Origin of the sequence: Acrocarpospora corrugata, assembly GCF_009687845.1 — a bacterium.
GTDB lineage: Bacteria > Actinomycetota > Actinomycetes > Streptosporangiales > Streptosporangiaceae > Acrocarpospora > Acrocarpospora corrugata.
In genome coordinates this window covers 1-56,295 of sequence record NZ_BLAD01000070.1, presented here as the reverse complement: position 1 = coordinate 56,295, position 56,295 = coordinate 1, and the positions used below count along the sequence as shown (strand labels likewise).

General features: G+C 69.6%; 56 protein-coding genes and 1 tRNA gene (1 of these 57 only partly in view). 31 read left to right on the top strand and 26 right to left on the bottom strand.

All coding sequences use genetic code 11. The features are described from left to right. Both kamD and kdd read right to left on the bottom strand, forming a co-directional pair. Positions 1-670, bottom strand: partial view of a lysine 5,6-aminomutase subunit alpha gene (kamD, locus tag Acor_RS27955; protein ID WP_155339742.1) — the 5' end (the start) only. 860 nt of this gene lie to the left of the window's left edge; 670 of the gene's 1,530 nt are visible here — the first part of the coding sequence; its start codon is at positions 668-670; its stop codon lies off the left edge, out of view. After that, entirely contained in the window at positions 667-1,653 is a 987-nt protein-coding gene (gene kdd / locus Acor_RS27950; protein ID WP_246239181.1) for an L-erythro-3,5-diaminohexanoate dehydrogenase, read from the bottom strand. Before kdd ends, kamD begins: the two co-directional genes overlap by 4 nt. Before the next feature lie 144 nt (positions 1,654-1,797). On the opposite strand from kdd, the gene Acor_RS27945 reads away from it, so the two are divergent. The 3 genes from Acor_RS27945 to Acor_RS27935 all read left to right on the top strand — a co-directional run bounded on the left by Acor_RS27945 (position 1,798) and on the right by Acor_RS27935 (position 7,073). Further along, positions 1,798-2,631, top strand: a complete 834-nt coding sequence (locus Acor_RS27945; protein WP_155339740.1) for a beta-keto acid cleavage family enzyme — start codon at positions 1,798-1,800, stop codon at positions 2,629-2,631. A gap of 45 nt (positions 2,632-2,676) precedes the next feature. Beyond that, positions 2,677-5,517 carry a hypothetical protein gene (locus Acor_RS27940; protein ID WP_155339739.1) on the top strand — a complete coding sequence of 947 codons (2,841 nt, stop codon included), beginning with the start codon at positions 2,677-2,679 and terminating at the stop codon, positions 5,515-5,517. Between the two features lie 68 nt (positions 5,518-5,585). After that, positions 5,586-7,073 carry a flavin monoamine oxidase family protein gene (locus Acor_RS27935; protein ID WP_155339738.1) on the top strand — a complete coding sequence of 496 codons (1,488 nt, stop codon included), beginning with the start codon at positions 5,586-5,588 and terminating at the stop codon, positions 7,071-7,073. 48 nt (positions 7,074-7,121) lie between these two features. On the opposite strand, the gene Acor_RS27930 is transcribed toward Acor_RS27935, so the two are convergent. The 4 genes from Acor_RS27930 to Acor_RS27915 form a co-directional block, all read right to left on the bottom strand. Then, entirely contained in the window at positions 7,122-7,439 is a 318-nt protein-coding gene (locus tag Acor_RS27930; RefSeq protein WP_155339737.1) for a helix-turn-helix domain-containing protein, read from the bottom strand. Continuing rightward, positions 7,436-7,768: a type II toxin-antitoxin system RelE/ParE family toxin gene (locus Acor_RS27925; protein ID WP_218034526.1), complete on the bottom strand. Its 333-nt coding sequence runs from the start codon at positions 7,766-7,768 to the stop codon at positions 7,436-7,438. The genes Acor_RS27930 and Acor_RS27925 overlap by 4 nt, the downstream gene beginning before the upstream one ends. Positions 7,769-7,921: 153 nt before the next feature. Continuing rightward, the gene (locus Acor_RS27920; protein ID WP_155339736.1) at positions 7,922-8,224 is read right to left on the bottom strand and encodes a hypothetical protein; all 303 of its coding nucleotides are present in this window, start codon (positions 8,222-8,224) and stop codon (positions 7,922-7,924) included. A gap of 104 nt (positions 8,225-8,328) precedes the next feature. Further along, the gene (locus Acor_RS27915; protein WP_155339735.1) at positions 8,329-8,826 is read right to left on the bottom strand and encodes a hypothetical protein; all 498 of its coding nucleotides are present in this window, start codon (positions 8,824-8,826) and stop codon (positions 8,329-8,331) included. Between the two features lie 90 nt (positions 8,827-8,916). Between Acor_RS27915 and Acor_RS27910 the strand changes: the two genes are divergently transcribed. Then, positions 8,917-10,131 carry a M20 metallopeptidase family protein gene (locus Acor_RS27910; protein WP_155339734.1) on the top strand — a complete coding sequence of 405 codons (1,215 nt, stop codon included), beginning with the start codon at positions 8,917-8,919 and terminating at the stop codon, positions 10,129-10,131. On the opposite strand, the gene Acor_RS27905 is transcribed toward Acor_RS27910, so the two are convergent. The 4 genes from Acor_RS27905 to Acor_RS27890 form a co-directional block, all read right to left on the bottom strand. Further along, entirely contained in the window at positions 10,121-10,492 is a 372-nt protein-coding gene (locus Acor_RS27905) for a TIGR02611 family protein (RefSeq protein WP_155339733.1), read from the bottom strand. The two genes, Acor_RS27910 and Acor_RS27905, sit on opposite strands and share 11 nt — an antisense overlap. A gap of 150 nt (positions 10,493-10,642) precedes the next feature. Beyond that, positions 10,643-11,824: an acetate kinase gene (locus Acor_RS27900; RefSeq protein ID WP_155339732.1), complete on the bottom strand. Its 1,182-nt coding sequence runs from the start codon at positions 11,822-11,824 to the stop codon at positions 10,643-10,645. Continuing rightward, on the bottom strand, positions 11,821-13,881 hold the full coding sequence (gene pta, locus Acor_RS27895) for a phosphate acetyltransferase (protein WP_155339731.1): 2,061 nt from the start codon (positions 13,879-13,881) through the stop codon (positions 11,821-11,823). Before pta ends, Acor_RS27900 begins: the two co-directional genes overlap by 4 nt. A gap of 78 nt (positions 13,882-13,959) precedes the next feature. Next, positions 13,960-16,692: a cellulose-binding domain-containing protein gene (locus Acor_RS27890; protein ID WP_155339730.1), complete on the bottom strand. Its 2,733-nt coding sequence runs from the start codon at positions 16,690-16,692 to the stop codon at positions 13,960-13,962. Between the two features lie 230 nt (positions 16,693-16,922). Here Acor_RS27890 and Acor_RS27885 point away from each other — a divergent pair, with 230 nt between their 5' ends. From Acor_RS27885 to Acor_RS27875, 3 genes are read left to right on the top strand one after another with little or no spacing between them, the layout of a single operon-like run. Then, positions 16,923-17,414, top strand: coding sequence for an Lrp/AsnC family transcriptional regulator (locus tag Acor_RS27885; protein WP_218034525.1), 492 nt, complete (start codon positions 16,923-16,925; stop codon positions 17,412-17,414). 40 nt (positions 17,415-17,454) lie between these two features. Further along, positions 17,455-17,865 carry a nitroreductase family deazaflavin-dependent oxidoreductase gene (locus Acor_RS27880; RefSeq protein ID WP_155339729.1) on the top strand — a complete coding sequence of 137 codons (411 nt, stop codon included), beginning with the start codon at positions 17,455-17,457 and terminating at the stop codon, positions 17,863-17,865. A 60-nt stretch (positions 17,866-17,925) separates the two neighbouring features. Continuing rightward, positions 17,926-18,954, top strand: coding sequence for an ion channel (locus Acor_RS27875; RefSeq protein ID WP_155339728.1), 1,029 nt, complete (start codon positions 17,926-17,928; stop codon positions 18,952-18,954). Between the two features lie 6 nt (positions 18,955-18,960). Here the strand turns inward: Acor_RS27875 and Acor_RS27870 are convergent, their stop codons facing one another. Continuing rightward, positions 18,961-20,067 carry a sugar ABC transporter substrate-binding protein gene (locus tag Acor_RS27870; protein WP_246239179.1) on the bottom strand — a complete coding sequence of 369 codons (1,107 nt, stop codon included), beginning with the start codon at positions 20,065-20,067 and terminating at the stop codon, positions 18,961-18,963. Between the two features lie 168 nt (positions 20,068-20,235). Between Acor_RS27870 and Acor_RS27865 the strand changes: the two genes are divergently transcribed. From Acor_RS27865 to Acor_RS27855, 3 genes are all read left to right on the top strand, one after another. Further along, the gene (locus Acor_RS27865) at positions 20,236-21,195 is read left to right on the top strand and encodes a LysR family transcriptional regulator (protein ID WP_155339727.1); all 960 of its coding nucleotides are present in this window, start codon (positions 20,236-20,238) and stop codon (positions 21,193-21,195) included. An 85-nt stretch (positions 21,196-21,280) separates the two neighbouring features. Next, positions 21,281-22,738, top strand: coding sequence for a S1 family peptidase (locus Acor_RS27860; RefSeq protein WP_155339726.1), 1,458 nt, complete (start codon positions 21,281-21,283; stop codon positions 22,736-22,738). Positions 22,739-22,873: 135 nt separating this feature from the next. Next, positions 22,874-22,950: transfer RNA gene (locus Acor_RS27855), tRNA-Ile, on the top strand. 206 nt (positions 22,951-23,156) lie between these two features. Here Acor_RS27855 and Acor_RS27850 read toward each other — a convergent pair. The 7 genes from Acor_RS27850 to Acor_RS27820 all read right to left on the bottom strand — a co-directional run bounded on the left by Acor_RS27850 (position 23,157) and on the right by Acor_RS27820 (position 27,061). Continuing rightward, positions 23,157-23,603 (bottom strand): DUF234 domain-containing protein, encoded by a 447-nt coding sequence (locus Acor_RS27850; protein ID WP_281353271.1) that lies wholly within the window; start codon positions 23,601-23,603, stop codon positions 23,157-23,159. A 398-nt stretch (positions 23,604-24,001) separates the two neighbouring features. Continuing rightward, entirely contained in the window at positions 24,002-24,391 is a 390-nt protein-coding gene (locus tag Acor_RS46415; protein ID WP_155339725.1) for a CPCC family cysteine-rich protein, read from the bottom strand. Then, positions 24,388-24,729 carry a hypothetical protein gene (locus Acor_RS27840; RefSeq protein WP_155339724.1) on the bottom strand — a complete coding sequence of 114 codons (342 nt, stop codon included), beginning with the start codon at positions 24,727-24,729 and terminating at the stop codon, positions 24,388-24,390. Before Acor_RS27840 ends, Acor_RS46415 begins: the two co-directional genes overlap by 4 nt. Before the next feature lie 43 nt (positions 24,730-24,772). After that, positions 24,773-25,135, bottom strand: coding sequence for a nuclear transport factor 2 family protein (locus Acor_RS27835; protein ID WP_155339723.1), 363 nt, complete (start codon positions 25,133-25,135; stop codon positions 24,773-24,775). Positions 25,136-25,183: 48 nt separating this feature from the next. Beyond that, positions 25,184-25,627, bottom strand: a complete 444-nt coding sequence (locus Acor_RS27830) for a group II truncated hemoglobin (RefSeq protein WP_155339722.1) — start codon at positions 25,625-25,627, stop codon at positions 25,184-25,186. A 256-nt stretch (positions 25,628-25,883) separates the two neighbouring features. After that, positions 25,884-26,384, bottom strand: coding sequence for a hypothetical protein (locus Acor_RS27825; protein ID WP_155339721.1), 501 nt, complete (start codon positions 26,382-26,384; stop codon positions 25,884-25,886). 392 nt (positions 26,385-26,776) lie between these two features. Then, on the bottom strand, positions 26,777-27,061 hold the full coding sequence (locus Acor_RS27820; RefSeq protein WP_155339720.1) for a hypothetical protein: 285 nt from the start codon (positions 27,059-27,061) through the stop codon (positions 26,777-26,779). Positions 27,062-28,032: 971 nt separating this feature from the next. Between Acor_RS27820 and Acor_RS27815 the strand changes: the two genes are divergently transcribed. Continuing rightward, entirely contained in the window at positions 28,033-29,283 is a 1,251-nt protein-coding gene (locus tag Acor_RS27815) for a multicopper oxidase family protein (protein WP_155339719.1), read from the top strand. A 106-nt stretch (positions 29,284-29,389) separates the two neighbouring features. Here Acor_RS27815 and Acor_RS27810 read toward each other — a convergent pair whose 3' ends face one another. Both Acor_RS27810 and Acor_RS27805 read right to left on the bottom strand, forming a co-directional pair. After that, entirely contained in the window at positions 29,390-29,797 is a 408-nt protein-coding gene (locus tag Acor_RS27810; protein ID WP_155339718.1) for a VOC family protein, read from the bottom strand. Further along, a complete protein-coding gene (locus Acor_RS27805; protein WP_155339717.1) occupies positions 29,794-30,561 on the bottom strand; it encodes an arsenate reductase/protein-tyrosine-phosphatase family protein in 768 nt (255 codons plus the stop codon). Before Acor_RS27805 ends, Acor_RS27810 begins: the two co-directional genes overlap by 4 nt. A gap of 195 nt (positions 30,562-30,756) precedes the next feature. On the opposite strand from Acor_RS27805, the gene chrA reads away from it, so the two are divergent. Then, on the top strand, positions 30,757-31,971 hold the full coding sequence (chrA, locus tag Acor_RS27800) for a chromate efflux transporter (protein ID WP_155339716.1): 1,215 nt from the start codon (positions 30,757-30,759) through the stop codon (positions 31,969-31,971). Positions 31,972-32,275: 304 nt separating this feature from the next. Here the strand turns inward: chrA and Acor_RS27795 are convergent, their stop codons facing one another. From Acor_RS27795 to Acor_RS27785, 3 genes are all read right to left on the bottom strand, one after another. Next, positions 32,276-34,453 carry an MMPL family transporter gene (locus Acor_RS27795; protein WP_155339715.1) on the bottom strand — a complete coding sequence of 726 codons (2,178 nt, stop codon included), beginning with the start codon at positions 34,451-34,453 and terminating at the stop codon, positions 32,276-32,278. Between the two features lie 108 nt (positions 34,454-34,561). Next, complete coding sequence (locus Acor_RS27790) at positions 34,562-36,490, bottom strand: multicopper oxidase family protein (RefSeq protein ID WP_155339714.1); 1,929 nt, start codon at positions 36,488-36,490, stop codon at positions 34,562-34,564. Continuing rightward, on the bottom strand, positions 36,487-36,894 hold the full coding sequence (locus Acor_RS27785; protein ID WP_155339713.1) for a DUF6220 domain-containing protein: 408 nt from the start codon (positions 36,892-36,894) through the stop codon (positions 36,487-36,489). The genes Acor_RS27790 and Acor_RS27785 overlap by 4 nt, the downstream gene beginning before the upstream one ends. 249 nt (positions 36,895-37,143) lie before the next feature. Between Acor_RS27785 and Acor_RS27780 the strand changes: the two genes are divergently transcribed. Beyond that, entirely contained in the window at positions 37,144-38,322 is a 1,179-nt protein-coding gene (locus Acor_RS27780; protein WP_246239177.1) for a sensor histidine kinase, read from the top strand. Further along, the gene (locus Acor_RS27775) at positions 38,319-39,017 is read left to right on the top strand and encodes a response regulator transcription factor (protein WP_155339711.1); all 699 of its coding nucleotides are present in this window, start codon (positions 38,319-38,321) and stop codon (positions 39,015-39,017) included. The genes Acor_RS27780 and Acor_RS27775 overlap by 4 nt, the downstream gene beginning before the upstream one ends. Before the next feature lie 62 nt (positions 39,018-39,079). Here the strand turns inward: Acor_RS27775 and Acor_RS44710 are convergent, their stop codons facing one another. Further along, positions 39,080-39,355, bottom strand: a complete 276-nt coding sequence (locus tag Acor_RS44710; protein ID WP_246239175.1) for a hypothetical protein — start codon at positions 39,353-39,355, stop codon at positions 39,080-39,082. Here Acor_RS44710 and Acor_RS46410 point away from each other — a divergent pair. The 8 genes from Acor_RS46410 (at position 39,263) to Acor_RS27735 (ending at position 45,660) form a co-directional block, all read left to right on the top strand. Continuing rightward, positions 39,263-39,598: a glycerophosphodiester phosphodiesterase gene (locus tag Acor_RS46410; RefSeq protein WP_422664841.1), complete on the top strand. Its 336-nt coding sequence runs from the start codon at positions 39,263-39,265 to the stop codon at positions 39,596-39,598. The two genes, Acor_RS44710 and Acor_RS46410, sit on opposite strands and share 93 nt — an antisense overlap. 941 nt (positions 39,599-40,539) lie before the next feature. Continuing rightward, complete coding sequence (locus Acor_RS27765; protein WP_155339710.1) at positions 40,540-40,878, top strand: hypothetical protein; 339 nt, start codon at positions 40,540-40,542, stop codon at positions 40,876-40,878. A gap of 43 nt (positions 40,879-40,921) precedes the next feature. Further along, complete coding sequence (locus Acor_RS27760) at positions 40,922-41,158, top strand: transposase family protein (protein ID WP_155339709.1); 237 nt, start codon at positions 40,922-40,924, stop codon at positions 41,156-41,158. Positions 41,159-41,398: 240 nt separating this feature from the next. Next, positions 41,399-41,974, top strand: coding sequence for a biotin transporter BioY (locus Acor_RS27755; RefSeq protein ID WP_155339708.1), 576 nt, complete (start codon positions 41,399-41,401; stop codon positions 41,972-41,974). Beyond that, positions 41,971-43,272 carry a class I adenylate-forming enzyme family protein gene (locus Acor_RS27750; protein ID WP_218034523.1) on the top strand — a complete coding sequence of 434 codons (1,302 nt, stop codon included), beginning with the start codon at positions 41,971-41,973 and terminating at the stop codon, positions 43,270-43,272. The genes Acor_RS27755 and Acor_RS27750 overlap by 4 nt, the downstream gene beginning before the upstream one ends. Further along, positions 43,269-44,393, top strand: a complete 1,125-nt coding sequence (locus tag Acor_RS27745; RefSeq protein ID WP_174876202.1) for a thiolase family protein — start codon at positions 43,269-43,271, stop codon at positions 44,391-44,393. Before Acor_RS27750 ends, Acor_RS27745 begins: the two co-directional genes overlap by 4 nt. After that, positions 44,390-45,064: an energy-coupling factor ABC transporter ATP-binding protein gene (locus tag Acor_RS27740; protein WP_155339707.1), complete on the top strand. Its 675-nt coding sequence runs from the start codon at positions 44,390-44,392 to the stop codon at positions 45,062-45,064. Before Acor_RS27745 ends, Acor_RS27740 begins: the two co-directional genes overlap by 4 nt. Continuing rightward, complete coding sequence (locus Acor_RS27735; protein WP_155339706.1) at positions 45,061-45,660, top strand: energy-coupling factor transporter transmembrane component T family protein; 600 nt, start codon at positions 45,061-45,063, stop codon at positions 45,658-45,660. Before Acor_RS27740 ends, Acor_RS27735 begins: the two co-directional genes overlap by 4 nt. A gap of 8 nt (positions 45,661-45,668) precedes the next feature. Here Acor_RS27735 and Acor_RS27730 read toward each other — a convergent pair whose 3' ends face one another. After that, positions 45,669-47,162: a PucR family transcriptional regulator gene (locus Acor_RS27730; RefSeq protein WP_155339705.1), complete on the bottom strand. Its 1,494-nt coding sequence runs from the start codon at positions 47,160-47,162 to the stop codon at positions 45,669-45,671. Positions 47,163-47,330: 168 nt separating this feature from the next. Here Acor_RS27730 and torT point away from each other — a divergent pair, with 168 nt between their 5' ends. From torT to Acor_RS27685, 9 genes are read left to right on the top strand one after another with little or no spacing between them, the layout of a single operon-like run. Continuing rightward, positions 47,331-48,464 carry a TMAO reductase system periplasmic protein TorT gene (gene torT / locus Acor_RS27725; protein ID WP_155339704.1) on the top strand — a complete coding sequence of 378 codons (1,134 nt, stop codon included), beginning with the start codon at positions 47,331-47,333 and terminating at the stop codon, positions 48,462-48,464. A 10-nt stretch (positions 48,465-48,474) separates the two neighbouring features. Next, a complete protein-coding gene (locus Acor_RS27720) occupies positions 48,475-49,992 on the top strand; it encodes a sugar ABC transporter ATP-binding protein (RefSeq protein WP_246239174.1) in 1,518 nt (505 codons plus the stop codon). Continuing rightward, positions 49,989-51,020: an ABC transporter permease gene (locus Acor_RS27715; protein WP_155339703.1), complete on the top strand. Its 1,032-nt coding sequence runs from the start codon at positions 49,989-49,991 to the stop codon at positions 51,018-51,020. Before Acor_RS27720 ends, Acor_RS27715 begins: the two co-directional genes overlap by 4 nt. 2 nt (positions 51,021-51,022) lie before the next feature. Beyond that, positions 51,023-51,772: a 5-oxoprolinase subunit PxpA gene (gene pxpA, locus Acor_RS27710; RefSeq protein ID WP_170317112.1), complete on the top strand. Its 750-nt coding sequence runs from the start codon at positions 51,023-51,025 to the stop codon at positions 51,770-51,772. Beyond that, positions 51,765-52,010 (top strand): acetyl-CoA carboxylase, encoded by a 246-nt coding sequence (locus Acor_RS27705; protein WP_155339701.1) that lies wholly within the window; start codon positions 51,765-51,767, stop codon positions 52,008-52,010. Before pxpA ends, Acor_RS27705 begins: the two co-directional genes overlap by 8 nt. A gap of 5 nt (positions 52,011-52,015) precedes the next feature. Continuing rightward, positions 52,016-53,368 carry an acetyl-CoA carboxylase biotin carboxylase subunit gene (locus Acor_RS27700; RefSeq protein WP_155339700.1) on the top strand — a complete coding sequence of 451 codons (1,353 nt, stop codon included), beginning with the start codon at positions 52,016-52,018 and terminating at the stop codon, positions 53,366-53,368. Positions 53,369-53,379: 11 nt separating this feature from the next. Continuing rightward, positions 53,380-54,270 (top strand): 5-oxoprolinase subunit B family protein, encoded by an 891-nt coding sequence (locus tag Acor_RS27695; RefSeq protein ID WP_170317111.1) that lies wholly within the window; start codon positions 53,380-53,382, stop codon positions 54,268-54,270. Then, complete coding sequence (locus tag Acor_RS27690) at positions 54,260-55,234, top strand: 5-oxoprolinase subunit C family protein (protein ID WP_155339698.1); 975 nt, start codon at positions 54,260-54,262, stop codon at positions 55,232-55,234. The genes Acor_RS27695 and Acor_RS27690 overlap by 11 nt, the downstream gene beginning before the upstream one ends. Then, positions 55,234-55,695 carry a RidA family protein gene (locus Acor_RS27685; RefSeq protein ID WP_155339697.1) on the top strand — a complete coding sequence of 154 codons (462 nt, stop codon included), beginning with the start codon at positions 55,234-55,236 and terminating at the stop codon, positions 55,693-55,695. The genes Acor_RS27690 and Acor_RS27685 overlap by 1 nt, the downstream gene beginning before the upstream one ends. Before the next feature lie 323 nt (positions 55,696-56,018). Here Acor_RS27685 and Acor_RS46405 read toward each other — a convergent pair whose 3' ends face one another. Next, entirely contained in the window at positions 56,019-56,279 is a 261-nt protein-coding gene (locus Acor_RS46405) for a group II intron maturase-specific domain-containing protein (protein ID WP_422664840.1), read from the bottom strand. Between the last annotated feature and the right edge of the window lie 16 nt (positions 56,280-56,295).

Genomic DNA, 56,295 nt, shown 5'->3' with positions numbered 1-56,295 from the left:
GGACGTACCGCCCCAGTTCCCCGGACACCTCGTCCAGCGCGGCCCGCATCAGCCGGAAGTTCTCCTGCGTGGCGTACGTCCCGGCGTACCCCTGGCGGGTCGCGCCCTCGGGCACGAAGTCCAGCAGCGACTGCCCGGTCGACCGGATCACCGCGATCACGTCGGCCCCCTCCCGGGCGGCGGCCTGCGCCTGCGGAATGTCCTCGTAGATGTCCCCGGTGGCCACGATCAGATAGATCCACGGCATGTCCGGATTCCCATGCTTACCCAGGAGCCGATCCCGGTCCGCCCGGTTCGCGTCGATCCGCGCGATCCCGCGCGCCACCGCCTCCCGCGCCCGCTTCCCGGCCCGTACGGCTTGCGCCCCCGCCGGCACCTCGAACCGCGCCCGCACCAGCTCCCGCGGATCCTGGTGCTCCCGCAACGCGTGGAACACCGGCAGCGCGATCCCCCGCTCCAGGCCGACCTGCGCCCGCACCGCGTCCACGATCCGGTTCACCCACGGCGTGCCGTCCGCGTCCGCCCCCGTCACCCCGGCCAGCCGGAGCACCGCGCGCTCCACCGACACGGTCGTGTGCGTCCGCGCCATCTCGATGATCGGCTCGGCCGCCCGCGCCGCCAGCCGCCGGGCCTTCGCCACGACCTCCTGGTCCAGGCCCAGCTTGCTCACGCGTGCCTCCCCTCGAACAGGGCGCGCACGCCCGCGGACGTGCGGAACAGGTCCAGGGCGAGCGCCGCGTGGCCGGGCGTGTAGCCGTTGCCGACCAGCATGGTCACGTCGGCGGCGAGCCCTTCCGCGCCGAGCGCCGCCGCGCTGAACGAGGTCGCCATCGAGAAGAAGATCACCGTCCCGCCGTCCCGGGTGGCCAGGATCGAGCCGTGCTCGCAGCCGGGCACGTCCACGCAGACCACGGTCACGTCCACGGGCGCGCCGACGGCCGCCGCGAGCGCGACCGGATCGCGCGCGTCGGCGATGACCACCTCGTCGGCCAGCCCGGCCGAGGTCAGCGCCTCGGCCTCGCGCGCGTGCGGCACCACGCCGACCAGCCGGGCGGCCCCGGCCCGGCGGGCGGCGGCCAGCGACAGCGAACCGCTCTTCCCGGCCGCCCCGATCACCGCGACCGCCGACCCCGGTTTCACCACCCGGCGGGTGAGCGCGGGCGCGCCGCAGACGTCCATGACCGACAGCGCCAGCGGGACCGGCAGGTCGCCGGGGAGTACGGCGGCGATCGAGCGGGCGAACAGGATCGCGTGCCCTTCGGCGGGCACCTGCTCGGATCTGCCGTCCCACCGGGCGAGCCCGTCGGTGATCCGCAGCGGGGTGAGCGTCAGCGACACCAGGGTGGCCACCCGGTCCCCCGGCTTCAGCCCGAGCGGCGAGTCCGGGGTGACCTCGTCGACGACGCCGACCAGCATGCCGCCGGAGCCGGTGACCGGGTTGTGCATCTTGCCGCGCGACTCGATGATCGCGAGGACCTCGGCTTTGATGGCGTCGCCGTACTGGTCGGACAGCTGGCGGAACGAAGCCGCGTCCAGGTTGAGGCGTTCGACCCGGATCCGCACCTCGCCCGGCCACAACTCGGGCGAGGCGTCCAGGCGTTCCGCCGCCTGCGGCAGCACGCCGGTCGGGGCCAGCACCCGGTGCAGGCCCACCGGTGAGGCGGTCCACCCGCCATCTTCACGGGAAACGCGGGCTTCTCGCATCACTCACCGTCCTCACGCCGATCCGCCATTCCTGAGTCTCGACTCAGGGAAACATCTTGTCCCACCCCATCCCCAGCAGGCAATATCTGGCACATGACTGCCGCGACCCTCATCACCGTCGCTCCCACCGGAGCGGAGGCGGACAAGGCCAGCACCCCCGCCCTCCCCGTCACCCTGGACGAGCTGGTGGCTGCCGCCGTCGCCTGCGAGGCGGCCGGCGCGGCGGTCATCCATGTGCACATCCGCGACGACGACGCCCGGCCCACCCTGGATCTGGGCCGGTTGAAGGACACGGTGGCCGCTCTGCGCGCCCACACGTCCTTGATCGTGCAGCTCTCGACCGGCGGCGCGGTCACTGATCCGTACGAGGCCCGGCTGCGCGTGCTCGACGCCGCCCCCGACGCGTGCTCCCTCACCTGCGGCACGGTCAACTTCGGCGACGACGTCTTCATGAACCCGTGGGGCTTCATGACCGACCTCTACCAGGCCACCCAGGAGAAGGGCGTCGTGCCCGAATTCGAACTCTTCGACCTCGGCCACATCGCCGCGCTGAACCGCCTGCTCGCGACGTACGGCCCTCCACGCGGCGGCCGGATCCACTGCGACCTGGTGATGGGCGTCCCCGGCGGCTTCGGCGGCGACCTCCCCACCGTCGCCGCCGCCCTGCGAGCCCTCCCGGAGGGCGCGACCTGGTCCGCCACCGGGATCGGCAGGACCTCGGTGCCGGTGCTGCTGGCGGCCCTCGCGGCGGGCGGCCACCTGCGCGTCGGCATGGAGGACACCCTCACCTTCGCCAAGGGGCGGCCGGTACGGGACAACGCCGAACTGGTGACCAGGGCCGCCGCGGCGGCGACCCTCGCCCAGCGCCCGCCAATGGACACCGCCACCGCCCGCGCTTTCCTCGGGCTCCCCACCGGTAACGGTTGACAGCAGGCCTGGACGCGGCGACCGGGGTGACATCATGATCGACAGGTGCGGAAACCGCCTGCCCGGCTTCTGATCGTCGCCGCGGCCATCGCCCTGATCGTGACCGCCGAGGCGGTGGCGGTCTTCCGGCTCCCCTCGCCCCCACCGGCGGCCGAATCCGAAGAGCTCGCGGAGCCCGAAGTCTCCGTAGAACCACTGAAAATCGTCCTGAGTCCCGCGAAGGTCCAGCCCGGTTCCCAGATTACGGTGACCGCGCCCTGCCGGGGGCAGACGGCGACGGCGGTGTCGCCGATCCTCACCTACACGCCCAGCCTGGATACCTCGACCGGTGACGGCCCGGCGACCGGACTCGTCGACGTGGACTCCCGGATCCCGCCCGGCATCTATGAGATGCGCGCGACCTGCGACGAGACTGGCGACTCCGGCAGCGCCATGTTCCAGGTGATCCCGCCGCCGGGCGGGATCACACCCGGCCGCGGGCTGGCCGCCGTCACGCGAGTGACCCTGACCACCCCGGCCAGGGACGAGGTCGAAGCGGCGTATCGGGCCTATTCTTTGGAGCTCGAGAACGAGACCTACGTCAAGGTCGCCGTCACCCACGAATGGCGGCTGCGCGCCGACGACCCGGACGCGGCCCTGCTGCGCGCCGGCGCGGCCCTGGACACGCCGACCGACTTCCTGACGATAAGACTCGGCGAAGTGGACACGTACACCGGCGGCCAGGACCTCCCGGTGGAGTACGAGATGCCGGTGCTCCGGGTCGACCCCGACTCCGGCCAGTTCGTCGTCACGGCGACCGGGGTCGGTTACGGCCTGTCCGGCGGGATCGGCGCCCGGATCTGCCGAGTCGCGTTCTGGCCCCCCGCACCCGATGGCTCGGTCTCCCGCCCGGCCACCCACGAGATCATCGTGGCCGCGCCCGGCCTGACGCTGTGGGGGGTGACGGGCGCGGCGCCTTCGGCGCAGGACCGCGAAAACCTCCGGTTCGACGGAACCCAGGTCACCCGAGTCGCCTTCGGCACGGGCACGCCCGGGTCGGGGGCCGCGGCCGCCTACCTCGCGGGAGATGCGTCCGGCTACGTCTTCTCCAATCCCACGGAAGCCACGGACGGCCCATGGTGGGTGACCACAGCCGCGTTCAACGCTCTCGCGGTGCTGGTGATCGCCGTGCTGGTCTGGACGTTCGCGCGGTCGTTCGGGGCGGCCTGGTGGAGACGCTGGGACAACCGGTTCCTCGTGCTCTGGTTCCTGGTCTTCTATCTGGTCGGTCTTGGCTTCAGCCCGCCGCCGCCGCTGGAGTTGCCGCTGATCGGGCTGCTTCTGACCGGCCTGCCCGTTCTCGCCCTCATCATGGCCGCCCGGCGGGTCGGTCCCCCGCCCTGGCCCGGTTCGACGATCGGCCTGCTGTCGATCGCGGGTGGGCTGATCGGGGCCGTCCTGATCGGATCCGGTCTGCTGCTCCTGTCGATCGCTCCCTGGTGGTGGGCCGTTCTGCCGGCGGCCGCGGTCGGGGTGACCGCGTTCCGGCGGGCGCGCCCGTACGCGCCGGTGCTCGCGGCCATCCTGCTGGGGACTGGGATTCTGCTCACCATCCGGGTCGGCCTGGAGGGGCTGGCGCCCGGGTACGAGGCGATGACCCTGATCATGGGCCTGGAACTGATGGTGCTCCTGGTGGCGGGTTTGGCGGTGGCCACCGGCCGGTGGCCGGGGCGCGCGATCTTATGGTCGGGAGCGGCCCTGACTCTGATCATCGGCGTCGGCCTGGCTACGGCCTCATCGCACTTCTTTTCCGGCTACACCGTCCCGGCGGAGTTCTACCTCTACTCCGGATCAGTCGGCATCATCGCGCTGATCTACCTCATCCTCCTCGCCGTATTGCTGCTGATCCGGCTCAGACGACTGGGGCAGTCCGCTGCCGCCGTCTTCCAGGGCGAGGCGTACTCCACGATGCTGCTGGGGCTCTTCCTGCCCCAGGTCGCCAATGACATCGCGGCCCCGGCCACCGTCGTGATCATGTGGCTGGCCGTGCTGTGGCTGCTGTCCGGGCCGTCCGCCCAGCGGGCGAAGACCAGCCCGGAGATCACCCCCGAGCGGCACCAGACCCTGATCAGAGCCCTGGTGAACCGCCGCTTCGCCCGCGCCGCCCTCACCGACCTGCTCCGCCAGGGCCGCAGCAGGATCGCCGCCGGCGAGATGTCCATGGCGATCTTCGAGAAGCAGCGGCGGACCCTGCTCAGGGCGAGCGACGACGCCACCGGGCCGATCGACTCGGACCTGGCGCTGTCCACCGCCGGCGGCCGCACGCCCTGGCAGGGAGCGGTCACCGCCTTCGGGGTGGGGCTGGTGCTGTCGATTCCGTTCACCACCGCGAGGCTGGTCCAGTCGACCGCCCCGGACGAGCTGCCGGGTGTGCTGGCGACCGCGTCGATCGCGCCCCTGCTGTGCGCGGTCTTCGGCTTCTTCTACCCCAGGGTCCGGGGCGACCAGCCGCTCACCAAGTCGATGTTCCTGCTGCTCGCCGCCGTGGTCATCACCATCCCCGCGCACCTGTTCGCGCTCGCCGTCACGCTGACCGCCGATCCGGCCGCCTTCAGCACGCCGCTGCCCACGCCGGCCGAAGCGATCATCGGCGCCCTGCTCGCGATGGGCAACCTGGCCGTGGTCTGCCTCGGGCTCGGGCTCTTCTGGGAGTGGCGGCTGCTGAACCTGGCGGCCGAGCCGTGGGTCCGGGTCCGCAGCGTGCGCAGCGCCCGCGCCATCGCCGCCCCCCTCACCGCCGTACTGATCGCCGCCGGAACCGCCGTGACGACCGCGTTCGTCAACAACGCCATCGCGCCCCTGCCCACGATCAGCGAGGTGAAGCCGACGCCCACCCAGGCTCCATAGTTACAGAACGTGAGCGTCCGCGTACAATGAGCTGTAGTCAGGCTCTTCTGAGGAAGGACGCTGCGCGTATGAGGGATCTCCCCGCTCCCGCCTCCGCCGACCTGGTCGCGGCGGGCGCCCCCCAACCTGACCCCGGTGTGCGGGTCTCCGCCGACCTGGTCGCCACCGCCACCCACGGGCTCCCCGCCGGTTCCGAGCCCAAACGGGTGCTGGTGATCGGCGCCGGGATGGCCGGACTGGTGGCGGCGTACGAGCTGATCGCCCAAGGCCACGACGTGACCGTGCTGGAGGCGCAGCACCGGGTCGGCGGCCGGGTCCACACCCTGCGGGGCTTCGCACCCGGTCTGTACGCCGAAGCCGGCGCCATGCGCATCCCCCGGGTCCACGACCTGACCCTGGGCTACTGCCACCGCTTCGGCCTGGAACTCCGCCCCTTCGTGATGGACAACCCCCAGACCCTCGCCTACATCCAGGGCAAACGCCTCACCATGGGCCAGCTCAACGCCGAACCCGACCTCCTCGACTTCGACCTCGCCCCCCACGAGCAGGGCCGCACCTACACCGACCTCTGGCGCGAGGCCACCGCCGAAATCCACGACCTGTACGCCCAGGAGGGCGAGAACGCCCTCGACCGCCTCTGCGCCGAATACGACCGCTACTCCATCCGCGCCTTCCTCCGCGAACGCGGCTTCTCCACCGGCGCGATCGAGCTCTACGGCATCATGAGCTTCCGCGAGGCCAACCTGAACGCGGCCGTCATCGAACAGTTCCGCGAGATCATCGGCCGCGCCTTCGAGGACATGCAGGAGATCGCCGGCGGCTCCGACCTGCTCCCCACCGCCTTCTACCGCGAGATCAAGGACCACGTCAGATTCGGCCACGAGGTGCACGCCATCGAACAGGACAGCGACGGAGTCCACCTCCACGTCCGCACCACGACCGGCCAGACCACCCTCACCGCCGACTACGCCATCTGCACGATCCCGTTCTCAGTCCTGCGCGACATCGAAGTCCACCCCGCCTTCTCCCGGGGCAAGCAGCGCGCCATCCGCGAACTCCACTACAACGCCTCCACCAAAATCCTGTTCCAGGTCCGCACCCGCTTCTGGGAGCAGACCGACCGCATCATCGGCGGAACCACCGTCACCGACCTCCCCATCCGCCGGATCTGCTACCCCTCCTACTCCGACCCCCACGAAGACCGCTCAATCCTGCTGGCCAGCTACACCTGGGGCCAGGACGCACTCCGCTGGGGCGCCATGTCCCACCAGCGCCGCATCCACCAGGCCGTAGAAGACGTCGCCAAAGTCCACCCCGAAATCACCGACGCCTTCGAATTCGGCATCAGCCACTCCTGGTACGCCGACCCCTGGGCCGCCGGCGCCTTCGCCCTCTTCGAACCCCAGCAACAATCCAACCTCCACGACGACATCCTCAAACCCGAAGGCCGAATCCACTTCGCCGGCGAACACTGCTCCCTCTGGCACGCCTGGATCGAAGGCGCCCTCGAATCCGGCCTACGCGCCGCCACCGCCATCCACGAATCAACGCCTTAGCGAAGGCTCTGGCGATCCGTCACACGCGGTGCGATGGACCAGTGTCTGTCAGGCGATCGCCGCTATGTCGCCATCGTCAAAGTAGATCGCCTGGTGCAGCCGACCCCCGAGGGCCGCGGCATAGCGAGCGAGGATCTCCTGACCGGAGATCTTGCCCTGCTCGATCTGGGAGACCCGTCCCTTGGTGACTCCCATCCGCTCGGCCACCTGCTGCTGCGTCAGGCCGCGCCTCCGGCGAATCTCCGCCAGCCGATGCCCTTGAACCTCAGCCAGAAGTTCGTTCTTCCCGACCCGGACCGCTTCTTCACCGCCGGCACGCTCGACATGCTCGGCCCGAATGTCCTGCCAGCGCGCGTATCCGGTCATTTCCCGTCCTCCTGCTGCGCGCGTTCCTTCAGATAGACCTCATATCGGTGCTCCGCCAACGGAATCGCCTCCTCGTACCAGCTCTTCCACCGCCCGGCCTTGTCACCGGCAACCAGCAGAATGCTGGATCGCCACGGATCGAAGACGAACAGGATGCGAACAGTGCCCGGCCGGAGTTCCTTCAGGTTGGTGATAGCCGATCCAGTGATCGTGTCGACCAGGGGGCGGCCCAGCCCCGGGCCGCCTTCAGCGAGTGCGTCGATAGCTTGCACGACCCCGGCACGGGCGAGATCGTCGAGCTGCTCGATCCACTCACGCACCTCGGTCACGACGTATCTTCCCCGGCCACAGCTCTTCCCCGGCCACAGCGCGAGTATAGCAAACGCTATACCCACTGGCGGGTCTCCCGAACGGGGAGAGGGGACCGCGAAGCCGCCGTTCGCGGCCCGCTCGCCGGGGGCCTGTTTGATCGGTGGGTTCGTTCAGGCCGTCGGGATGGCCCGGGTTGGGCAGTAGGAGGGGTTGGGGCCGTAGCTTGGCTGGTAGTAGTACCAGTCGTCGCCGTTGAGCCAGGCGTTGTAGCGGCAGGGGGCGGGTTTGCCGTAGTACCAGCAGACGATTTGACCCTGGCCCGCTGCCGAGGCGTAGAGGCTGGACTGGGGGGCGTTGGAGAGGTACGGGCAGCTGTAGGGGGTGCTGGCCTGGGCCGGGCCGGTCATGACCAGGGGGCCGGACACGGCGATTGTGACGATTCCCGCGGCGGCGGCGATGCGCTTGCGTAACAAGAGCGTTTCCTTTCTTGCTGGTGGGCGAAAATGGCCGACGGCGTCAACGTAACAGGGCGACGACATCACGCAAAGACTGGAGATAAGGCGGAAAGTTGTTAGCGTCAGATGGTCGCGCGGTGGCGTTCGCGCCGGGTGCGGGTCGTCAGGTAGCCGGTGCCCGCTCCGCCGGCCAGGACCAGGAGCACCAGGAACGCGCTCAGCACCCCGCCGCCGGGGGTGACCGGTGGGTCGGGGAGTTCGTCGATGTCGGTGGAGCAGACCAGGGGCCTGCTCAGGTCGCCGGCGTAGACGCAGGCGGTGGCAGCCACCGCGGAGCCGGGGTCGCCGCGCAGGGTTCCGGTCAGGTGGTAGATGTTCTCGCCCGGTGGCATCATGATCGTCCAGGAGGCGTGGGTCTCGCCTACCGACGCGCCCGGGGCCTTGATCTTTTGGAGGCCGGGCGGGAGGGTGATGCGGACGTTGGCCGCCAGTGGTGTGGGCTCGTGGTTGACGGCTCTGATGGTGTAGGTCGTTCGCTGGTCGATTTCGGTGATGCCGTTGGTCAGACCGATGGTGACCTGCGGCGTGGTCAGCAGGATGGCGCCAAGAATCGCGATCATCGTTTCCCCCCGGCGACCCAGGATCGCAGGCGGGAGGGGTCAATGGCGCGGCGCATTGCCGGGACGGGGGCAAGTCCCGCAGGATGAGGCATGGACATTCAGGACGAGTTGGTACGCCTTCGCCATGCCCTCCACCAGGAACCCGAGCTGGGGCTGAACCTCCCCCGCACCCAGGAGAAGGTGCTGGCGGCGCTGGACGGGCTGCCGCTGGAGATCTCCACGGGTGACGGGCTGTCGTCGGTCACCGCCGTCCTGCGGGGTGGGGTGCCTGGTCCGACGGTGCTGCTCAGGGCTGACATGGACGCGCTGCCGGTGCGGGAGCGGGTCGCGGTGCCGTACCGGTCGAGGATCGACGGGCGGATGCACGCCTGCGGGCATGACCTGCACATGGCCATGCTGGTCGGTGCGGCGCACCAGCTCAGCGCGCGCCGGGGGGACCTGGCGGGGGACGTGGTGTTCATGTTCCAGCCGGGCGAGGAAGGGTACGAGGGCGCCAAGCTGATGATCGAGGAAGGCGTGCTGGACGCCTCGGGATCCAGGGCGGTCGCCGCGTACGGGATGCACGTCTTCGCGACCATGGTGCCGACCGGCCTGTTCCTCACCAAGGGCGGGCCGATTCTGGCGGCGGCCGACACCTTCCGGGTGACCGTGCGCGGGCGGGGCGGCCACGGTTCCACGCCGCATCGGGCGCTGGATCCGATCCAGGTCGGCTGCGAGATCGTGACGCAGCTCCAGACGTACGTGACCAGGAGTTTCGACGTGTTCGACCCGGTCGTGGTGACGATCGGGCAGTTCCACGGCGGGACCGCCGACAATGTCATCCCGGATGACGCCCATTTCGACGCCACCCTCCGCTCGTTCTCGGCCGACACCCGGGCCAGGCTAAAGGAAGGCGTGGTACGGCTCGCGCAGCACATCGCCGAAGCCCACGGCCTCACCGCCGATTGCTCGTTCGGCATCGGCTACCCGGTGACCGTCAACGACGACGCGGAGGCGGAGTTCGCCGCCGAGACGGTACGGGAGATTCTGGGCGAGGAGCGCTATTTCCCGATGCCGCAGCCCGCGGCCGGCTCCGAGGACTTCTCGTTCGTGCTGAACGAGGTGCCGGGGGCGTTCCTGGTGCTGGGGGCCTGCCCGGATGGACGGGATCCGGTGGGCGCTCCGACGAACCACTCGCCCGAGGCGGAGTTCGATGACGGCGTGCTGGCCGATGGGGCCACGCTGCTGACCGCGCTGGCGACCCGCCGGCTGGCGGCTGCCGTGCCCGCCGGGGGGATCGGCGAGCTGAGCGAGCTCAGCGGCTGAAGAACGCCCGCGCTTCCTGGATCAGGTCGATCTTCAGGGTGAGCTTCAGGCAGAACCAGACGATGGCGGCGGCCAGCACGAAGGTGAGCACACCCGCGAAGATGCGGACGAACCAGTTCTGCCGCTTGAGCCAGCCGGTCGCCGCGCCGACCATGCGTCTGGCGAAGACGAGGACGTTGCTGGCCCAGTGGAACTCGGTGGCCAGCAGCGCGAGGCCGCCGAAGACGATCAGCCAGCCGGGGCCGGGGAACGGGACCATGATCAGGCCTCCGATCACCATGGCGCCGCCGACGATGCCGACGACGATCTTCAGGGTCAACCGGCCGGCTTTCGTGGAGCGCACCCGGTCGAGCCATTTCATCGGCCCTCTGGCCTCCCCGCGTGCCGTGTATTCCGAATGTTTCTCATCCCCTTCCGGCACGGTCTGACCTGCTCTTTCAGTGTTTTCGGTAGTCGACACGACTCACCCCCATCACCCCACGATAGCGAGCGAGATCTTCCGGGCCTCTCATCAGTTCGGAGGATTTCGCGCTACGCCGTCAGTATCGATTGTCTGTTCGGCGATCTCCAACTCCTCGTCGGTCGGGATCACCAGGACGGTCACCGGCGAGTCGTCCGCCGAAATGGTGCGGGCGTCCCGGGAGGCGCCGGCGTTCCGGGCCTGGTCGATGGTGATGCCGAGGCGGCCGAGGCCGGCGAGGGACAGTTCGCGGGTTCGCGGGTCGTTCTCCCCCACCCCCGCCGTGAACACGATCGCATCAACATGTCCGAGGACGGCGTAATAGTTGCCGATATATCCGCGTATTCGGTGGGTGTAGACGTCCATGGCCAGCCGGGCATCGGGGTCGCCTTGGTCGACTTTGCGCCAGACCTCGCGTAGGTCGTTGTCGCCGGCGAGGCCGCGGAGGCCGCTGTCCCGGTTGAGGGCGGAGTCGATCTCGTCGATGTTGAGGCCGAGCTGCCGGGCGACGTAGGGCAGGACTCCGGGGTCGACGTCGCCGGATCTGGTGCCCATGACCAGCCCGGCCAGCGGCGTCAGCCCCATCGAGGTTTCCACGGACCGCCCACCCCGCACGGCCGTAACGCTCGCGCCGTTCCCCAGATGCAGCACGATCGTGTTGACCTCCCCATACGGCCGCTCAAGCAACTCCGCCGCCCGCCGCGACACGAAAGCATGAGAAGTCCCATGAAATCCGTACTTGCGGACCCCCCACTCGGCCGGCACCGCGTACGTGTACGCCGCCGGCGGCAGCGTCTGATGGAAAGCCGTGTCGAACACCGCCACATGCGGCAGCAGCGGGAACGCCCGCCGCGCCACCCTGATCCCCTCCAGGTTCGCCGGATTGTGCAGCGGCGCCAGCGGAATCAGCTCCTGGATCGCCGCCTCCACCTCGTCGTCGATCAACGCCGGCCGCGCGAACCGGCTGCCGCCGTGCACCACCCGATGCCCGACCGCGACCACCTGCTCCAACGAAGGCCCGCGCGTGGCGAACACCTCCAGCACCGCCCGCAACCCGGCCTCGTGATCGGCGAACCCGTCGCCCCCGACGGCCTCGCCGTTGTGGATCAGCCGCCCAGCGGACTCCCCGATCCGATCCACCAGCCCGGTCGCCAGCCGCCGCCGCGCGCTCATGTCCAGCAACTGGTACTTGATCGACGACGAGCCGCTGTTCAGCACCAGGACGTGCATCATTCCCCCTGCGCCTGAATCGCGGTGATCGCCACCGTGTTCACGATGTCGTGCACGGTGGCCCCCCGCGACAGGTCGTTGACCGGTTTGCGTAACCCTTGCAGCACCGGCCCCACCGCGACTGCCCCCGCACTCCGCTGCACCGCCTTGTACAGGTTGTTGCCCGTGTTCAGATCCGGCACCACGAACACCGTCGCCCGCCCGGCGACCGGGCTGTCGGGCATCTTGGTTCTGGCCACGCTCGGCTCGGCGGCCGCGTCGTACTGGATCGGGCCCTCCACCGGCAGGTCCGGCCGCTGCTCCCGGACCAGCGCGGTGGCCGCGCGCACCTTCTCCACCTCGGGCCCGGCGCCGGACTCCCCCGTCGAGTACGACAGCAGCGCCACCCTCGGCTCCACCCCGAACCTGGCCGCCGTGGCCGCCGAGGAGATCGCGATGTCGGCCAGCTGCTCGGCGGTCGGGTCGGGGACCACGGCGCAGTCGCCGTACACCAGGACCCGGTCGGCCAGGCACATGAAGAAGACGCTGGAGACCACGCCGACGCCCGGCCGGGTTTTGATGATCTCGAAGGAGGGGCGGATGGTGTGCGCGGTGGTGTGGATCGAGCCGGAGACCATGCCGTCGGCCAGGCCGAGCCCGACCATCAGCGTGCCGAAGTAGGACACGTCGGTCACGGTGTCGCGGGCGAGCTGCACGGTGACGCCCTTGTGGGCGCGCAGGCGGGCGTACTCGACGGCGAAACGTTCGCGGAGTTCGGGGTCGAAGGTGCTGAGCACCCGGGCCTCGCCCAGGTCGAGACCGAGCCGGGCGGCCTGGGCGCGGATCTCACGTTCGTCGCCGAGCAGGGTCAGGTCGGCGACGCCGCGCCGGAGCAGGATGTCGGCGGCGCGCAGGATGCGGGGTTCGGCGCCCTCGGGGAGCACGATGTGGCGGCGGTCGGCGCGGGCGCGTTCGAGCAGGTCGTACTCGAACATGAGCGGGGTGACGGCGGTGGCGGGGGTGACGTGCAGGCGGGCGAGCAGGGCGGGGCCGTCCACGTGCGCGGCGAACAGGCCGAGCGCGGTGTCGATCTTGCCGTCGGCGTCGGGGGTGAAGCGGCCCTCGACCCGGGACAGGCGGGTGGCGGTGGCGAAGGTGTCGCCGGGGGTGGTGATCACCGGGAGGCGGATGTCCATGCCGGTGAGCAGCCGCCGTACCGGCTCGGGGAGGTCCATGCCGCCGTTGAGGATGATCGCGGACAGGGCCGGGAAGGTGTCGGCGTGGTGCGCGGCGAGCAGGCCGGGCAGCAGGTCGGCCGCCCTGTCGGCGGGGGCGATCACGGCGACGCCCTCGGTGAGCCGGTCCAGGATGTTGGGGAGCGACATGGCGCCGACCATCAGGCCGTCGACCTCGCGGCCGAGCTGCTGCTCCTCGCCCAGATAGAGGGTGCCGCCGCAGCCGGCCAGCAGGTCCGCGACCGTGGGCGCCGACAGTCGCGCCACCTCCGGCAGGATCCACACGGGCGTCGGGCAGTCCGCTACGGCCTCCGCCACCTCGCCCAGCCGCTCCGGATCGACCCGGGTGATCACGACCGCGATGCCGAAGGCGTGCTCCTCGGCGAGCTCCTTGGCCGAGAGCTCGACGGCGGACGCGATCTCCGCCGGGCTCCGCTGCAGGCCGGTGACCACGTTGAGCACGGGAGTGCCCAGGTTGGCGGCGACCTGGGCGTTGAACTCGAACTCGGTGGGCGCGCCCACATCGGTGTAGTCCGTCCCGATCACCACGACCGCCGCGCAGCGCGCCGCGACCGCCCGGTAGCCGGCCACGATGTCGTCGATCGCCTGCTCAGGATCGGCGTGCACGTCCTCATAGGTGACGCCCGCGCAGACCTGGTACGGCAGATCCATCTTGAAGCGGATCCTGGCCGTGTTGATGAGATTGTCCTCCACCCCGGCCCGGACCACCGGCCGGTAGACGCCGACCGCGCCCACCTGCCGGGAGAGCAGTTCGATCAGCCCCAGGGCGACCGCGCCCTTGTTGCTTCTGGCGTCGCTCGCCGCGACGTAGACCCCGATCGCCATGCGGGTTATGGTACGGCTCCCGCCGCTGGGCGGGCGGCGGAAGCCGTACCGGACTGGAGGCCGGAGGAACCCCCAGAATCAGGAAGCCGTGCAGGTCACCGGGGTGGGGACGTTGTTGGTGCCCGGCGCGGCCGCGTTGAAGCCGAATGATGTCGTGGCGTTCGGAGTCAGGTTGCCGTTGTAACCCATGTTGTTCACTGTGACGTTCGCCCCGCTCTGGGTGTGGGCGCCGTTCCACAGCGACTGGATCGTCTGGCCGTTCGGGTAGGTCCAGCGGACCTGCCAGCCGGTGATCGCCGCCGTGCCGCTACTGCGGACGGTCACCGTGGCGCTGAAGTTGCCCGGCCAGGTGTTGGTGATCACGTAGGTCGCGGTGCACGCCTTGCCGACGCCCGGACTCGGACTCGGACTCGGGCTGGGCGACGGAGACGGGCTCGGCGACGGCGAAGGGGACGGAGACGGAGACGGAGACGGGCTGGGGCTGGGGCTTGGGCTGGGCGAAGGCGACGGGTTCGCGCCCGTGCGGTCGCCGTAGATGATGCCCCGGCCGTTGGTGCCCAGGTAAACCCGCCCATAGGTGCGCGGGTCACCGGTGATCGCCTCGCCGATGTTGCCGTACTGGTGCGCGTCGTCGTTGATCCGCACCCAGGTGCCGCCCGTGTTGTCCGACCGGTACACCCCGCGCACGTTGTCGATCTTGGCGACGGTGAACAGCGCCGGGTAGCTCTGCCCGGGAGCCGCCCGCCCGAAGCCGATGTTGTCGGCCTCCTGCACATTCGCCAGCTTCGTGAACGACGCGCCGGAGTTGGTGGAGTGCCACAGGCCGTAGGACGTCGTGGACGTGCCGCCCGCCAGCCAGATGTCGCCCTCGCGCCCGGCCACCGCCTTGAACTTGCCGACGGTCGGCAGCCCGGTCGCCGCGGTCGCCGTGAAGGCCGCGCCGCCGTTGGTGCTGACGTAGAACCGGCCGTTGGCGAAGGCGTAGAACTTCTGCGAGTTCACCCGGTCGGACTCGATCCGCGCGTTCGCCGGCGCACCCGTCGAGGTCTGCCACGAGTTGCCGAACCCGACCGAGTAGACGACCTGGATGCCGCTGTCGCCCGGAGCCCAGACGAACCTGCTGCCGTCCGCCGAGGCCGCCACAGTGCCGCCGTTGTTGACGCCGCCCGGCTCGCCGCCCTGGAACCAGTTCGCGCCGCCGTCGGTGGAGAAGGACACGTGGCTGTCGTTCGGCCGGTCGGAGTCGGTGAAGTTGCCCGACCTGACCATCACGCTCGGGTTGGTCTCGGCGTAGTCGAGCGAGGTGGTGGAGGTGAAGTTGGGCGCCGTGAACATCATCGGCGGGACCGCGTCCAGGTTGGTGTGCCGGAAGCCGCCGATGTCACCCAGGCCGCTGACCAGCGGCGCGCCGGTCGGCGGGCTGACCAGGTCGAGTACGGCGGTCTCCTCCAGGCCCTTCACCATCGGCTTGATGGTGAACTGCCCGCCGGTGTCCCAGAGCTTGAGGTCGGTACTGCCGTAGAGGGTCGCGCCGGTGCCGTACATGAACCGGTTGCCGTTGAACGGGTCGATCTCCATCGACTCGACCATCCAGCCCAGCTTGGGCGTCACCTCGGGCGGCTGCGGGTTCGCGCCGAAGCTCAGCCACGGCGAGGAGGTGACGTCCATCTTGTAGCGGAAACTGCGGTTCGGGTAGGAGGTGAAGTCCCACACCCGGGTCCAGGTCGCGCCGCTGTCGGTGGACCTGAAGAAGATCACGTCCGGCCACCAGGACATCTGGGTGGACACCATGATGGTGCCCGGGTTCTGCCGGTCGATGGTCAGGCCGCTGTAGCCGAAGTAGTCGTCGGCGCTGCTGGACGGGATCGGGCTGATCTGCGTCCAGGCGCCGGTGGCGGTGGCGTACCGCCACACGTCGCCCTTCGCGCCGTCGTAGGGGCCGCCGGTGTCGCTGGTCGCGAGGTAGAGGTAGCCGTTGACGGTGTCGAGCACGCCCTTGTGCGCGATGTACCCGGTCGGCTGACCGGCGAGCCGCTCCCAGCTGGTGCCGCCGTTGGTGGTGCGGTAGACCGTGTTCTGCTTGTCGGCGACGCCCACGTAGATGGTCTGGGTGGCGTTGCCGCTGGTGCCGGTCCGCTTGTCGAAGGTCACCCAGACGACGCCCGGCTGGTGGGTGCCGTAGCCGTTCGGGTCGCTCGGGTCGGAGGCGTAGTTGCCGGCGTTCGGGAACGCGGTCACCTTCGCCCAGGTCGCGCCGAAGTCGAGGCTGCGCCACAGGCCGTTGCCGTTGGGCGCGCCCAGGTACAGCGTGCTGTTCCGGTTCGGGTCGACGGCCAGCCGCTCGCCCATGCCGCGGCCCGGCATGTTGCCGCCCATCTTGAACGGCAGCGTGGTGACCGACCAGGAGTCGCCCTTGTTGGTGGAGCGCAGGATCGCGCCGTTGTTCGGGTCCCAGCTGTTGGTGTACATGCCGACGGCGGCGTACACCCGGTTCGTCTGCACCGGATCGGTGGCGATGCTGTCGACGCCGTTGTAGCCCCAGTTGGTGAAGCCGACCCAGTCGAGCAGCGGCTTCCAGCTCTGGCCGGCCTGGTCCCAGCGGTACATGCCGCCGATGTCGGTACGCGCGTAGATCAAGTTCTGTTCGGTCTGGTTGAAGACGATGCCCGGCACGAAGCCGCCACCGTCGATCCGCACGTTCTTGAAGTTGTACGGGTCTGACGCCGCGGCACCCGCCGGCGCGTTGCGCACCACGACCGTGACCAGTGCCACGGCGACGAGTGCGAGCATGCTGAGGAGCTTTCTTCGCATGGACGGTCTCCCTCGTGAATGGTTAACCGCCATGCACGATCAGGTGGGGACCCTGACCGTCCGCCCAGCGCGTGCATGGAACTGCCGAGAGGTTCACACAGCCGCGAACCCCTCGTCAATAGTTTGAACTGCAAACGAACTTCTGTTCCTGGCGGGGTGGATTGGTTGCCGCCGAATCACTCGTCCTCAACACCGGATCGAAGGTGCTGAGCCGCCTATACTTTCGATTCGTGCCTACCCGCGAGCGATCCAAAATCACGAACGATCCGGACAAAACCGACATCGATCGCACCGACCGGGCCATCCTGCGCGAACTCCAGCGCGACGGCCGCCGCTCCTACGCCGCCCTCGGCGCGCTCGTCGGCCTCTCCGCGCCCGCCGTCCGCCAGCGCGTCCAGCGCCTCACCTCCGGCGGCGTGCTCCGCGTCGCCGGCCTCGTCGACCCGATCGCCCTCGGCCGCCCCGCCATGGCCATGCTCGGCATCAGGACCAGCGGCGACCCCCGCCCGGTCGCGGACGCCGTCGGCGCCCTCCCCGAGGTCGGCCACGTGGTCCTCACCGCGGGTTCCTACCAGCTCTTCGCCGAGATCGCCTGCGCCTCCGCCCGCGCCCTCCTCGACCTGGTCGAAGATCGGATCAAGCCCCTCGACGGCGTGTCAGCATGCGAGACGTTCCCGTATTTTGCCGTACACACGAATCGCTTTACCTGGGACACCCCGTAACTGACACATGATGGCAGCCTTTCTGGTCAGTATCTCGGCCATGGAAGACATACGAGAGATCAACGCGAAGACCATCGAGGACTTCCGCGCCGCCAAGGGCGGCGCCGCGTTCGAGGGCCGCCCCCTGCTCATCCTCACCACCCGGGGCCGCGTCACCGGCCGCCCGCACACCACCCCGATGATGTACGTCGAAGAGGGCGACCGCCTCCTCGTCATGGCCTCCAACGCGGGCGCGCCCGAAGCCCCCGAGTGGTATCTGAACCTGCTGGCCGAACCGAAGGTCACCGTCGAGGTCGGCCCCGAGGTCTACATCGCCGTCGCCGAGCCGACCGAGGGCGCGGAGCGCGACGGGCTCTGGCAGTCGATCACCGAGCACTACCCGTTCTTCCTGGAGCACGAGGAGAAGGCCGGGCGCGCGATCCCGGTCGTCTCGCTGAATCCACTGGAGTAACCGGGCTGTTTTCTGGCTGTTTGTCCCGTTAGTGTGACCTGCACGAACGTGGGAGGAACTGTGCCGGTCTTCGTCGCGCGGCTGTTCAGCCGGATCGCGCTGCTCGGCGGCTGGTGGACGCCCGTGCTCGTGCTCGGCGTGGTGTTCCTGACCAGCTGGCCGCTGATGGCGCTGGCGGAGCCGGCCGGGAGCCCGATCGCCGAGCCGGGGAACTTCTGGTGGTATTTCGTGGTGACCTCGGCCACGGTCGGCTACGGAGACCTGTTTCCGGAATCGGCGGCCGGACATGTGGTCGGGGCGTACGTGATCGTGGGTGGCATCGCCACCCTGACCACGGTCTTCACCAGGCTGGCGACCCGCCTGGAGCAGGCGAAGGGACGCAGGATGCAAGGAGCCATCACGGTGGATCTGTCCGGTCATATCGTCCTGCTGGGCTACACGCCCGGCCGGACCGAGCACATCGTGGACGAACTGACGGCCGACGGCGCCACCCGGGTCGTGCTCTGCGCCTGGGACGAGGTCGGCGCGCACCCGATGGCCGACCGCGACGTCGAGTTCGTCCGGGGCGAGCTGACCGACGCGGGCGTGCTCCGGCGGGCCGGCGTGCACCGCGCCCACAGCGTCCTGGTGGACGCCCGGGACGACAACGAGGCCCTGGCCGTCGCCGTCACCGCCGACCACGTCGCCACCGGCGCCCATCTGGTCGTGGCGCTCCGCGACATCGCGCGCGTCCAGCACCTGCGCTACGTGGACGAGAAACTCCGCTGCGTGCAGTGGCACAGCCCGCACATGATCACCGAAGAGCTGAAGGACCCCGGCATCACCGAGATCTACACCCAGCTGATGACCCACGGCGGCGCCGACACCTATTCGGTACGCCTCCCGGAGTCACTCGGCCCGGTCTCGGTGGACAAATGCCAGACCTCCCTCGGCCGCCGCCACGGCGCGACCCTCCTGGCCGCCAGAACCGGCGAACAACTCCTGGTCAACCCCAGCTGGCAGGCCAGCCTCCCGGCCGGAGCCGTGCTGTACTACGTCGGTTCCCACCGCCTGACCCCAGAACAACTCGCCGAAACCCTCCGCGACTAGAACGCCTCAGATCAGTCCCGTGGACTTGCACGCCGCCTTCAATTGCTCCGGGGCACAGATCTCCTTGACCGACCAGAAGCCGTCCTGAACCACGGTCCCCTTGATGTTGTCCCTGGTCACCACCATCGGCGCGATGACCATCGAAGGAATTCCCTTCACCGTCGAGTTGCTCACCGTCGTCGGAGCCCGGAGCCTGCGGCCGGCCGCGAGGTCGATGGCCATATGGGCGGCGCTCTGCGCCTGCGGCATGATCGGCTTGTAGATCGTCATGGTCTGGGTGCCGAGCAGGATCCGCTGAATCGCGGCGAGCTCCGCGTCCTGACCGGTCAGCGGAGTCCCCGGCTTGGCCCCGGACAGCCGGATGGCCTCGGCGATCCCCCCGGCCATCCCGTCATTGGCGGAATACACCCCGATCACCTGGTCGACGCCCAGCGCGGCGAACGCGGCGGTCGCCTCGATCCCCGCCTGCTCCGGGCTCCAGTCGGGCGTGTCGAACTCCCGGCCGACCCGCACGTTCCCGTCCAGCACCGCGTGGGCCCCCTCCTTGAACTCCCCCGCGTTGGGATCGGCCGGCGCTCCGTTGATCATGACGATCGGCCCGCGCGTCGGATTCCCGCCCTTCTCCAGCGCCTCCAGCAGCGCCTGACCCTGCATCCTGCCGACCTCGACATTGTCGAAGGAGGTATAGGAGTCGATCGGCCCCTCGGCCAGCCGGTCGTACGCGATGACCTTGACCCCCTGCTGCTTGGCCTTCGTGACGGAGGGCGCGATCGTCTCGGCGTCCACGGCGTCCAGGATGAGGACCTTCACCCCGTGGGTGATCATCTTGTCGATCTGCTGCTGTTGCTGACCGGAGTCACCCCCCGCGTTGTGATGGAGCACCGTGCAGTCCGGGCAGAGCTCCTTGATCGACCTGGTGATGTAAGGACGGTCGAACTTCTCGTATCTGGTCGTCTCGCTCTCGGGCAGCAGCAGCCCGATCTTGAACCCCTCGTCGACGAGCGGAGGCGTGTCCCCCGCGGTGTCCGTCCCCCCGCCGGAACCGGGCATCACCGCGCATCCGACCGCGCCCGCGACCAGCAGGGCGGCACTCGCCAATCGCCATCTCGTCACCACGGTCCCCCCCTCAAACAGCGCGGTCCCGTACAGCGCCCATACCCGAAGAATTCCCAGGCCGTACCCCCTTTGGCCGAGTCTTGATGCCCCGTTTCCGACTTGACTAGTCAGAATGTGTGACAAATCATCATTGCTGGAGTTATTACATACCCATACGGTCGGCCTATGGACTTGGAGCTCCGCCATCTCCGCATTGTGCGCACGGTCGCCGAGACCGGCAGCGTCAGCAAAGCGGCCACCGTGCTCGGGCTGGCGCAGCCCGCGCTGACCGCGCAGCTCAAACGAATCGAAAGGGCCCTCGGCGGCACCCTCTTCCAGCGTGACCACACCGGCTCCCGGCCGACCCCGCTGGGCGAACTGGTGCTGTCCCGGGCGCAGGTGCTGCTGCCCGCCGTACGGCAACTACAGGAGGAGGCGGCGCGGCTGGCCAACGGCGGCGAGCCAGGGCGGCGCTACCGGATCGGCGCGGCCAACGGCCCGATCCTGGGCGGCCTGGTCGACCGGCTGGCCCAGGCCGAGCCCGACGCCGTCATCACCACGGCCACCTCATGGTCCACCGGCGAACTGGCCACCAAGGTCATGCTCGGCCGCCTCGACTACGCCCTGATCGGCGTCTGCGGCGACACCCGGGCCCCCGGCGACGAAGCCGTGGCCTGGGCCGTGGTGGCGATGGACCCGGTCTTCGTGCTGGTGTCCGCCGGGCATCCGCTGGCCGGCGAGCACGAGGTCGAACTGGGCGCGCTCGCCGAGGAGCAGTGGGCGGTCACGCCCGGCGACGGCTGCTTCGGCGAATGCTTCGCGGTGGCGGCCTCACGGGCCGGTTTCACCCCCGCGACCATCTACGAGACCGATGTGGCGACCTGCGTGCATCTGGTCAGGGTCGGCCGCGCGGTCGCACTCTGCCAGGGCACCTTCCGGCTGAGCGAGGGCCTGGTCGCGCTCCCCATCACCGGCACGCCGCTGCGCTGGCGGCAGCTGCTCGGCTGGCACCCGGAGACCCCCGCCGCCGAGAACGCCGCCCAGATCGTCGGCCACGCCAAGGCCGCCCATCAGGACGCCGCCCTCCAGAGCCCCGCCTACTCAAATTGGCTGGCCCGAAACCAGGGTTATGGAACCGTGCCATAACACCATGGTGGGGGGCAACTGGTAGGTCCTCGCCGGGCACTCCCGCCGTTACGTTGACGGCACTCCCACCCCCCAAGGAGACCCGATGCGCAGCAGGCACCTCCTGAGCGCGGCGACCACCGTCACCCTCGGTATCGCCCTCGTTCTCACCACCACCCCCGGTGTGGCCGCCGCGGACACCAAACCCGCGCCGACCATGGTCCAGGCCCTCCAGCGGGACCTGAACCTGACCGTTGAGCAGGCCGAAACCCGGCTGCTGAACGAGAAGCGGCTCGGCAAGGTGGAAGGCAAGATCCGCACCACCCTCGGGAACCGGTTCGCCGGCTCCTGGCTCAGCGGCGACGCCGCCACCCTCACCGTCGCCGTCACCGACGCCACCGCCGCCGCCGGCATCACCGCCTCCGGCGCCAAAGCCCAGGTCGTCACCCGCACCCTCGCCGACCTGGACGGCGTGAAGGCCCGCCTCGACCAGTCCACCGCCCCCGCCACCGTCTCCGGCTGGTACGTCGACGTCCGCACCAACGCCGTCGTCGTCCTCTCCCGCGACCAGGCCGCCACCGAAGCGTTCGTCGCGGCCACCGGCGTCGACGCGAGAGCCGTACGGATCGAGGCCACCACCGAGCAGCCGCAGCCCTACTACGACTTACGCGGCGGCGACGCGTACTACATCAACAACAGCGGCCGCTGCTCGATCGGCTTCTCGATCACCCGCGGCAGCACCAACGGCTTCGTCACCGCCGGCCACTGCGGCACCGCCGGCGCCTCCACCCAAGGCTTCAACCGAGTCGCCCAGGGCACCTTCCAGGCCTCCTCCTTCCCCGGCAACGACTACGCCTGGGTCGCCGTCAACGCCAACTGGACCCCCCAGCCCGTCGTCGTAGGCTCCGGCGGCGGCACCGTGACCGTGGCCGGCTCCAGCGCCCAGGTCGTCGGCGGCTCCATCTGCCGCTCCGGCTCCACCACCGGCTGGCACTGCGGCGTCGTCCAGCAGCTCAACGCCACCGTCACCTACCCGCAGGGCACCGTCACCGGCCTGACCCGCACCAACGTCTGCGCCGAACCCGGCGACTCCGGCGGCTCCTGGATCTCCGGCAACCAGGCCCAGGGCGTCACCTCCGGCGGCTCAGGCAACTGCTCCTCCGGCGGCACCACCTACTTCCAGCCGGTCAACGAGATCCTCTCCACGTACGGACTGACCCTGGTCACCCAGGGCGGCGGAGGAGGCGGCACCACCTGCTCCGGCTACGCCAACACCTACACCGGCTCACTGACCAGCGGCGCCAACGTCTACCTGCCGAACAACTCCTCCTACACCTCGACCGTCTCCGGCACCCACCGCGCCTGCCTCGACGGCCCGAACGGCGTCGACTTCGACCTGTACCTGCAGCGCTACAACGGCAGCAGCTGGGTCACCGTCGCCAGCGGCACCAGCGCGGGCCCCGACGAGGCCGTCACCTACAACGGCACCGCAGGCTCCTACCGGATCCGTGTCCACGCCTACAGCGGCTCCGGAGCGTACTCGGTGGGTTCGACCCGCCCGTAGCCCCTTCGTAGCCCCCGCCGCCGCCCGGAGCCCGGGCGGCGGCGTCCTTATACCCCTGTCCCATGACAAAAGTTGATCTCACCTACCGCCCATACATCCCCCCACCGCCAAAGTTATGAGAGACTCCACCATTGCGGGGCGGTAGCTCAGCCGGTCAGAGCATCGGACTCATAATCCGTGGGTCGTGGGTTCAAGTCCCACCCGCCCTACCAGTCACCATCAGCGGAAACCCCCGCCTGACCTGCACTGATGCAGGTGTGCGGGGGCTTCACGTGCCCGGCTGTCAACGGCTGGGACTGACCGTTCGCGGGTGCCTCCCACCCAATGCTTACCCACGATTTCGTGCAGGTTCCGGATCATGGTTCACCGTCGTGCGGGTGCCAAAACTGTCACGCCGCCACAGGAGCCCAGCCCCCGCTCACGCCCTGCGCCAGCCGCTGAGCAGTTCCTCGGGGCCGTACGCCGCCTGGAGCCCGGAGCAGCTGGTCCCGTTGCGGGAGACCGCGACGAGCGGTACCGGCTCGTCGGTGATCGCCGCCCGGTGCTTCTGCAGCGCGGCCAGGTCGTGGCTGTCGAACGCGGAATTCTCCAGCCACTTGATCGAGCCGAGGAAGAGCAACTGCTTGGCCACCGGTTGCCGGTCGACACCCACCAAGTCGAATTCGACGTCATTACTCCGGGTCCAATACCCGCCGATCGCCGGAGTGGCGGGCAGGAGCCCGTCCGGCAGGAGACGGGCGAGGGATTCCCGGACGAGGGGCTCGATCGCGCGGCCCCGCCAGCTCGTCCACTGCTCCTTGATCCGGCTCAGGGTGAGATCTCCCCGCATCCGCTCGATCTCCGCCATGTGCGGATCCAGAAACACGAGCCAGAACCGAAGGTAAGGATCGGCCACTCGGTCGCGGCGTTCCTTCGACGGCCGCAGTGAGAATGGCAACTCGGCTGCCACCGCCTGTTTCTCGGTCAGGACATCCGTAGCTCGAGTGAGAGTGGTGTGGGCGATGCCGCCGGCGGCGCGCGCGATGTTGGTGAAGGTGCGCTCCCCGGCTCAATCCACCGAACATCTTCCGACGCGCGATCAGTCCTTCAGGCGGGATACCAGCCCGAGCCGGCGAAGGTTGTCTTGATCGCCATCTTCCAGCATGGCCGCCGGACGTTCGTATGTGTCTTCGCAGTGCGGCAGAGAACCTTTCCGTGTGGGGTACGCGAGTGCCTGACCTCTTGTCGCGCCGGGGCTCTGTGTCGAACGAGCCGCTGTGCATATCAGCTGTGATCGCCCGATCGCGGCTCTTCCTGGAGTGGATGTTCCTCTGGGCGTGGATCACGTACGTGGGGTAAGTCGCGTTCACGATTGGCACCGAATGCGGCGAAGTTCCGGCGGGCCTGGCTGAGGCTCAGGGTGCCGTTGGGGCCGCCGCGGACGATATGTGCGTCGTGGTCGTCCTGGCCGTCGTCCTCCCAAAAACAAACCGAACAGATCTCATAGCCTCCCCGCTCGAGGAGAGTGCGGTAACCGCAGCAAGGGCAGGCGTACGCCCGGTCGCGGGGAGGGCGAAGGGTGCTGTTGTGCGATGCGGTGTCGGTATACCACCTGAACCAGTGGCGTCGCCGTTCAAGCTCGTCGGGATCGGGGGTATCTGACTGTCCTGTCATATCGTGATTTTCAATGCTGACCCGAACACGCGCCCACACGTCCCTTCGGATTCGGCGAGATTCGAGTGGGCGACCACCTGCTTGCGGTGATGCCACACCATCAGCAGCGTCATCGCGATTCCGTAGATCGCGAGTAGCACGACGAAGACGACCGGGCGCTCCGGCGTGAACAAGGACGCCGCGGCGAGGGCGCCCGCCACGAGAACACCCACTGCGGCGGTGGTGACCGCGCCCACGGCGGCTCCACGGCGGGCGGTGGTGGTTGCGAGTTCACGGGCGGCGGCGAGGCTCTCCCGCGCCGGGGCGCTGCTCGGTGGGGTGGAGTCATCCTGAGTCATGACTAGGTCGTAGAAAAGTATTTTCTAGAGGCCCAGCATTCGGTCAGGTTGGGAGAGGGCCGTGATTGGCCGTGCCGGTGACGACCTTGCCGTCGTGGAAGGTGAGGACCTCGGCGGAGAGCTGGCCGGTCTGGTTCCGGAAATGGATCACGATGGTGTCGACTCCGGCGTACACCCCGATGACCTCGAATCGGAGCTGGGGATTGCGGCGCAGCCCTTCTGCCCAGTACGCGCGGAGCGCCTCGATGCCACGGACGACGCCATCGCTGCCTGCCACGATCCGTGCGGCGATCGGGGAGGTGAAGACGACGTCGGGGGCGTAGTGGCGGGTGATTCGGTCAAGGTCGTGGGAGTTCCAGTCCGCCAACCACTCGTCGGCGAACTGGTGTGCTTCATCGAGATTCATGCCCCTATCATTCAGCGACCGTGCGGTGGGCGCTGCCTTGAGCTCCCGCTAGTCGGACTCCTTCCATGTCCACAGGGGTACGTCGCGGAGCGGGTGGAGTTCGGCGTCGGTGGTGGCGTGGGAGTTCTGCTGGGCCACCCGGGAGCCGAATTCCAGATGTTCCCGTACGGCCTCGCGGAATGGTTCGTCGTCAGGTAGGCCCGCCTCGTCGATGGCTTCCAGGTACAGCTGGACGAAACGTTCGCGCTGCTCATCGGTGATTTCGAGGTGGCGGTGGACTTGTATGAGGTAGTCGAAGCCAAGGTTTTGGGTGAAGCGGTCGGGACCGCCGAAGGATTCGGCCGTGAACCAGGTCAGGTGGTCGACATGGGTCGGGAGACGTTCCGGAAACAGGGTTCGCAGCAGGGGGTCGTCGAGGACCTTCGTGTAGAAGATCTCTTCGAGCCTGTGTAGGGCCTCGTCGCCGCCTGCGTGGGCGTACAAACTGGTCATGGGCCTACTTTCATGGTCACTCGCGAAGATGTACCGGGCGGTGGTCATGGGGGTACTCGCCGGATTAGTGTCCCGGCTATGAAGCCGTCTCCGCTCGTCACCCACATCTCGTGGGGTCGCATGGTCGTTGAGGGAGTGGGTGAGGAAAGAGCTTGCCAGCGCCGGAGCCCACGCTGTCCTGCCTGACCTGCGCGACGCCGAACGCCTCGTGCAAGCACTGGCCACGGTTGCCGCGATGGTCAGAACCACGCTTCTGTCATCTACAGCGCCAAGCCCGACGAATGTCGCGACTTCTACTACCAGCAGCTCGGCCTCGTGTTCCGCCTCGAACAGCACGGCACCGGCGCACCGCGGTGAATTTGGCGTCGCGGTCGCGAATGAGGAATCTGATCCCCTCAGCCTGCTCTCCCAGGTCCATGACCAGGTTGCGGGCCTGTTGAGCGACCCAGGCGCCGGTTGGATGCGTCGTGACGCCCGCGATGTGGATCACGCGGGTGGCGTGCTCGATGAAGAACAGAACGTAGAACCGCTTCAGATACACCGTGTCGACGTGGAACAGATCGCACGCCCAGATGCCCTCGGCCTGCGCTTTGAGGAACCGACTCCAACGCGGGCCGGCGCGGCGTGGTACCGGACCGAGTCCGGCTCTTTTGAGGATGTCGCGTACGGTGCTGGGAGGTACCCGAAGGCCGACGCCGGGCAGTTCGCGGCTGATGCGCTGATAGCCCCACGTGGGATTCTCCCGGGCCAGGCGCAAAACAGCTTCTCGGACGTCCGCGCGGGTACAGGGACGGCCCGGGCGTCTGGACGGGTAGGTCCAGCGGCGTGTCACCAGGGCGCGGTGCCAGCGCAGCGACGTCGCGGGGGTGACGAGAAGACATCCCACGACGAGCGGGGAAGCAGCCGCGACAGGGCTGCGAGCACGACCCGATCCTCCGGCTGGAGATCGGACCGCTTCACCTGACGGCGCAACACGGCGATTTGATGGCGAAGCACCACGATCTCGGCCGTCTTGGCCGATCACCGCGGCCCAGGAGGACCAGGAGTTGAAAAACGCGCCCGAGGATGAGGTAGAGGGAGGACCATGACACCGTCAGCAGGATGCCCGAGACCTCATCATGCTCGAGCCACGCATTCCCAGGTCAACCACTACGGATGAGTTTCCGCACCCCACACGGTCGGGAGATCGGCGGGCAGGTCCATCAGTAGGTGGAGGCAATCGGTCCGAGGCACGCCGGCGAGGCCGCAAGCTTGCCGGCGCTGGTCTTCGGCGGGCTCCAGGCGGTGGAAGATGAGGGCGCCGGCGTCGCGTAGTCGGGCGCGGGCGTGCGGGACGCCCTTGAGGTCCAGGACCTCGGCGATGGCGTCAGTGTCGCTCTCTGGGACAGGCTCCTGCCGGTGGGCGGTCATGTCGGGAGCGCCGTGCAGCGGCATTTGCTTTCGTCGTGTTCGCGCAGCATGCGCAGGACGGTCGCGGGTGAGGGGTGCCAGCCCGTCTCGGTAAACCCCGCTGACGGGACACCTCGGCGTGCGCGGTGAGCATCGACATCCGGCGCCCTACTACGCCTCGCCAGCCGATCACCGAAATTTACGAAATGCGATATCGCCAGACGATAGCGGCCGGGTGTACCGGGGGCAGGTTAGCAAGGGGTGGCTGTTGCGGCCGGGGATCTGCCGGTCGATTCCGCAGACGTGCGGGCCCGATAAAGGAAGGGGCCAGAGGGAGATCGGCTCTGCCGACGTGGGCAGCACTTTCGTTTCACCTTTCGCAGGAGATGGAACTGACGGCCATTCGTGGTGATTTTCGGGGGCGCGGCGATGGATCTGACCAGGAGAGAGTTCGAGCGTTTGATGGTGGGGGCGGGTATCGCCGTCTCCCCGCTGGGGAAGGAAACCGGGTCAAGCGAGGCCGGTGTGGGGCTGGCCAGATATGTCGACTCGGTGCCCAGGCTGCCGATCGCCATGCCGCGAGAGTCGGTGCGTCCGGATGTGGACTTCTACGAGCTGACGATGCGGCAGCGACCGTGGCGGTTCCACCGGGATCTACCGGCCACCCAGGCGTGGGGGTTTTGGGCCTCGAATCCGTCGGGCGCGGCCCGGCCGACTGGCCTCGGCTATCTCGGTCCGACGCTGATCGCGCACCGCGATCGGCCCGTAGTGGTCCGGTACCGCAACCGTTTGCCCACCACTCACCTGCTGCAGTCGGCCATCGATGTCACGCTGTGGAAGAACGTCCCGGGCATACCGCCTGATCCGCCTGGTGGGCGGATGCCGCAGGACTTTCCCGCCGGGATGAACGTGCGGGTCGTACCCATCTGCACGGCGGATTCAATTACTCAGCGTCTGACGGCGCCCCGGAGGCGTGGTTCACCCCGGACGGCATACACGGCCCGGACTACGCCACCTTGGACGGGGCCCGATCCAATGAGGCCGTCTACGCCTACACCAGCCACCAGCAGGCGGCCATGTTGTGGTACCACGACCACGCGATGGCGATCACCCGGCTGAACAACTACGCCGGATTGGCGGGCCTCTACCTGATCCGTGACCCCTTCGAAGAGGGCCTGGCCCTGCCACGAGGCGACTTCGAGGTGCCCCTGGTCCTGCAGGACCGCAACTTCACTCCTGACGGCGCGCTGTCTTATCCCGCCAAGGGGCCCAGTCCGTACCACCCCAAGTGGAATCCCAACTTCTTCGGTGACACACCGGTGGTGAACGGTAAAGCCTACCCCTTCCTGGCCGTTGAGCCCCGACGCTACCGGCTGCGCTTTCTCAACGGCTCCAACCAGCGCTTCTTCCACTTCTGGTTCCAAGACGGCGACACGCGGCGGCCGTTTTGGCTGATCGGCACCGACGGCGGCTTCCGTGCCGCGCCGCTGCGGCTGACCAGCGTCCTGCTGGCCCCGGCCTCGCGCCTGGATCTGATCCTCGACCTCACTCAGGTACCCCAAGGCAGCCGGATCACCTTGATGAACGACGCCACCACCCCCTACCCGCAAGGAGGCAAAGACGTCCCAATGCCGGAGATCATGCAGTTCCAGATGACCAAGACCCTCTCCAGCCCGGACCGCACGACGCCGGCGCAGCAGCTGGCCCTGCGGCCGATCACGCCGCTGGCGCCGACACCCGGCCTGCCCCGGCGGGAGTTCGTCTTGATCGCCAACAAGGACGCCGTCGGCGAATCAACGCACTTGGCCATCAACCAGCGCCTCTTCAACGATCCGGTAGAGGATTTCCCCAAGGTGGGAACGAGCGAGATCTGGGAGTACGTCAACACCTCCGGAGACGCCCACCCGATGCACGTCCATCTCGTCCAGTTCCAGATCCTCAACCGGCAGAAGTTCGACGCCGCCTCCTACCAGGCCGCCTACAAGACGTGGGTGTCCGGAGGCCGTGACCCGGCTGACAAGCCGATTCTTACCCGCTACCTGCAAGGCGATCCGATCGCACCCATGCCCGAGGAGATGGGCTGGAAGGACATTGTCATCGCCTACCCGGGAATGGTGAGCAGGATCGTCTTGAGATTCGATCTCCCCGAACCCATCGCCGCGGTCCCCGGCACCCGCAGCGAATTTCCTGCTGAGTACATCCAGCACTGCCACATGCTGGAACACGAGGACAACGAGATGATGCGCCCTTGGCAGGTCATCCGATAAGGACAGGACGGCTGGCTACGCGGGCCGATTCACCGCTTCCCGCCAGGAGCTGTTTCTTGGATCAGGTACGGAGCCAGATGACCAATGCGGCCACGGCCCGGGTGGGTCAGGCTCGTGCCGGTGTGATGGCGGCTGGAGTGCGGGCGGGCTGGAAAAGTTCGATGAGGTTGCCGGCGGGGTCGGTGAGCAGGATCTGGCGTCCGCCGGGGCCGGCGACCATGTCGCTGTGGAAGGACACTCCGGCGCTGCGGAGCCGGTCGATCTCGGTGTCGAGGTCGTTGACGATGAGGTGGATGCGGTTGCGGCCGGCGGGCGTCTGCTGGGGGGTGGCGCGGGCTCCGGAGCTGGCCGGTCCGGACAGCAGGAGCCGCAGCGGTCCGCGTACCACGTCGGCGAAGGCGGGCGCGGCGTCGGTGTGCAGGGTGAAGCCGAGGTGGGTGGTGTAGAAGTCGATGGCGGCGCTCACGTCGTCGACGAGGTAACGGACACCGGCGAACTGGTCGGGGGTGGTCATGACTGGGCCTCCGATGGGGTGAGGACAGGCAGCAGGTACTGGATGCGAGTGTCGATCTCCGCCGCGGTGCGGGCGAAGGCGGGGTAGCCGGCCTGCTCGGCGGCGGCTGTGGCGGGGTCGGGGATACTCCAGTGGATACGCCGGGGGTGATCGCCGAAATCAGGACAGACCTCGCGGACCTTGTCGCACAGGCTGATCACGTAGTCGAACCGGCGGCCCGCCATGGCCTCCAGATGCCGAGGGCGCTGATCCTTCAGATCGATGCCGTAGCCCTCGCGCAGGGCCCGTACGGCATCGGGATGGAGCTGCGGCCGGGGATGGCTGCCCGCGCTGGTCACCGCAACGTGGTTGCCGGCGCGACGGCGGAGCAGGGCTTCGGCGATCGGTGAGCGAGCGCTGTTGCCGGTACAGGCGAACAGCACCTCGGCCCGGTGCGCGGACGCGGGCGGTGACAGTGGCGCCGGGCCCGGTCGCAGCGCTGGGTGCAGAGCGGCGCCGGTGTCGGCCAGGGCCTGAGCGCAGCGTTCCAGGTCCAGGTGGTAGTAGCTGTCGCGGGCGTCGAAGGTGCTGCGCCGCGCGGTGACCAGCCCGCCGCCGCGCAGCAGCCGCAGGTGGTAGGAGATGAGGTTCTGCGGCTGGCCGATGAGTTCTACCAGTTCGCGTACCCGGTAGTCGGTTGCGGCCAGCTCGCTCAGCAGTTGCCACCGCAGCGGATGGGCGGCCAATCGCAGGAAGGCCGGGGCGGCTTGAGCCGAGGGCACCATCACCCGATAATACATCAAGCAGACTTGATGCATCTGCGCTTGCGAGGAGTTTCGGTCCGATGAGCATGGCGACAGCTGACGCCGTCCGCTCGTGCTGCTCACGGCTGGGCGGCGGCCGAACCACGCCCGGGCTTTCGAGTGCCCGGTCTTGTCCGCCTCCTGGCGGGCCGCGCACTAGGCAACGGAAGGGCGACAGTGGCAGACGAGCACTTCACCGGCGATCAGGCTGGAGATCCCGCCGGCGATCGGGCAGGCGGGACGGGGACGTCCTGGCGGGCGTCATGGGAGGTGGCGCTGCTGTTCCTCAAGCTCGGCGCCATCGCCTTCGGCGGCCCGGCCGCGCACACCGCGATGATGCGCGATGAGCTGGTACGCCGCCGCGGCTGGGTCAGCGACGAACGTTTCGTCGACCTGATGGGCGCGACCAACCTCATTCCCGGCCCCAACTCCACCGAGCTGGCCATCCACCTGGGCTATGACCGCGCCCGCTGGCGCGGCCTGCTGGCCGCCGGCGTCTGCTTCATCCTCCCTGCGGCGCTGATCGTCACCGCGCTGGCCTGGGCTTACCTCACCTACGGGACGACGCCCGCCGTCGCGGGCATCTTGTACGGGATCGTCCCAGCGGTGATTGCGATCATCGCGCACGCGCTCGTCAGCCTGCTTCGCACAGTGATCAAGAACATGTGGCTCGCCGTGCTGGCCCTCGCCTCCCTCGCCGCCTACCTGCTGGGCATCAACGAGCTGCTCGTGCTGGCCGCGGGCGCGCTGCTGGCGGCGGCAGCCCTTCTGGTACGGCAGCACCGCCAGGACACCGCACATGGCCTGGTGGCGCTGCTCGGCGGCCTGGGCACGCCGGCTCTGCCCGTCTTCCCCGATCCAACCGGCGGTCAGCTGGCGCAGCTGTTCCTCACCATGCTGAAGATCGGGTCCGTCCTGTACGGCAGCGGCTATGTACTGCTGGCCTTCCTGCGCGGCGACTTCGTCCACCGGCTCGGCTGGATCACCAATCAGCAGCTCATCGACGCCGTGTCCATCGGCCAGGTCACCCCGGGCCCGGTGTTCACCACGGCCACCTTCATCGGCTACCTCGTCGCCGGCCCCCTCGGCGCGTTCCTGGCCACCGTCGCCATCTTCCTGCCGTCCTTCGTCTTCGTCGGACTGCTCACCAAACTCACCGACAAGCTCCGCTCCAGCGCGTGGACCTCCGCTCTGCTGGACGGCCTCAACGTCGCCGCGCTGGCCCTCATGGCCGGGGTGTCCTTCCAACTCGGGCAGACCGCCGTCATCGATCCCCTCACCGCCGCGATCGCGCTGGTCACCCTGGCGCTGCTGTGGAAGACCAAGCTCAACAACGCCTGGTATATCGCCGGCGGCGCCGCCATCGGACTGGCCCACACCCTTCTGGCCTGACGCCGGACGACCACCCGCGCTGCGGGCCCCGGCGGCGCCCAGACCAACGCCTGCACGGGATCGGAGGATTCTTGATGAGCGACGCGCCCGCCTGCCGTACTGCCAGCTGAGCACCGCTGCCGACGAACCGTTCGGCGGCTGGGTCCGTCGTGCTCAATCACCGTTCGTGGTAGGGGATTCCGGCCACTGGTGAGCGTGGTCCAATCGAGCCGGGCGGAGCGCGCTGTGGCCAAGCGGCGCCGAGGTCTCGGCGCCGCGTCACCAGCGCCGAATATCCCCCTGAGCTGCTCGTCTCCTGTCGAGGTCAGACTCTGGTCTGTTCCCCGAGCCTGGCCGGTGAAGCCAAGGTCGCCTTCGGTGCCCGGCGTCCGGGCATCCACCAGTTGGCCTTGCCGCACAGTTCCATCACCGCGGGGACGAGGATCATCCGGATGATGGTGGCGTCGACGAGCACGGCGACGGCCATGCCCAGGCCGATCTGCTTGACCGAGACGTCGGGGCCGAGCAGGGCGGTCGTGAAGATGGCGATCATGATGGCGGCCGCGGCCGTGATGACCTTGGCGGTGCGCGCCAGCCCGTGCGTGACGGCCCTCCGGGTGTCGCCGGTGCGCTCGTACTCCTCACGGATCCGCGAGATCAGGAAGACCTCGTAATCCATCGACAAGCCGAACAGGAGCGGGAACATCATCATCGGCACCCAGGTCGTGATCGGCATGGCGGTGGGGAAACCGAGGGCCGAGCCGAGCCATCCCCACTGCACGACCGCGACCAGCACGCCGTAGGCGGCGCCGATCGACAGCAGGTTCATCACGGCGGCCTGCAGCGCGATCGTGACCGACCGGACCAGCACGATCAGCAGTACCAGGGACAGCACGATGACGACCGCGATCATCAGAGGCAGGCGCGAGCCGGTGTCCTCGGCGAGGTCGATCGCGCCGGCGTTCGGGCCACCGACGTAGACCTCTTCGCCGCCGGGCGCCTGGGGCAGCACGTCGTCACGGAGTTCGTGCACCAGGTCCGCGGTCGCCTCCTCCTGGTATCCGGTCTTGGGGAAGGCCATGAAGGTGGCGGCCTGCCCGTCATCGCTGACCCGAGGCTGCGTGACGTGGGCGATGCCCTCGGTCTTCCCGACCGCTTCGACGATGGGACGCAGATCGGCGTCCTTGGCGTCGACCTCGGCGGCGAAGATCAGGGGTGCGCCGTAGCCGGGACCGAAGCCCTCGGAGATGATCTCGTATGAGGTGTAGCTGCTCCTGTCGTGGGGCTGGACACTGGCGTCGGGCAGGCTCAGCCGCATCGACAGCGCGGGGGCGGCCATCACCAGCAGGCCCGCGCCGGCCAATATCGCGGCGACCAGCGGCCTGCGCTGCACCACACCGGCCCAGCGCTCGGCGGGGGTCCGCTCCCGGGCCGGGACACCGTCGGCCCTGTGCCGGTGGGACGTGCGACGGGGCAGGCGCAGCGAGTTGATCTTGTGGCCGGCGAAGCCCAGGAACGCCGGCACCAGGGTCACCGCGGCGATCATCGTCACCAGCACGGCCACCGACGCGCCGATGGCCACGCCGGTCATCATCTCCTGCCCCATGGCGATCAGGCCCAGCAGCGCGATCACGACGGTCGTGCCGGCGAACAGCACCGCGTGACCTGCGGTCGTGATGGCCGTGACCGTGGCGCTCTCGGGCTCGTCGCCGTCCAGCAGGCCGTCCTTGTAGCGGGTCAGGATGAACAGCGCGTAGTCGATGCCGACACCGAGCCCGATCAACGCGGCGACGAGCACAGTGAAGTCCGGTGACGGGACCACGTGCCCCACGAGCTTCATCAGGGCGACGCCGCCGAGGACCGCCATCAGTCCGGTCACGATCGGCAGGCCCATGGCCACCAGCGACCCGAAGGCGATGAACAAGATCACCGCTGCCGCCAGGACGCCCACGCTCTCGGCCGGACCCTGCGGGGGCGTCTCGGCCTTTTCCGCCGCCTCCCCGCCCAGCCCCAGTGTCACACCGTCACCCGAGGCGGCCTTGACTGTGTCCACCAGGCGCTTGACCTCGGTCTTCTCCACATCCTTGTCGGTCAGCGGGATGGTCGTACGGGCGATACGACGATCCTCCGTCACCAGATCCTCGTCCTGATACGGCGAGGTCACCGGCCCCGTAATGGGTGAGGCGTGCAAATCGGCGATGACCTTCTCGACCTTTTGCCGGGCGGCGAGGTCGTCGATCCCCTGCGCCGCCTTGATCGCGAGAGTCAGCGTGTCCCCTTGCCGCTCGGGAAAATGCTTCTCGATCAGAACCTGTGCCTTGGCGGAATCGGAGTCTCCACCGGAGTATTCGTTGTCGGAGGCGGCGCCGTAGCCGAAGCCGACGAACGCCACCGCGATGACGCCGACGATCCAGGTCAGAAGGACCAGGCGACGGCGCCGATAACAGAATCGGGCTAACCCCGCCAGAGCTCCACTAGTACGAGGGGTTTCGATTGTCATCATCTTCCTCAAGTCCTTTCTCTCGTTGCCGCATAGAACGGATCAAGAGTCATCACGGTGCATTTCGCAGCAGGGCGAGAATCGCCGACTCGGCGAGCGACGCAGGCGGGATCAGTGGCCATGGCCTGGGCTTCCGCCGAATGGCGTCGTGACGCCGTCATAGTGGAGTCGCAGCATCATGCCCTGGTGCGCGTGGGGCAAATTGTGACAATGGTTCATCCAGATTCCGGGATTCGCAGCGCGGAACGCGACCTCCCATGTCTCGCCTGGCCGGACGTCGAATGTGTCCACCCACAGCGGGCTGCCCGTCGACGGCGTCCCGTCCCTGGACAGGATCAGCACGGGATGGCCGTGCAGGTGCCAGGGGTGCGTTTCCAGGCTCCGGTTGACGACGGTGAACCGGACGATGTCGCCTTTGGCGACGAGCTGGCCGGGGATGGAGGGGTGGCCCCGGCCGTTGACGGTGTGCGCGTACGCCGGTTGGCCGTCGACCATGGCCGCTCCGCGGTCGAGGACCATGGTGAAATGCCGGTCGGCATCGCGGGCGTCGAAGGGTACGGCGGCCGGAGTTCCGTACCGCAGCAGGTCGAGCTCCGGCAAGCCGGAGGTGTCCTCGATGCGCGCTTCACCGGGGTCATCGCCATGCAGGCGCAGTCCGCCGTCACGATCGTCGTCGACAACGAGTGCCACGGACGTGTCCGGCATGAGGAACACCAGGTCGTATCGCCCGCCTGCGGGCAGGTGCAGTGCGACGCCGCTGACCTCGCCGGGCTGGTTGAGGTCTCGGCCGTCGACGGCTGCCATCCGGAACGGGGTTCCGGCGAGGACGAACCGGTGCGGATCCGAGTCGGTGTTGATCAATCGCAGCCGGACGGGTGTGCCTGGTGGTGCGAGGTGTTCGGTTCGGCCGTCTCTGCCCGCGATCACGACGGTGCCGCCGAAGGTGTGCACGGGCAGGGTCAGGTCCACCTGCCCGTCGGCCGGCTGCCGGTCGCGCGGTGTTACGACGAGGGTTCCGTACAGCCCGTTGCGTACGCCGAGGTGAGACGCGTGATGGGTGTGGTACCAGTAGGTGCCCGCCTGGTCGGCGCGGAACCGGTAGACGAAGTCCGCACCGGGTCGCACGGCCAGCTGGGTCACACCCGGCGCGCCGTCCTCACCGCACGGTACGTCGTAGCCGTGCCAGTGCAGGGTCACGCCGTCGTCGATGTCGGCGTTGCGCAGCCGCACTTCGATCAGGTCGCCCCGGGTCGCGGTGATCGCCGGACCCGGGACCTCGCCGTTGTAGGTCCACGCGTGGATCTCTCGTCCGGACGGGAGCCGTACGGTGGCCTTCTTCGCGGTGAGTACGGCTCGCCGCACCGTGCCACCCGGTGCCGGTGAGCCGGGGCCCCGTAGGTCGGCCACTGACACGGCCGCTCGGGACGACCGTCCGGGGCCGCCTCCGATGGCCTCCGATTCGGCGGGGAGGAACGACAGCCCGGCGCCGGCGCCGGCCGCGGTCACCGCGACCGCGCCGCCGGTCCAGCCGATGAACCGGCGGCGCGAGATCCCGCGCCGACCCTCCGAATCAGCGGTGTTCTCGATGGGAGGCGCGACCACGCGCGCGGTCAGCAACGCGCCGGCGCACACCAGCGAGATCGTGATCAAGGCCGTGCTCAGGGTGAGTGGGTACCCGGCCAGGACGGTCACCACAAGACCGGCCAGCGCCGCGTAAGCCGTGGTGAGCACCGAGACCACGCCGCCTGCCGACCCACCGTCGCCGCGCCCCCGCCGCGCCGCGAGCAGCACGGCCCCGGCTCCGGCGACCCCCAGCATCGGCAACCCCAGCAGCACCTTCTCCTGGACGAACCACCAGCCCCGGGCGGCCAGCATCACCACGGTGACCATCCGGACAAGCGTCACGAGCACCGCCGCGACCAGGGCGGCGAACGCCAGCCGGGTCCGCCGGAGCGCCAGTGCGACGCCGGCCGCGAACCAGGTGGCGATGCCCAGCAGCGCGACGACGTGATCCAGGATGATCCACTGCCCGGTGGTCATGGCGCCTGTCGCGCGGGGGTGGCCGGCCTGGACAGCTGTCCGGCCTGGCGGGCGATCATCCCGGCCACTGCCAGGATGGCGAGACCGTTGACCGCGTGCAGACCGAAGACGAGCTCGCCGGCGGCGCCGTCGAGCGCTTTGGCGATCGCCCCGATCACGAACTGGACGACCGCGAGCCCGGCGACCAGGCCGCTCATCCCGATGAGCCGCCCGGGCATCCGGGCTATCGCGGCGACGATGGTTACCAGGACCGCGAGCAGGATGATTCCGGCGCCCAGCATGCGGTGCGTCTGGAAGGACTCGTCGTTGGGCGCCGTGTCGAACGCACTGCTGGCGGCCAGGAAGAACTGTGCGACGACGGCCAGCACCTGCAGGGTCGCCAGCCCGGCGAAGGATCTACGCATGGCGCGCTCCTTGAGGTGGGTGAGGGTGAGCGTTCATGACGGAGATCGTCGCGCCGGTGAGGCTGCCGTGGCCTCTGCCAGCGGATGACAGCGTCTACGCAATTGGGCGTAGCCGATTCGTGTCTCGCTACGCCTGTCGCCGTAGTAGGTCGCGCGTCTGGGCGGAGCGCTGTCCGTACCCGAGAACAGTAGGATCACGGCATGAAACGCCGCGCAGTGCCGTTCCGCCTGCGTGTCGGGACGCAAGACGTGGTGATCGCGCTCTTCGTCACCGTGATGCAGGTGCAGGGCACGCTCGCCCGCGTTGCCGCCGAGGGGGCACCGCGTCCGCTCACCGACTTCGGAAACCTCGGATTGGCGCTGCTGGTGGTGAGTGGCCTGGTCCTGACCGTCCGCCGACGGTGGCCGGTGCCGGTGTTCGTCATCGCCGCACTCGCCAGCTTGGTGTACTACGGTCTCGACTTCCCGGACGGGCCCGGCTGGCTCGCGCTCTTCGTCGCCCTGTACACCCTCGCCGCCTACGGTGACGGGCGCCGGTCATTGGTGATCGCCGGTGCGGGTACGGCGGCGCTCGCCATCGGGTGGTTGTTCGCGGCGGCCGACATCGAGCCGCGCGCCGCCATCGGCTGGGTGTTCTTCCGCATCGGTGTGTCGATCATGAGCGCGGCCCTTGGCGAGTCCGTCCGGTCCCGTCGGGTCATCGCGGCCGAAGCCCAGGAGCGTGCGGAACTGGCTGAACGGACCCGCGAGGAAGAAGCGCGAGCGCGGGTCGATGCCGAACGGCTCCGGATCGCGCGCGAAGTCCACGACACCGTCGCGCACGCCATCGCGATCATCAACGTGCAGTCCGGGGTCACCGCGCACGTGCTCGACAAGAGACCGGACCGGGCCCGCGAAGCGTTGCAAGCCATCGAGCAGACCAGTTCCCGGGCGCTGCGGGAGATGCGAACCATCCTCGGCGTGCTCCGTGACGACAACGACGGCCGCGTGCCACACCCCGGCCTGGAACAGATCGACGAACTCACCGCCAAGGCACGCGAGGCCGGACTGGACATCACGCTCGAATCGACCGCGCCCGCGACGCCGTTGCCAAGCGCGGTGGACAGTGCCGCCTACCGGATCCTTCAGGAGTCGATCACCAATGTGATCTGTCACGTCGGCCCGACCCGGGTGACGGTCGCGCTGAACCCGGGGACCGACGTCCTGGAGATCCGCGTGACCGACGAAGGCCGCCGCACCGGTGACGCCTCCGCGGATCGACCGTCCGGCAATGGCACGGACACGTCGGCCAAGGCGGGCCGCGGGATCCTGGGCATGCGCGAGCGCTGTCAGCTGCTCGGCGGAGAGCTCGACGCCGAGCCGACTCCGGGCGGAGGTTTCCAGGTCACGGCCCGGCTGCCGCTCGCACCGACCGGGTCGCTCCGATGAACACCGCATCCGGGTCACTGTCGACCACCGCTCCGATCAAGGTGCTGCTCGCCGACGACGAGAAACTCGTGCGATCCGGATTCAAATTGCTGCTCGACCTCGAAGACGACATCACCGTGGTCGGAGAAGCGACCAACGGCGCCGAAGCCGTCGAGGGCGCCCGCGCCACCCGCCCCGACGTCGTCCTCATGGACATCCGCATGCCGAAGGTCGACGGAATCCAGGCCACCACCCAGATCACCGGGATGCGCGGGCTGGAGCGCGTCCGGATTCTCATCCTCACCACCTACGACACCGACGCCTACGTTTTCGAAGGACTGCAAGCCGGTGCCAGCGGCTTTCTGCTCAAGGACGCCGGACCGGCCGAACTCCTGCATGCCATCCGGGTGGTCGCCGCCGGAGACGCCCTGCTCGCGCCGCGGATCACCAGGCGTCTCATCAGTCAGTTCACCGCGCGGCGAACGGCAGCCAGTGCCGCGGAGGACCGGCTCGCGGTGCTCACCGGGCGCGAACGAGAAGTGCTGGCGCTGGTGGGACGGGGTTTCAGCAACGACGAGATCGGCGCCGAACTGTTCCTCAGCCCGGCCACCGCGCGCACCCATGTCAGCCACGCGATGGCAAAACTGGGTGCGCGTGACCGCGCGCAACTGGTTGTCATCGCCTACCGAACAGGGCTGGTCAGCCCTGACGCCTGACTGCTTAGCACACCACAACGCAGCGAGTATCATGACCCTCGCCGAGCGGATCGCCTCCGCACTCACCCGCGTGCGCCACCGTCGGCTGGCTCCTGGCTCCTGGCCACCGGCCTGCCGGCCCAGGCCGCCGCCCGTACCGCCGACAACCCTGCCAGCAGCTCTGTCCCGGCCTGCACGTACCAGGTCACCGGCGTGCGGGCGGGCAACCAACTCCGCAACCAGCCGCCGCGGGAACGGAGAACACCCTGTCGGCGTTCCGGCGCGCCCTGACGGCGGATTCCGACCGCGTCGAACCGGATGTGCGATTCACCAAGGATCACCGGCCGGTGCTGATGCACGACGCCACGGTCGACCGCGCCACCACAGCCACCGGACGGGTCTCCGACATGACGCTGGCACAATTCCGCACGCTGCGCACCGCCCGACGGCCCGCGACCACCGACCCTCGACCAGGCCCTGCAACTGTTGCGGGGCAAACCAAGGAGACCCTGGTGGAACTGAAGCAGGTCCCGACTCTGCTGACCTGCACTCCCTGCAAGAGCTCTACCGGCGGTTGTCGGCCTCGGCGTGGGCCAGCCTGACCTCGTTCTTCCCCTCGGCCCTGCGCACCGTGCGCTCCGCCCCGGCCCGCAAGGGCCTGCTATCGGTATCCGCACCACCGGATCGTCACCGACCAGACCCCGGCCTACCTGGCCTGGGCCGCACAAGGCTGCCGGTCGTGAGCCCACGACCAAGCCGAGCGCGAAATCCGCCCCGAACCCGATCCGCCGAACCGACCCGACGGACATTCTCCGCGCCCGCTGGGCCCAGTTTCCTGGACCGCCGCGTCCCTGTCGCGCTCGTCCCACCGGCCGTCGTACAGGCTGGCGGGGCCGATCCGTTCCTTGACGTGCGGAGAGACGGCGTTGCAATGGTCAGCCACACGACATGTTCGGCCTCTTGGGGGTGGCTGAAGCAGCAGCCACCGGCACAGTTCGAGGATCTCCGCCTCGGTCACCTCCGGCAGTTGGTCACGCTCATCCCAGCAGTCGGCCTTCTCCGCCAGGATTGCCGACCCCGCCAAGACTGTTCTCTTCGAGATCAGCGTTCGGGTATCGGTTCGGCCTGCCTGGTCAGCGCCGATATCCGCCCCCCGCGGCCAGCACGATCTGGATCACCAGCTCGATCAAGTCGCTTCCCCGGTGTCGGCGACTCCGTGCAGCACACTCCCGCGAGATGGCCGCCGACCTGCAGCAGCCGGGGGCGGAGAGCCGATCACCTCGCTCAACGATCACCACCCCACAGGCGTTCCCGCCCGAGAGGCAGCCGTCAACCGCACGCACCCGAGGCCAAGGGCGGTACGGCAGCCTGGACACGCCACCGCAGCCAAGCGGACGCTTACGCGGCATGGCCCGTTGGCAGGGCTGGCTACGGCGGTCGCGTTTGTTCTTGCCGATGGTGCTGGGGCGCCGATTACGGCATCGCCGTCCCGGCCCGTTCCTCGACCATCGCTCCCAGAGCCAGGAAGGACTCCACACCGGGCGTGACAAGCGTGCGGAAGGCGGCGTCCAGTTCGGCCAGGTGTCGCGGTGAGCTCGGCGTCGACCCACCTGCGCAACATCACCAGGAAGGCGCCCACGACTCCGGCGACGAGGAGTTCGAGCCGGGCCGAGGCGATCGCCCCCCGGGCTTGGAGCTCATCCCGGACGACCGCGGCCAGCATCAGCTCGCCCTGGGCCATGACCACACCGCCGCCCTTGCGTCCGAGCAGCGCCTTGACCAGCGGGCCTTGCTCGGCGACGTGTTCGAACATGGCCAGGCTGAAAGACAACAGAGGCCCGTCGCTCCGGGCCGCCGGGTGCTGACCAGCGCGAACACCTGACGCCCAGCGGCATGACCCCGGACATGACCGATCTCCGCCAGGTGTGGGCGCAGATCCCCGCGACCGGCGCGGTCGGCGGCACCCGCTGGCCGTGATGTTCGCGCTGGTCCAAGCGGCGCTCGTGTCCGGCGCCGTGTCGTACGCGGCGATCCGGCACTGGATCGCCCGCGCCCCGCAAGAAGTCCTCCAGCGGATCGGAGCCCGGCATGACCGGCGGACCGGCCGCTACCACGCCCCACACCCCGACACGGTGTGCCGCACACTCGCCCAGGTCGGCTAGGCCTGCTCGGCTTCACCAACGTCGCCGATGGCACCCGATGGGCACGCGACGACTTCCGCAACCCGCTGATCGCTCTGGGTCTGACGATGTGAGAACTCCTTCAACCCTGGGCCGCTCCTGGTCCGATGATCACCAATTTCTGGCGATTGGAGTTCTACCCGGGGCCGCTTTCAAAGCGCTTGACAGTCTCTTGCGAGGCTGGCTCGTAAGCCGGTCCCCACCTGGGGATATGGTGTCGACGTGTCAGGTTCCCGTGCTCCCCTCCCCGCCGCCGACCTTGCCAGGACCGTGGTCTTCGCCGCCTTCATCGCGGTGCTCGGCATCTTCCCCGGCGTCTACGTCGGCACCTCCGGCATCCCCATCGTGCTGCAGAACGCCGGCCCGCTGCTGGCCGGCAGCCTTCTGGGCGCCCGCCGCGGGGCCATGTCCGTCGCGCTGTTCCTGGCGCTGACCGCGCTCGGCCTGCCGCTGCTGTCCGGCGGCCGGGCCGGGATCGGCCCGTTCCTCGGCCCGAGCGGCGGCTTCCTGCTGGGCTGGATCCTGTCCGCCCTGGTCGCCGGTCTCATCGTGGCGCGCGCGAAGCGCCCGGGGCTGCCCGTGCTGCTGGCCGCCAACGCGGCGGGGCTGGCCGCCGACTACCTCATCGGCGTGCCGTGGCTTGGCTTCTACACCGGCGACCTGCCGGCCGCGGCGGTCCAGTCGCTGACCTTCCTGCCGGGTGACGTGGCCAAGGTCGTGGTGGTCTCGCTGATCGCCGCCCTGCTCTACCGTGCTCTGCCGGGACAGCTGGCGGGATCGGCGAAACGGTCCGCGTGAGGCTCGCCACGCCGCCGATCGTCGGCTCGGGCGCGGTTCCCGCCGAGCCGCTCGCGCGGGCGCACGGAGCCGCGCGGTGGCTGGCCGATCGCGGGGTCGCCGAAGGTTCGCGGGTGGCGGTGGATTCGCCTGACCCGCTGCCCTGGTTCCTCGGGGCGGACCTGCTCGGCGCGGCCTGCCTGGTGGTCGAGCCGGCCTGGACGCCGCGCGAGCGGGACGCGGTGCTCGCCGACGCGCGCCCGGTCCTGGTAGCCACCGGCGTCGCGGAACCGAGCGCGGACGGCATGGCGCCGGCGGGCGACGACGGCACGTTCTTCTACCTGCCGACGACCTCGGGCAGCAGTGCCCGGCCGAAGGTGCTGATCCGGGACCGCGGGTCGTGGCTGGGCAGCTTCGCCGCGCTCGGCCCGCTGCCCGGCCCGGTGCTGATCCCGGGCCCGCTCAGCTCGTCGCTGTTCCTGTTCGGCGCCCTGCACGCGCTCTGGTGCGGCCGGCCGATCCTGCCGCTGACCCGCTGGGAACCGGAGGCCGCCGCGCTGGCCGCGCGGCGGTGCGCCACCGTCCACCTGGTCCCCGCCATGCTGGCGGGACTGCTCGACGTGCTGGAGCACGACCCCGGACTGCGGCGCGGCTGCGCTCTGCGCAGCGTGGTCTGCGGTGGCGCGCATCTGGGCGACCGGACGCGGGAGCGGTTCGCCCGGCTGCTGCCCGGGGCGGAGCTGGTCGAGTACTACGGCTCGGCGGAGCATTCCCTGATCGCGGTGCGGCGTGGCGACGGCGGCCTGCGCCCGGTCCCGGGCGTGCGGCTGGAGGTCAGGGACGGCCTGCTGTGGGTGAAATCGCCGCTGGCGTACGGCGGCCGGCTGGATCAGGGCGCGCTGTCGCCCGCGCGGGAGTGGTCCACGGTGGGCGATCAGGTCGACATCGACGATGGCGGCCTGCTGACCGTGCGGGGCCGGGCCGGCGCCGTCGTGTCCAGCGGCGGCAGGCTGGTCGCCGCGGCGGAGGTCGAGGCGGTGCTACGCGCCGTGCCCGCGGTGGCGGACGTGCTGGTCGCCGGCACCCCGCATCCGACGCTCGGCGCGATCGTGACCGCCGTGGTCGAGACCGCCGCCGATGGGCGGCCCACGCTGCGCGAGCTCCGCGCGGCGGCGCGGGCCGGTCTGGAACCCGGCAAGCGGCCACGGCGCTGGCTGGCGACCACGGCGCTGCCCAGAACGGCGTCGGGCAAGCCCGCCCGCGCCGTCGTCGCGCAGCAGCTGCTCGACGGCACGCTGGCCGCGGAGCCGCTGCGGTGACCGGCGACCTGACACCGGTCGTCGTGGCGGCCAGGCGCACCCCGATCGGCAGCGCGGGTGGCGCGCTGCGCCGTTTCGCCGCCGACGAGCTGGCCGCGCCGGTGCTGCGGGCCGTGCTGGCCGACGCGGGCCTGGACACGGTGGACGACGTGCTGCTCGGCAACGTCTTCGGGCCGGGCGGCAACCCGGCCAGGGTCGCGGCCCTGCGCGCCGGCCTCGGTCATGAGGTGCCGGGGCTGACCGTGGATCGGCAGTGTGCCAGCGGCCTCGCGGCGATCGTGCTCGCGGCGGCGATGATCCGTGCGGGCGCGGGTGAGGCGTACCTGGCCGGGGGCGTGGAGAGCGCCTCCACCGCCCCGCTGCGCGCCTGGCCCGCGCGAGCGGGCGACGAACCGCCGGACTTCTACACTCGGGCGCCGTTCGCGCCGGCCGAGATCGGCGACCCCGACATGGGCCCCGCCGCCGACCTGGTGGCCGCCGAGGCCGGGATCTCGCGGGAGCGTCAGGACGCCTTCGCCGTTCGCAGCCATGCCAGGGCGGTACGCGCCCAGCGGGCGGGCCGGTTCACCGCCGAGCTTGTCCCGATCGGCGGTGTCGATCGGGACGAACGGCCACGCGCCGGCTTCACGGTGGAACGCCTGGCCAGGTTCCGGCCCGCCTTCACGCCGGACGGCACCGCCACCGCGGCCAATTCCTGCGGGGTCAATGACGGCGCGGCGGCTGTGCTGCTGGTGAGCGAGGCCTATCGGCGCCGCCACGGGCTGCCCGGCCTGCGGCTGGTCGCCTCGGCCACTTCGGCCGTGGATCCGAACCGGCTCGGCCTCGGCGCGGTGCCCGCGATCAAGTCCGTACTCGACCGCACGCCTGACGTGGTCGAATTCAACGAGGCGTTCGCAGGCCAGACTCTGGCCTGCCTGGACAGCGCCGGCATCGACGAGCACACGGTCAGTCCGGACGGCGGCGCGATCGCGCTGGGGCACCCGTGGGGGGCTTCCGGTGCCGTGCTGGTGGTCCGGCTGTTCGCGACCCTGGTCCGGCGGCGCGGTTCGGGCTTCGGCCTCGCCGCCCTGTCCGCGGGCGGCGGCGTCGGCGTGGCGACGACCTGGGAGGCCGTGTCGTGATCGAGTTCGCGGATGTGGGGCACCGGTACGGCGACCGGGTCGTCCTGTCCGGCGTGGACCTGCGGCTGGCCGAGCAGCGGGTGGCCTTCGTCGGCGCGAACGGTTCCGGCAAGTCCACCCTGGCCCGCATGATCAACGGCCTGGTGCCTCCGACCAGCGGCCGGGTCCGGGTGGACGGCCTCGACCCGAGCCGCGACGGCCGCGAGGTCCGCCGCCGGGTCGGGTTCGTCTTCGCCAACCCGGACAGCCAGATCGTGATGCCGACCGCGGGCGAGGACGTGGCGTTCTCGCTGCGGCGCAGCGGACTGTCCAAGCGGGAGCGCGCAGAACGGGCGGCCCAGGCGCTGGCCGAATACGGGCTGGACGGCTACGCCGACCATCCGGCGCACCAGCTCTCCGGCGGGCAGAAGCAGTTGCTCGCGCTGTGCGCGATGCTCGTGCTCGATCCCGACGTGCTGGTCTGTGACGAGCCGACGACGCTGCTGGACCTGCGCAACAAACGGCGGTTCGTCGAGCGGCTCACCGGGTTGCGGCAGCAGATCGTCCTGGTCACGCACGACCTCGACCTGCTCGAATCGTTCGACCGCGTCATCGTGCTCGACGAGGGCCGCGTGGTGGCCGACGACCGGCCGGAGCACGCGCTGCGGCACTACCGGACGCTCGTCACATGACCGGCTGGTACGAACCGGGGACCAGCCCGCTGCACCGGATCCCCGCCGGGTGGAAGTTCCTGGCCGTGCTCGCGCTCGCGGCACTGGTGTTCGCGCTGCGGTCGCCGGTCTGGCTGGGCGGCGTCTGCGCGGCCGTGCTCCTCGGGTACGCGGTGGCGCGGGTCACGCCCCGGCGGTGCCTGCAGCTCGCCCGGATGCTCGGGATGCTCGTGCTGCTGGTGTTCGCGATGCAGTGGTGGCTGCTCGGCGCCGGCCAGGCCCTGGTGGTGTGCCTGCGGATCGTGGCGGCGCTGGCCGCCGCCAACCTGTTCACCGTCACCACCCGGGTCGAGGACCTGGTGTTCGCGGTGGAGCGCGGGCTCCGGCCGTTCACCCGGCTGGGGGTCAGACCGGACCGGGTCGGCCTGCTGATCGGGCTCACCCTGCAGGCGGTGGCCGCCCTGTCCATGATCTCCGCCGAGGTGCGGGAGGCCGCCAAGGCCCGCGGCGCGGAGCGTTCGATCCCCGCGTTCGCGGTGCCCTTCCTGGTCAGGACGTTGCGGCACGCCGACGAGCTGGGCGAGGCGCTCGCCGCCCGTGGCGAAGGCGACGGCTGAGCGTTCCGTCAGCCGCCGGCCGCGTCGTACAACCGGAAGGCCAGGTTACAGATCACCAGCGTCTCCAGGCTGTCCAGGTCCGCTTCGAGCAGCCTGCCGATCTGAGTCAGCCGGTACCGCAGCGTGTTGCGGTGCACGTGCAGGGCTTCGGCCGTCGCGTGCTGCCTGGCGTCCAGCCGCAGGTAGGTCCGGAGGGTGTGCGTCAGCTGACCGTCGGCCTTGGCGTCGTGGTCGATCAGCGGTTGCAGCACCTCCCGCGCGGCGTGCTGGCCGCCCCGCCCGGCGGCCGCCGCCACGATCGAGGTCAGGTCGAACGCGCGGGAGCGCTGCGGTCTGGCCAGCTCTTCTGTGACCATCGCCCGGGCCGAGGCGAGCACCAGGCGGATCTCCTCGGCGTCCCTGGCGGGCCCGGCCACCACGATCGCCCGGCCGGGCATCTCCCGGCGCAGGACTTCGAGGACCTCGCCGGTCGTGTCGCCGGTGCCGCCCTGGGCGAACAGCACCAGAAGCTCGCCGCTGCGCACCGAGCGCACCACGGGCAGCACCTGCTCCACGGCCAGGCGCAGGCGCAGCGAGTAGCCGGCCGAGAACGCGGGTTTCGGCGCGGCCAGCAGGACGACGGTGGGCACGTCGCTCTCGAAGCCGGCCACGCGCAGCGCCCGGACCAGGGTCGGGGTGGGCGTGGTCCAGTCGGTCAGGCCAGTGAGCACCGCGGCCATCCGCGTCGCGTTCGACGGCTCCTCCTGCAACCTGCGGGTCAGGTCGATGGCGACCAGTGTCGCGGCCGAGCTCATCGCCATCCGGACGCTCTCCACGGCCATCCCGGAGCGGCCGACCAGGATGTGGTCGTGCGCGCCCGCCTGGTCGAGCGGCACCGCGTGGTATCCGGTCGTCCCGCTGGTGGCCAGTCCCTGCAGCACCAGGTCCATCCGCCATTCCCGGTGCAGCGGCCAGCTCGCCACCACCCTGCCGTCGATGTCGAGGATGGCCGCCTCGCCGCCGATCTCCTCGGCGATCCGCCCGAGCAGGGTCATCAGCGGCGCTTCGTTGGAGATGAGCTGCGCCAGCTCCGCGGCGAGGTTGGACGCCCGGCCCATGTCCTTGAACCGGTCCGCGACGATCATGTCGGCCACGAACTCGCTGATCCGTACGAACGGCACGCTGTACGGCACCAGGAGCACCGGCAGCCCCACCGCGGTGGCGCTCTCCACCAGGGCCCGGGGCACGTCGGCGTGGGTCAGCCCGCATCCGAAGCCGATGGCCGTGACCCTTTTGTGCTTAAGCCGATCCGCGAAGGTCCGCCATCCCTCTTGATCGTTCGCCTGGATGAAGGCACCGGTGGTGAGCAGCAGCTCACCGCCCCGCAGGAACGGCGCGGGGTCCACGAGTTCGGTGGACGCCACCCAGCGGACCGCGCGTTTCAGCAGGTCAGGGCTGGTGGGCGTGACCAGGCTGAGCTCCAGGACGGTCTCGGCCATGAGCTGATCCAAGCTCAACGCCATGGGGGCATTCCTCCCGATAAATCACCCGTGTTAGGCAATTGCACAGTACATGGCGTTTGAGCTTGGCCACGCCGCACGTAGACGCTGCGAAGAGCCTCGCTGTTGACTGCTCCCATCCCACCGACCTGCGTAGTTCCGGCATGCGGAACCCCCTAAGGGGAGATATTCGTGCAGTTCACACGCTATTCCGCCGTCCTCGCGACCGCGGCCGCCGCCACTCTGGCGCTGTCGGCCTGCGGCTCGTCCACCCCCACCGACTCCGGCTCCGCGGCCGGCCCTGCCGCGGAAACCACGGCGGCCGCGAAGAGCTGGGCCCCGGCCAAAGTCGACGTCTGGGCCGACCTGTCCATGGACAGCGCGCGCAGCAAGGCCGAGTACGCCCCCGTCGGCAAAGCCGAGAAGCCGTGGAACATCTGTGTGTCCGTACCTCACATGAAGGACGCCTACTGGCTCGGCCTGAACTACGGCGTGGCCGAGCAGGCGCGCGAGGCCGGCGTCAACATGACGATGGTCGAGGCGGGCGGCTACGAGAACATCGACAAGCAGATCCAGCAGGTCGAGGACTGCGCGCAGAGCGCGGACGCCGTGGTCATCGGCGCCATCTCCTTCGACGGGCTGAACAGCACGGTGGAACGGCTGGCCGCCGCCGGCAAGCCGGTCATCGACGTCATCAACGGCATGTCCAGCCCCAAGGTCACCGCCAAGTCGCTCGTCTCCTTCCACGACCTCGCCCAGATCGCCGCCGAATGGGTGGTCAAGGACTCGGCCGGTCAGCCGGTCAAGGTCGCCTGGTTCCCCGGCCCGAAGGGCGCCGGCTGGTCCGAGGACGGCGAGCGCGGCTTCAAGGGCGCCCTGGCCGGCAGCCCGGTGGAGATCGTCGACACCAAGTGGGGCGACACCGGCAAGGACGCGCAGAGCCAGCTGATCGAGGACGTGCTCGCCGCGCACCCCGACATCGACTACATCGTCGGCACCGCGGTCACCGCCGAGGCGGCCGGGCCGATCCTGCGGGACCGCGGCCTGACCGACAAGATCCGCGTCGCCGGTTACTACTTCACGCCGGGCACGTACACCGGCATCGAGCGCGGGACCGTGCAGGCCGCGCCCAGCGACAGCACCGCCATCCAGGGCCGGATCGCCATCGACCAGGCCATCCGCGCGCTGGAGAAGAAGGACTTCCAGCAGCATGTCGGGCCCGAGCTCGTCATGGTCACCAAGGACACGCTGAAGGACTTCGACGTGTCCACCACGCTGGCCCCCGACGGCTGGTCCCCCACGTTCCAGGTCAAGGCCGGCAGCTGAGTTGTCTCCGATGACCGAACCTGTGCTTCGGGTCCGCGGGCTGACCAAGAAGTACCCGGGCGTCACCGCGCTCGACCAGGTGGACTTCGACCTCCGCCGCGGTGAGGTGCATGTGCTCTTCGGCGAGAACGGCGCCGGGAAGTCCACCCTCATCTCCATCGTCTCGGGGGCGCAGCGCCCGGACGGCGGGACCATCGAGGCCGGCGGCCGGGCCGTCGAACTGTCCGGCGTCGCGGCCGCACGCGCGCTGGGCATCAGCGCGGTGTTCCAGGAGTTCTCGCTGATGCCCACGATGACCGTGGCGGAGAACCTGGTGATGGGCAGCGAGCCCGGCAGGTTCGGTTTCGTCGACCGGCGCCGGATCAGGAGGCTGGCGCGGGAGCGCCTGGACGAGTTCGGCTTCCGCATCGCACCCGACCGGCTGGTGGAGACGCTGAGCCGGGCCGAACAGCAGATGGTGGAGATCGCCAAGGCGTTCCGGCCCGAGCTCAGCGTGCTGATCCTGGACGAGCCGACCGCCTCGCTCACCGATGAGGAGGCCGAGCGGCTGTTCGCCCTGGTCGAGGAGGCGCGCGGGCGCGGCATCGGGATCATCTACATCACCCACCGGATGGCCGAGATCCGGCGGCTCGCGGACCGGGTGACCGTGCTGCGGGACGGCCGCCTGGTCACCACGGTCCCCGGCGACACCCCGGACGAGCAGCTGATCAACCTGATGACCGGCCGGGTGGTGGAGGACCTCTACCCCGAACTGCCCGTCCCCGGCACCGATGTGGTGCTCGCCGCGCGCGGCCTCACCACCTTCGACGGCTCGGTACGGAACGCGAGTTTCGAGCTGCGCGCCGGGGAGATCGTCGGTTTCGCCGGGCTGATGGGCTCGGGCAAGTCCGCCGCGGCCCGCGCCTGTTTCGGCCTGGAGCGGGTGGACTCCGGCACGGTCACCATCGCCGGGCAGGACCTGACCGGCGCCAAACCCGCCGCGGTCATGAAGTCCGGCGTGGTCTACCTGCCCAGTGACCGCAAGCAGGAAGGGCTGTTCCTGGAACGGCCGCTGCGGGAGACCGTCACCCTGCCGTGGCTGCGCCGGGCGCCCATGTCCACCGGCCCGCTGCTGCGACCGGGGCGGGAGCGCGCGGTGGCGGGTGACATGCTGCGCCGGATGCAGCTGAGCCCGGCCGACCCGGAGCGCCCCGCGGCCAGCTACTCCGGCGGCAACCAGCAGAAGGGCCTGCTCGGGCGGGCCCTGCTCGGGGAGTGCACCACGTACCTGCTGGACGAGCCGACCGTCGGCGTGGACGTCGGCGCCCGGGTGACGATCTACGAGCGGATCGTGGCGCTCGCCCGGGCGGGCAGCGCCGTGCTGGTCGTCTCGTCCGAGCTGCCGGAGATCCTGCACCTGTGCCACCGCGTGTACGTGTTCTCGCACGGGCAGATCACCGCGGAGCTGACCGGGGCCGACATCAACGAGGAAATGATCTTGCGCCACATGATGCATTGGGGCGAACCAGCAGCAAAGGACATCGCATGACCGCCAGCAGTCCCGCCGTCGCGCGACCGCGCAACCTGATGGTCTCGCTCGCCGCCCGGGGGTTCGTCAAGATCGGCGTGCTGCCCGTCCTGGTCCTGGTCGCGCTGGTGGTGTTCGCCAGCATGTCGGACAACTTCCTGACCGTGGAGAACATCCACTCGGCGCTGCGGCAGAACTCCTACATCGTCATCGCCACCCTGGGCCAGTTCATCGTGCTGCTGACCGGCGGGTTCGACCTGTCGATCGGCGCGGTGACCGCGCTGGTCTCGGTGAGCACCGCGATGGCCATGGTCGCGCAGGCGGAGTCGTCCTCGCCGCTGACCGCGGTCCTGGTCGGCATCGCCGTCGGCATGCTGGTCGGCATGGGCTGCGGGCTGGTCAACGCCCTGGGCATCGCGAGCCTGAACATCAACCCGTTCATCATGACGCTGGCCACGGCCTCGGCGTTCTCCGGACTGGCGCTGATGCTCACCTCGGGCGTGCCGGTCGCCGGGCTGCCGGTGGAGTTCAGCGACTGGCTGGGCTTCAACAAGATCTTCGGGATCGGCGTCCCGATCTGGATCGCCGCCCTGGCCGCCGCCGGCCTCTGGGTCCTGCTGACGCTGACCCGTCCTGGCCGCCACATCTACTCGGTCGGTTCCAGCCCCAAGGCGGCCAGGCTCTCCGGGATCAGCGAGTTCCGCACCCTGCTCCTGGCCTACGTGGCGGCCGGCGGGCTCGCGGCCATCGGCTCGGTGCTGCTCACCGCGCGCATCGAGACCGGGGAGGCGAACCTCGGCGCGTCCCTGCCGCTCCAGACGATCGCCGCGGCCGTCATCGGCGGGGTCAGCCTGCGCGGCGGTTCCGGCCGGGTCATCGACGCGGTGCTGGGCGCCGTGTTCATCGGGATCGTCGCCAACGGCATGAACCTGGCGCAGATCAACTCCTACTACCAAATGATCGTCACCGGGGCCGTCCTGGCGCTGGCCGTCGTCGCCGATCGCCTGCGCAGCCGGCTCGCGGTGGCCGTGTACGCCGGAAAGGTATGAACATGAAGATCACCCTCAACTCTGACATGGGGGAATCCTTCGGGATCCACTCCTTCGGGAACGACCGGGCGCTGCTGGGCCTCATCGACACGGCGAACGTGGCCTGCGGTTTCCACGCCGGCGACCCGAGCGGAATCCGGGAGACCGTCACCGGCGCGGCCGCCGCCGGGATCACCATCGGCGCCCACCCGGGGCTGCCCGACCTGGTCGGCTTCGGACGGCGGGAGATGAAGCTCTTCCCCGAGGAGGTACGCGACATCGTGCAGTACCAGGTCGGCGCGTTGAAGGGTTTCCTCGACGCGGCGGGTGTCCAGCTCGACCACATCAAGCCGCACGGCTCGCTGTACGGCATGGTGTCGCGGGACGAGGCGCTGATGGACGCGGTCTGCGACGTCGCCGCGCAGTACGAGGTCCCGATCTACGGAATGGCGGGCACGGCCCACGAGCGGGTGTCCGCCGCCCGGGGCATCCCGTTCCTCGCCGAGTTCTACGTGGATCTCGAGTACGCGGCCGACGGTGGGCTGATCATCGCCCGCCGGCCGCACGCCACCCCGGTCGAGCGCGCCGTGGAGCGGATGACCGTCGCCCTCACCGAGGGCGTGGCCATCGCCGTCACCGGCGAGCGGGTCCCCATGAAATTCGACACGGTCTGTGTGCACTCGGACACGCCGAACGCCGTCGAGGTGGCCACCGCCATCAGAACCGTCATCGACTCGCAGGATTCCGTATCCGGAAAGGCCCACCATGTCTGAACACGTCGTGCAGTCTCCGCTTCCCGGCATCTTCTACACCAAGCCGTCGCCCGACCAGCCGCCCTTCGTCGAGGTCGGCTCCGTGGTCACCGCGGACACCACCGTCGGCCTGGTCGAGGTCATGAAGCAGTTCGCCGAGGTCAAGGCCGGGGTGAACGGCACGGTGACGGAGATCCACGCGGAGAACGAGAGCATCATCGGCCCCGGGGACGGCATCCTCACCGTCGAGAAGGGCTGATCGCGGTGCGCAAGCTGCTTGTCGCCAACCGCGGTGAGATCGCGGTGCGCGTCATCCGGGCCGCGCGGGAGCTCGGGATCGGCACCGTGGCCGTGTACAGCGAGGCCGACCAGGACGCCCTGCACGTCAAGCTGGCCGACGAGCGGGTGCTGATCGGCCCGCCGGCCGCGTCCCGCAGCTACCTGAACATGGACGTCATCGTCACCGCGGCGGTGGACCTCGGCGCGGACGCGGTGCACCCCGGCTACGGCTTCCTGTCCGAGCGCGCCGAGTTCGCCGAGAAGGTCACCGCGGCCAGGCTCGCCTTCGTCGGGCCGTCCGCGGAGACGATCCGGCTGATGGGCGACAAGGCCAGGGCCAGGTCCGCCGCCGAGGCGGCGGGCGTGCCGACCGTACCCGGCTCCACCGGTCCCGTCGACGGCCTGGCCGAAGCGCTGGCCGAGGCGGAGCAGGCCGGATACCCGGTCGCGGTGAAGGCCGCGGCCGGCGGCGGCGGGCGCGGCATCCGCGTGGTGGCCGACGCCGCCGAGCTCACCGAGGCGCTGCCCGTCGCCAGGGCGGAGGCCCAGGCGGCCTTCGGCAGCGGACTGGTCTACATCGAAAGGTTCGTCCCGAACGCCAGGCACATCGAGGTGCAGGTGTTCGGCGACGGGCAGAACTTCGTCCACCTGGGCGAACGCGAATGCTCGATGCAGCGGCGGCGGCAGAAGGTGATCGAGGAGGCCGGCGCGCCCGGCCTGCCCGAGCACGTGCGCACCGCGATGACCGAGGCGGCCGTCGCGCTGGCCAAGGTCTCCGGCTACTCGGGCGCGGGCACCGTCGAATTCCTCTACGACTCCGCGCGCGGGGAGTTCTACTTCATCGAGATGAACACCAGGATCCAGGTGGAGCACGCGGTCACCGAGATGGTCACCGGCCGCGACCTGGTCCGCGAGCAGCTCACCGTGGCCTCCGGCGCTCCCCTGTCGTTCGCCCAGTCGGACGTGGAGTTCCGCGGCCACGCCATCGAGATCCGGCTCAACGCCGAGAGCCCGGACTTCGGGTTCATGCCCAGTCCCGGCGTCATCACCTCCATGCGGATGCCGGGCGGCCCGTTCGTCCGGATCGACTCGGGCTTCGGGCCGGGCAGCGAGGTCAGCCCGTTCTACGACTCCCTGCTCGCCAAGATCGTCGTCTGGGCGGACAGCAGAGCGGCGGCGGTCGCCCGGATGGCCAGGGCCCTGGACGAGGTCGAGGTCGAGGGCGTCGCCACCACCGCGAGCTTCCTGCGCAGGGTGATCGGCGTCGCGGAGTTCCGCGAGGGCCTGTACCACACGACCTTCCTCGAAGACTGGATCGCCGGCGGCGCCGGCAAGTGAAGGAGCACATCTTGCGTAGATCAGGCGAGAGTCGATACTCCTGGGGCGGCGACGAGCATCTGGTCGTCCAGTTCGCCGAGGCCATGAGCCTTGAGGTCAACTTCACCGCGATGGCGGTGTCGAAGATCCTGAACGACGACCGGCTGCCCGGGATCGTGGACATCTGCCCCGCGAACGCGTCTCTGCTGATCAGGTTCGACCCCGACGTGGCGGCGCCCGCCGCTGTCGAGGCGAGGGTACGGGCGGCGGAGGAGCAGGTCGCCGGAGCACCCGCCCGGAGCGTCGAGACCCGGATCTTCGAGGTCCCGGTCTGGTACGACGACCCGTTCACCAACGAGACCGGGTCCAGGTTCCGGGACCGGCACCAGCGGCCTGAGGGCAACGACCTGGAGTTCGCCGCCGTCGAGAACGACATGGACTCGGTCCAGGCGTTCATCGACGCCCACTCCGGTTCGCCCTGGATCACGTCCATGGTCGGCTTCGTGGCCGGCCTGCCGTTCATGTTCCAGATGGTCCCGCAGGAACGGCAGCTGGAGCTCCCGAAGTACCTGCGGCCGCGCACCGACACCCCGGCGCTGACCATCGGCCACGGCGGCTGCTTCGCCTGCATCTACTCGGTACGCGGCGCGGGCGGCTACCAGATGTTCGGCGTGACCCCGGTGCCGATCTTCGACCCGGAGCAGCGGCTCGCCGACTTCAACGACTTCATGGTGTTCTTCCGCCCCGGCGACATCGTGAAGTTCCGCAGCATCGACAACGCCGAGTACGACGCCATCCGCGCGGAGGTCGAGGCCGGCGCCTACCGGTACCGGCAGCGGCCGGTCACCTTCGACCTGGACCGTCTGCTGGCCGACCCCGACGGTTACAACGCCGAACTTCTGGGAGCCCTCTATGGCAGTTGAGATCATCGAGCCCGGGCTGGCCGCCAGCATCCAGGACCGGGGGCGGCCGGGCTACTACAGCGTCGGCATCCCGCCGTCGGGCGCGGCCGACCTGCGCGCCGCCGTCACGGCCAACCTGCTCGTCGGCAATCCCCCCGACGCCGCCGTCATCGAGGCGCCGTACATGGGGCCCGCGCTGATGTTCGACGCGCCCGCGGTGGTGGCCGTCACCGGCGCCACCATGCCGACGCTGCTCAACGGCGCGCCCGCACCGCAGTGGGAGTCCTTCCCGGTCGCGGCCGGAGACCAGCTGACCTTCGGATTCCTGCGGGCGGGCGCGCGGATCTACATCGCCGTCGCCGGCGGGTTCGACGTGCCCGTGGTGCTGGGCAGCAGGTCCACGTACGCGCTGGGCGGCTTCGGCGGCTTCGGCGGCAGGAACCTGCGAAAAGGTGACGTGATCCCGGTCGGCCGGGCGAACGGCGGCCCCGGCAGGGCCGTCCCCGAGGAACTGCGCCCCGCCTACCGCCGCGAGATCGAACTCCGGGTCGTCCTCGGCCTGTACGACTACCGGCTGACCGAGGCGGGCCGCAACTGCCTGCTGGAGTCGGAGTGGACGCTGACCCCGGTCGCGGACCGCACCGGTTTCCGGTATTCCGGTCCCGTCCTGGAGTGGGAGGAGCGGATCCAGCCGTTCGGCGCCGGATCCGACCCCTCCAACATCGTGGACGCCGGCTACCCGATCGGTTCGATCCAGGTGCCCGGCGGAGTCGAGCCGATCATCCTGCACCGCGACGCGGTCTCCGGCGGCGGCTACGCCATGGTCGCGACGGTGATCAGCGCCGACCTGAACAGGGTCGCGCAGTGCTCGCCGGGAACGCGCACCCGGTTCGTGCCGGTGACCCTCGACGAGGCGTTGCGGGCTCGCGCCGACGATCAGGCCAGGGCCGCCAGGCTGCGCGAGGCGTTGGAGGCGACTCGCTGATGCCGCCGTCCGAGCGGCTCGCCGCCCTGGGCCTGACGCTGCCCGCCGTGCCCGCGGCCGTGGGGGCCTACGTCCCCGCGGTCCGGCACGGCGACCTGGTGATCACCACCGGCCAGCTCCCCTTCGTCGACGGCGCGCTGCCGCTGACCGGGCTGGTCGGCGTGGACGTCACCGTGGCGCAGGCGGCGGCCCTGACCCGCCAGGCGGCCCTGAACGCCGTCGCCGCGGCCGCGGCGATCCTGGGCGGGATCGACCGCATCGCCCGGGTGCTCAGCGTGACCGGGCACATCGCCTGCGGCCCCGGCTTCACCGGGCACCCGGCCGTGCTCGACGGCGCCAGCACCCTCATGGTGGACCTCTTCGGCGAGACCGGCCGCCACGTCCGCACCAACGTCGGCGCGGCCCGGCTTCCGCTGGACAGCCCCGTGGAGGTCGGCATCATGGTGACCACCGCCATTTAACCCGCACCTGTCACCTCGCCGAGGCCCGCGGGAGTAGTTGCCGCGACCTCGGCGGCTACAGGAAGCGTCGACTCCTCACGAAGGGTTATGGCGCAACCGCGTCAAACCCATCGCCTAGCATTTGAGCTGCACGTTCTATGCGGCTCGGTGATACTCGCCGACGAGCACCTGCCGATCTTGCTCATGACCAAAGATCGCCAGGACGAAATCCGGTGGAGCCAGTGTGCCTGGCCGAGTAGCCGGGGGCATCGCAGCCCCCGGCCCTCACAGATCCGGACGTGACAGTCTCCCGTCATCCGGCTCGTGCCGTCTCTACTTTCAGGTCAATACCGCAGCGCCCAATGCGCGAACAGCTTCGGGGCACTTTCCCTCACCCGTTGCAGCCATTTATACGCACGCCTGTTGCTACATTTCAGTCGCTTGTACTTGTTCCGTGCCCAGTGCATCAAGATACGGTCAACGCGCCTGCATAGCGGGATCACCACGCTCGGATAGAACACGGTGAAGTAGGCCAACCAGCCCCGGAGGACCGGATTTGCCTGCCGAGCGATGTCTTCCAGTGTCAGGGTCGTGTGCCGAGGGATTTGGGTGCAGTTCCCT

Bases quoted from the DNA above. Each gene is read 5' to 3' on its own strand.
- Acor_RS27865 (WP_155339727.1), top strand. From the start codon at position 20,236: ATGGACTTGGAGCTCCGCCATCTCCGCATTGTGCGCACGGTCGCCGAG.
- Acor_RS27820 (WP_155339720.1), bottom strand. From the start codon at position 27,061: ATGCCGCTGCACGGCGCTCCCGACATGACCGCCCACCGGCAGGAGCCT.
- Acor_RS27785 (WP_155339713.1), bottom strand. From the start codon at position 36,894: ATGCGTAGATCCTTCGCCGGGCTGGCGACCCTGCAGGTGCTGGCCGTC.
- pxpA (WP_170317112.1), top strand. From the start codon at position 51,023: ATGAAGATCACCCTCAACTCTGACATGGGGGAATCCTTCGGGATCCAC.
- Acor_RS27790 (WP_155339714.1), bottom strand. From the start codon at position 36,490: ATGACCACCGGGCAGTGGATCATCCTGGATCACGTCGTCGCGCTGCTG.
- Acor_RS27900 (WP_155339732.1), bottom strand. From the start codon at position 11,824: ATGATGCACGTCCTGGTGCTGAACAGCGGCTCGTCGTCGATCAAGTAC.
- Acor_RS27880 (WP_155339729.1), top strand. From the start codon at position 17,455: ATGGAAGACATACGAGAGATCAACGCGAAGACCATCGAGGACTTCCGC.
- Acor_RS27890 (WP_155339730.1), bottom strand. From the start codon at position 16,692: ATGCGAAGAAAGCTCCTCAGCATGCTCGCACTCGTCGCCGTGGCACTG.
- Acor_RS27810 (WP_155339718.1), bottom strand. From the start codon at position 29,797: ATGACCACCCCCGACCAGTTCGCCGGTGTCCGTTACCTCGTCGACGAC.
- Acor_RS27860 (WP_155339726.1), top strand. From the start codon at position 21,281: ATGCGCAGCAGGCACCTCCTGAGCGCGGCGACCACCGTCACCCTCGGT.
- Acor_RS27835 (WP_155339723.1), bottom strand. From the start codon at position 25,135: ATGAATCTCGATGAAGCACACCAGTTCGCCGACGAGTGGTTGGCGGAC.
- Acor_RS27935 (WP_155339738.1), top strand. From the start codon at position 5,586: ATGAGGGATCTCCCCGCTCCCGCCTCCGCCGACCTGGTCGCGGCGGGC.
- Acor_RS27905 (WP_155339733.1), bottom strand. From the start codon at position 10,492: ATGAAATGGCTCGACCGGGTGCGCTCCACGAAAGCCGGCCGGTTGACC.
- Acor_RS27795 (WP_155339715.1), bottom strand. From the start codon at position 34,453: ATGATGACAATCGAAACCCCTCGTACTAGTGGAGCTCTGGCGGGGTTA.
- Acor_RS27910 (WP_155339734.1), top strand. From the start codon at position 8,917: ATGGACATTCAGGACGAGTTGGTACGCCTTCGCCATGCCCTCCACCAG.
- Acor_RS27930 (WP_155339737.1), bottom strand. From the start codon at position 7,439: ATGACCGGATACGCGCGCTGGCAGGACATTCGGGCCGAGCATGTCGAG.
- Acor_RS27915 (WP_155339735.1), bottom strand. From the start codon at position 8,826: ATGATCGCGATTCTTGGCGCCATCCTGCTGACCACGCCGCAGGTCACC.
- Acor_RS27945 (WP_155339740.1), top strand. From the start codon at position 1,798: ATGACTGCCGCGACCCTCATCACCGTCGCTCCCACCGGAGCGGAGGCG.
- Acor_RS27720 (WP_246239174.1), top strand. From the start codon at position 48,475: ATGACCGAACCTGTGCTTCGGGTCCGCGGGCTGACCAAGAAGTACCCG.
- Acor_RS27735 (WP_155339706.1), top strand. From the start codon at position 45,061: ATGACCGGCTGGTACGAACCGGGGACCAGCCCGCTGCACCGGATCCCC.
- pta (WP_155339731.1), bottom strand. From the start codon at position 13,881: ATGGCGATCGGGGTCTACGTCGCGGCGAGCGACGCCAGAAGCAACAAG.
- Acor_RS27690 (WP_155339698.1), top strand. From the start codon at position 54,260: ATGGCAGTTGAGATCATCGAGCCCGGGCTGGCCGCCAGCATCCAGGAC.
- Acor_RS27685 (WP_155339697.1), top strand. From the start codon at position 55,234: ATGCCGCCGTCCGAGCGGCTCGCCGCCCTGGGCCTGACGCTGCCCGCC.
- Acor_RS27730 (WP_155339705.1), bottom strand. From the start codon at position 47,162: ATGGCGTTGAGCTTGGATCAGCTCATGGCCGAGACCGTCCTGGAGCTC.
- Acor_RS27830 (WP_155339722.1), bottom strand. From the start codon at position 25,627: ATGACCAGTTTGTACGCCCACGCAGGCGGCGACGAGGCCCTACACAGG.
- Acor_RS27775 (WP_155339711.1), top strand. From the start codon at position 38,319: ATGAACACCGCATCCGGGTCACTGTCGACCACCGCTCCGATCAAGGTG.
- Acor_RS27715 (WP_155339703.1), top strand. From the start codon at position 49,989: ATGACCGCCAGCAGTCCCGCCGTCGCGCGACCGCGCAACCTGATGGTC.
- Acor_RS46415 (WP_155339725.1), bottom strand. From the start codon at position 24,391: ATGACAGGACAGTCAGATACCCCCGATCCCGACGAGCTTGAACGGCGA.
- Acor_RS27840 (WP_155339724.1), bottom strand. From the start codon at position 24,729: ATGACTCAGGATGACTCCACCCCACCGAGCAGCGCCCCGGCGCGGGAG.
- Acor_RS27705 (WP_155339701.1), top strand. From the start codon at position 51,765: ATGTCTGAACACGTCGTGCAGTCTCCGCTTCCCGGCATCTTCTACACC.
- Acor_RS27805 (WP_155339717.1), bottom strand. From the start codon at position 30,561: ATGGTGCCCTCGGCTCAAGCCGCCCCGGCCTTCCTGCGATTGGCCGCC.